This is a genomic window from Rhizobium oryzihabitans (genome assembly GCF_010669145.1).
In the GTDB taxonomy this organism is placed as follows: domain Bacteria; phylum Pseudomonadota; class Alphaproteobacteria; order Rhizobiales; family Rhizobiaceae; genus Agrobacterium; species Agrobacterium oryzihabitans.
The window spans coordinates 1,372,501-1,430,171 of record NZ_CP048635.1 but is presented as its reverse complement, the minus strand read 5'-3'; the positions used below and the strand labels follow the sequence as shown (position 1 = coordinate 1,430,171).

Below are 57,671 nucleotides of genomic sequence, written 5' to 3'. Positions count from 1 at the left end.
TGTAGACCGGATTGAAAAGATCGAGTGTCGGGCCAGCACGCGAGCCGGTATCGTTGACGAGGTTCTGCCATTGCAGGTCGACACCGCCAAGCAGGGTGTGGCTGACGGGACCCGTATCGAACTTATATTCGAGATTGGTATCGAGTGCGGCAGCGTTGAGCGTCGGCTGCGCATTGTAGACCAGACGGGAAAGCGTGCGCTGATTGGCGGCAAGGCCGTTGCCGAACAGGTTCTGGTAGTTAACGTCGAGATAGGAATAGCGGAAATTCTGCCGCAGCACGAGATCGTCGCTGAAGGCGTGCTCGAAACGATATCCGACATAGGCCGTTTCCTTGTCGTAGATCGCAAGCGACGGATCGCCATCGGAGAAATTGCGGGGGATCGTCAGTCCAAGTCTGTTCGCATAGACACTGCCAGCGGCCGGAATGAGCGACGGCACCTGGCCCGCATCATCCTTCATATAGGCGCCATATACCGTCAGGCTGGTATCCTCGTCCGGCGACCACTTTACCGTGGGGCTGATGGCGACACGGTCGTTCTTGCCGAAATCGTTCATCGCGTCGCTGTCACGAAGAACACCTTCCAGCCGGTAGCTCAGGCCAGAATCGGTACCGATGGGACCGGTCGCATCGAAACCGATCTCCTTCTGATTATAGCTGCCGAAACGCGTATAGAGTTCGCCGCCGGCAACATCTTTCGGGTCCTTGCTGATCATGTTGACGACACCGCCGACATTCGTCTGACCGAACAGTGCCGAACTCGGTCCACGCAGGACCTCCACGCGGTTCAGGAAATACGGCTCCACACGAAAGCCCGCATAACCGCCGGTCTGGTTGGCGATCTGCGGCACCCTCAGCCCATCGAGATAAAGGTCTGCGGCAAAGCCGCGAATGGTAAAGTAGTCAGAGCGCGGGTCGTTGCCATAACGCTGGCCGTTGACGTTCGAGCTATAGAGCAGACTGTCCGCTACGGTCTGCACGGCACGATCGGTCATGGCACCCCGCGTAATGACGGAAACCGACTGCGGCGTTTCCGCAACGGGCGTGGATGTTTTCGTTGCAGAAGCGGAATCCCGCGCCACGTAGCCGCGCTGTTCAACGCGCGCGCCCTTGGCCGCAGCCTTTCCCTGTACCACGATAGGCTCGAGCTGCGTGGAGCCGTTGGCATCCTGCGCAAACGCCACTGCCTGTCCGGCAATCACGCCCAATGCGACGCCGGACGTCAGAATGAAAAGCCGCGCGCGTCTGGAGGAAAAAGCAGATGGCTTGCGTGTTGTGAGGCCGGTGTGTTGCATTATGCGGAACCTGTGATGTGATTGCTGCCGGAGCGGGTAAAGACCTCGGAGTTTTCCGCCACAAAGCCATATCCCGCCGCATTCGGCCGCTTAAGTAGACTTTTTTTATCATCATTGTCAGGTCAAACTTGATCGCAGACGGGCCATTAAATGGCCTGAATGAACCAAAATAGCGAAATAACCAATAATCGGGCCATCTTTTCCTTTTGAAAAAACAGATGCGTGCCGCTATTGCTCCCATTCATGACAATGCCCACCAGGTTTTTGGTCCGGCTGCGTTGGGAGATACGATGAAACAGCCGCAAAAGGCCGTGGACCTTCAAAATGTGCCAAGGCCCGTCGCGGCAATGGCGCGCATATATGAAAAGAGCGTCGATTTCGGCTGGCACAGCCATCGGCGCGGCCAGCTGCTGCAAATTGTCGACGGTTTCATGACCGCTCGCACGCCCGACACCTCATTCATCATTCCGAGTGGATATGGCCTGCTCATCACCCCCGACATTCCCCATGCGGTGAGGTCCCATGGACGTGTCTCCATGCAGTCGCTTTATATCGAGCCCGAACCCGGCCTGACATTGCGCTGGGAGCCGACGCGCGTCATCTCCACATCCGTGCTCCTGTCGGCGGCGGTTGGATCCTTTCTAGAACAGCCGACGCTTTATGATGAAGATGGCCGCGGTGGACATCTGGCAGCCCTGATCCTTGAAGAGATCGCCAATGCGCAGGAGGGTCCTTTCGCGCTTCCGATGCCAAGCGACAAACGCCTTCAGCGCTTGTGCCGGGACCTGTCCGAAACACCGGCGATCGACCTTGATATCGACCACTGGGCCGACAATCTCGGCATGAGCCGCAGGACCATGACGCGAAAGTTCCGCACTCAGACCGGCATGAGTTTTGCCGAGTGGCGACGCCGCCTGCGCATGGCGCATGTGATGCGCAGGCAGGCGGAAGGAGCGCGCCTTGAAGAGGCGGCAGCGGATGTCGGTTATCGCAGCCTGTCATCGCTGCGAAAGGCGATGCGCGAGGTTGCAGTTTGAACAGCACCCAGATTGATATGCCCGCTGCGCAGGCGAGCGGTTTGAGCGTCGCCTACGATCGGGCCCATGCTTTACGCGACGTCGACATTCAGGCGCAGATGGGGCGCGTTACCGTCATCTGCGGGGCGAACGGGTCTGGAAAGAGCACGCTTCTCAAATGCCTGGCAGGGCTGGAAATACCGACGGCCGGCAAGGTGCAGCTCCTGGGGCGAGAGCTATCGGAATTGCGCCGCCGCGATATTGCCCGACAGGTTGCCGTCATGGCGCAGTCGCCTGAAATTCCGGTCGGTCTTACGGTCGAAGAGCTGGTCGAGCAGGGTCGTTACCCACACCGTCCCTGGCTTGGACGCCTTTCAGCCACTGACCGCGACATCATCGACAGCGCCATCAGGAGGGTCGATCTGCAGCACCTGCGCGCGCGCCAGCTTGCGACACTGTCCGGGGGCGAAAGGCAGCGTGCCTGGGTTGCCATGGCACTGGCGCAGCAACCGAGCGTGCTGTTTCTGGATGAGCCGACCAGTTTTCTCGACATCCGCCATCAGGCTGAACTGCTGACATTGCTGAGACAGCTCAACCGGACGGAAGGCCTGACGATCATCGCCGTGCTTCACGATCTCAATCAGGTCATGGATATCGCTGATGATGTAATATTGATGCGCAAGGGGGAAGTGCTCACCACCGGTCCTGCAAGGCAGGTGCTGACAGCCGACCTGCTGCAACTGGCGTTTGGCTGCAAGGTTGATCTGGTTGCGCATCCCGGCGGTGCCGACCGTGCCTATTGCCTGATCGACTGGATCGGCGCTGCCGGCAGTCCGCGCGATCATCAGGCATCCGAATGAAAATGTCGCTCCCGTCTGCCGGCTCGCACCGTCTCACCTCGGCGCTTCTCTTGCCTGCTGGCATATTGCTTCTGTTCGTCCTGGCGGCACTCGACATGCGTCTGGGAAGCAAGCTGATCGGCTGGCACGACATATTTGCCTTCACGACACGCCCCGCCACGCTGGCCCAGGCCATTCTGGAAACGAGCCGTGCTCCACGCGTGGTTGCGGCGATCCTGACCGGAGTCGCCCTGGCCCTGGCAGGCTCGGTTTTCCAAAGCGTGCTCAGAAATCCCCTGGCTGCGCCGGATATTCTGTCCGTCACCAGCGGCGCACAGCTCGTTTTGGTCATATCCACATTGTTGCTGCCGATAGCCATGCCGCCGATCATGGCAACGACATTGGGCGGCCTGGCAGGAGCCGCGGCCTGCATCGCGCTGGCCGGCGGGTTCCGCGCTCCGCCGGGACGGCTGGCTCTCGCGGGCGTTGCGATTTCCCTCTGCTTTGCCGCAATCTCTTCCGCAATCGTCCTTCTCGCCGACGACAGGGCTTCCGGTCTGGTGCTCTGGTCTTCCGGTATTCTTGACCAGACCGGATGGTCGAAAGTCATGGTTGCCGGCCCGGCCATTCTTTTGTCTTTTCTGGTGCTGATGGCGCTTGCGCGGCCGCTCGACCTGCTCGGCCTCGGCGATCAGGCATCAGCGAGCCTCGGGCTGACACGAAGCGTTACGTTATCGGGCATCTTTGCCGGCGTTGTACTGTCCGGCGCTGCGGTTACGCTTGCAGGCCCGATTGGTTTCATAGGGCTCGCAATCCCGAACATTCTTCGGGCGCTTGGCATCATCAGGCACCGCTTTCATTTGCCTCTCTCACTGATCTGGGGAGCAAATACGCTGCTTCTTGCCGATGTCATCGCACAGCTTTTCGGCACCAACGGTACCATTGTCCCCACCGGCATCATCGTCGCCTGCTTTGGAGCGCCGGTCATGCTGCTTCTGCTGCGGACCTCGAGATTGGGGGCAGAGCGGCGCATCGGCTCGCCTTCGGCGCTTAGGCTCCCTTCCCTTCCCCTGCTGATCACGATTTTGACGGTAACTTCGCTGGCAGGTATCGGCGCAGCGCTGGCGATTGGCGATGGTGTCTCCCTGTCAATGACGGACATTGCTGCGAACCTCGATATCCGGGCTCCGCGTTTACTTGTGGCGCTTGGCTGCGGTGCCCTGCTGGCAGCAGCCGGCACTGTCTTGCAGGCCGTGACGCGCAATCCGCTTTGCAGCCCTGAAACGCTCGGTCTCACGCAGGGAGCCGCATTATTCAGCTTGATCGGTCTTTTGTCCGGCTTGGTGCCCGGAACGCTGATTTTCCAGATGGCGACGCTCATCGGCGCCCTTTCCGCCGTTCTCCTCCTGCGGTTTTTCGGGCCTAAAAATGCACCGGAAAGACTTATTCTGGCAGGCGTTGCCATCGCGGCAAGTTTTGGCGCAGCCGGAACCATCGTCGTTGTCGAAGCGCGATTGCAGACGGCACAGGCACTTTCCTGGCTGACGGGCTCAACGCATGGACGCGGTTACGCAGATGTTCTCGTGCTTTTGCCGTGGGCCGTCATTTTGGTAACAATCGGCATCCTGTGTAGCCGCCACCTGGACACGCTTTCGCTGGGAGACGAAAAAGCGCGATCGCTCGGCCTGGTAACGGACAGGGCCCGAACATGGGCCATCCTCTATTCCGCCTGCGCCGTCGCCGTTGCCGTCTCGTCCATCGGAGCCGTCAGTTTTGTCGGCCTCCTCTCCCCGCACGCCGCACGGCTTCTGGTCGGATCACGACACGCACGCAGCCTGCCGGTGGCAATGGCGATCGGTGCCTTGCTGATGGTCTTCGCAGACCTTGCAGGACGCAGCGTCATCGCCCCCTAGAACTACCGGCGGGCATTGTTACCGCGGTCATCGGCGCGCCGATTTTCCTGCTTTTGTTGCGCCCCAGGACGATGAGAGCCACTTCCAGACCAGCCACATCAGGATGATCGAAACGCTTTCGTGATCCGTCGGAGCACGGCGTTCGCATGGTCGCCCGTGACCGTCGAAATCATCACGGTATCCAGCTTTGGAAGCTCCGGCAGCAGACGGCTCCTGACCTCCCGCACACCAGCCGGAACTGCGCTCCGCGCCAGGAGCGCGATGCCGATCCCGGCTTCGGCAGCTGCCCCGACCGCCGTTGCCCCTGTTCCGACGAACACCTCGCGCCAAGTGATACCCGCGCTATCCAGCGCCCGGAGGGCCATGGCACGCAAATTACAGGGCGCAGGCTGAAGCACGAGCGGCACCGGGCCATTCGAAGGCAGATCGAAGTCCGCGCTGCAATACCAGCCAAAGCTCTCCTGAAACAAAAGCTCGCCGTCTCGACGAATATCGTCATGCCGCAACACCACGATCGCATCGAGCTCTCCGGCGTCATAAAGCTCTAGCAGGGTTCTGGTGCCTGCGGTGCGAAGATGAAGCGTAACACTCGTTTCGCGCTCGCTGATTACCCGAAGGATCCGCGGCAGGTCGGCCCCGATCAGGTGATGCGTCACACCGATCGCCAGGCGCCTCGGCTCCTGCCCAAAGACGTCACGCGCGCGACGGCCGGCAGCGACATAGGCTCGCGCGGGCTCCAGGAAGCGTTCGCCTGCAGCCGTCAACCGCACCCGGCGCGGTGTCCTCTCGACCAGGCGATGCCCCAACATCTCTTCGAGCCGACGCAGGCGCAGGGATATGGCGGCCTGCGTCGTATTCATGACGCCGGCAACCTGCGTGAACGACTGCAATTCGGCAACAAGAAGAAAAGCCTCGACGGCCTCGGAATCCAATGAGCGCATGGGAAGCATAACAAGCTGTTATCACTGAAACGCGCAAGCCCTTAATTCTGTCGGCTCTTCGGGAAGGCTATTGCACGGAAACTCTTGATAGGAGCTTTTCCATGTCGTCACAGATTTCTTCGACTTCGCCTGCACCCGTTGCCGCCACCGATCCCAGGATCTGGGCCGTGCTTGCCGTGGCAGTCGGCACGCAGACCGCCGGCTCGTTCGTGTCGCAGGGCATCTACATTCTCGTGCCCTTCTGGCGTGAAGCCTTTGGCGTCTCTCTTGCATCCGCGTCACTCGCCGTGACCGTCATGAACGCTATCCAGATCGTGACCATGTTCACGCTTGGCCGCGCCATCGACATTCATGGTGAACGCCGCATCGTCGGCATTGCCATGCTCGGCATGGCGATCGCGATGGCATGCGCGGCGGCATTCGCAAACAGCCTTCCCGCGCTGCTTGTCTGCATCGCGTTTCTGGGCGGCACCTATGCAGCCGTGCAACCGGGCGGCACGCGGGCGATCATGCGCTGGTTCCCACCCGCCAAACGCGGCATCGCAACGGGGTTTCGACAGGCCGCGGTTCCCTTCGGAACGATGATCGCAGCCGCTCTCCTTCCCTTCATGGCGGTTCGTTACGGGTGGCATGCCGCAGCCTGGCTCTGTGCCGGTGTTTCCGTAGCGGGTGCTGCACTCTTCTGGGGACTCTATCGCGAGGGAAGCGATGTAGCGGCCAAAACCGAACGGCCGCTTCCTCTGGCAAAACTCTCCCGCATCGTCGGGCAGAATCCTGGCTTCTGGCCCGTATTGCGGCTTGGCATTGCCATGTCCGCGTTTCAGTTTACCCTCACGGCGCATGTCATCGGGTTCATGGCGGACGGATTGGGACTTGGCCTTTTTGTCGCATCCTCGATGTTTGCCGCAACACAGCTTGCGGGCATTCCGGGCCGTATCCTGTTGCCCTGGATCAGCGATCACTTCCGACCCGGGCGTCGCGGTCAATCCTTCGGCAGGGTATCCATCATCGCCGCAGCCGCCGCCGCGGCCCTCGCAGTTCTGCCCATCGGCACTCCGCCCCCAGTAACCCTTATCGTGCTCATAATCCTGGGAATATTTGGGATTGGGTGGTTTCCCCTTTATCTCCTGGAAATCGCGGAAAGTGCACCGAAAGGTTCGATAGCATCGACGATCGCCTTCGCTTCCACGATTTGTCTGGGAGTCATGGCAATTGGCCCCTACATATTCGGGCTACTGGTCGACCATTTTGGCTATGGCGCAGCATGGTCAACCCTGATCGTGCCGGTGATCGTTACAGCGCTGCCCCTCGCGATCCCATCATCGCGCGTGCCGCCAGAGCAAAAAACTGCTTAAGTCCCGCTGTCGGCCGGTGGCTCGAGATAGCGAGGATCATCAAGGGGAACTGATGAGGTGAAGGCGATCCTGCGCCACGGCCAGCCGAATTTCTTCGTGCCGTTCGATCGTCACGGCATGCTCCCACCAACCGAATTCTTCGAGGTGAAGCTTCGGTTGGCGGGCACCATGCGCGGCGCGACCGCCGCCGCATTAACGATCACTTTCATCTTCCGCAATGAATTAAGACGTGCGACGCGATCTTTTCACCTCATTCCTCTGTGCGACCCAAGGAAGAACGACTCAACATTTTTCAATAAAATCAAACATAGAATCTTACTGATTATGAATTCCCCCTAATTTAGTGGGAAAATATGTAGATATCCGCTATATGGAAGCGGCTGTAATTAGTTTATTTTAGAAGCGTATACTTTATAAATATATGTAATTCATAAAAATCAAGAATTAAATTGAATACTGCAAATATTAACTCACCTTTAAATGTTAGTCTGATATGAAACACACGTCGCAAGAACTCTTAAGCGGCACAAAATTATTAAGCGCATTCGCACAAGCTAGCGTGGAAAATCCGGGCCCGTCATCCGGCTCGAATTGCATGATGCTTTTCCAGCGCAGGTTCACATGAGCCATGTTCTCCACAATTTCGCTTTATTTGCGGATGTCGGACCGTTGTCATCAAGCACGGTGTCTGGCGGCAGATAGGCGTGACCAGTCGCCATTCGGTTCAAAGGACACGTTCATGACTTCAATACTCTCCTCACTGTCTGCTGTGCAGATTTCCAAGCTTTCTACGTCCACAATTGCCAGTCTAACGTCGGAGGATGTGAATGCCCTGGATAGCACCAAGATCAAGGCGCTAACCTCGTCTCAGATCGCCTCTTTGAGCACGGATAGCCTTGCTCTTTTCAGCTCTGAAGACATCCGGGCAATTTCCGCGACCTCCTTCAAGGCACTAACCCTATCCCAGATCGCAAAATTGAGCGCTGCTCAGGTCAGCAGCCTGTCATCGGCTCAGGTCACTGCGCTTTATGCCAGCCAGATCGAAGCGATGTCGAGCGACCAGATCAAGGCTCTTAATTCGGCCCAGATCGCCGGCCTCGGCACAGCCCAGATTGCAGCCCTGGACAGCAGCGACCTCGCGACCTTCTCGACTGACGAGATCAAGGCCCTCAGCGTCACCGCCATGGCCAAGCTCTCCACAGCCGCCCTTGCCGGTCTCGGCACCGAAAACGCTGCGGCACTGACCAAGACGCAGATCGCAGCACTCTCTTCGGAACAGCTGAACGCGCTTTCCTCCAGCGCCATCGCCACCTTCTCAACCGATGAGATCAAGGCCATCAGCGCCAAGGCCCTCGCCAGCCTCGATGCAACAAAGCTGGGCACTGCCAGCATCGCCGCTCTCAGCAGAGCCCAGGTCGCAGGCCTCTCCACGACGCAGTTCGCGGCACTGTCGAGCGACCAAATCAAGGCCCTCAACTCGGATCAGATCGCCGGCCTCGGCACAGCCCAGATTGCAGCCCTGGACAGCAGCGACCTCGCGACCTTCTCGACTGACGAGATCAAGGCCCTCAGCGTCACCGCCATGGCCAAGCTCTCCACAGCTGCCCTTGCCGGTCTCAGCACCGAAAACGCTGCGGCACTGACCAAGACGCAGATCGCAGCACTCTCTTCGGAACAGCTGAACGCGCTTTCCTCCAGCGCCATCGCCACCTTCTCAACCGATGAGATCAAGGCCATCAGCGCCAAGGCCCTCGCCAGCCTCGATGCAACAAAGCTGGGCACTGCCAGCATCGCCGCTCTCAGCAGAGCCCAGGTCGCAGGCCTCTCCACGACGCAGTTCGCGGCACTGTCGAGCGACCAGATCAAGGCCCTCAACTCGGATCAGATCGCCGGCCTCGGCACAGCCCAGATTGCAGCCTTGGACAGCAGCGACCTCGCGACCTTCTCGACTGACGAGATCAAGGCCCTCAGCGTCACCGCCATGGCCAAGCTCTCCACAGCTGCCCTTGCCGGTCTCAGCACCGAAAACGCTGCGGCACTGACCAAGACGCAGATCGCAGCACTCTCTTCGGAACAGCTGAACGCGCTTTCCTCCAGCGCCATCGCCACCTTCTCAACCGATGAGATCAAGGCCATCAGCGCCAAGGCCCTCGCCAGCCTCGATGCAACAAAGCTGGGCACTGCCAGCATCGCCGCTCTTAGCAGAGCCCAGGTCGCAGGCCTCTCCACGACGCAGTTCGCGGCACTGTCGAGCGACCAGATCAAGGCCCTCAACTCGGATCAGATCGCCGGCCTCGGCACAGCCCAGATTGCAGCCCTGGACAGCAGCGACCTCGCGACCTTCTCGACTGACGAGATCAAGGCCCTCAGCGTCACCGCCATGGCCAAGCTCTCCACAGCCGCCCTTGCCGGTCTCGGCACCGAAAACGCTGCGGCACTGACCAAGACGCAGATCGCAGCACTCTCTTCGGAACAGCTGAACGCGCTTTCCTCCAGCGCCATCGCCACCTTCTCAACCGATGAGATCAAGGCCATCAGCGCCAAGGCCCTCGCCAGCCTCGATGCAACAAAGCTGGGCACTGCCAGCATCGCCGCTCTCAGCAGAGCCCAGGTCGCAGGCCTCTCCACGACGCAGTTCGCGGCACTGTCCAGCGACCAGATCAAGGCCCTCAACTCGGATCAGATCGCCGGCCTCGGCACAGCCCAGATTGCAGCCCTGGACAGCAGCGACCTCGCGACCTTCTCGAGTAGCGAGATCAAGGCCCTCAGCGTCACCGCCATGGCCAAGCTCTCCACAGCTGCCCTTGCCGGTCTCAGCACCGAAAGCACTGCGGCACTGACCAAAGCGCAGATCGCCGCCATGTCTTCGTCGCATTTCGCGGCCCTGTCCAGCGAACAGATCAAAGCACTCACCTCTGATCAGATCGCCGGCCTCAGTTCCGCCCAGGTCGCGACCCTGAGCAGCGACGAACTCAAGCTCTTCTCCACCGACGAGATCAAGGCCTTAAGCGCCACAGTCATCGCCAGCCTTTCGACCGCGACCCTTGCCGGTCTCGGCGGCACCAACGCTGCGGCGTTCTCTGCCAAACAGGTCGGGGCAATGAACGATGGACAGGTCGAGGCTGTCATCAAGGCCTACAAGACAGCATAAGACTTGGAGAAAACAGAAAATCTATGACGCGGCAGAGGGCCGCGTCATAGCGCGGATGCATTTTAAATGCAGAATGCAACAGAAAACATCGAGTGTCTGTCGTGGCAAAAATATCCGTCATCATCCCGGCTTTCAACATAGCCAATCTCATCGGCGAGACACTCGACAGTGTTCTGCGCAATGAAACCGACATGGATATCGTCGTCGTTGACGATGCCTCCACCGACAATACCTGCGACATCGTTGAGCAATATGTTGCACGCCACGCCAATATAAGGCTGATGCGCAACGCAATGAACACTGGGCCGGGCGTTGCTCGCAACAGGGCGCTGGCGACGATCGACAGCGAATATTGCCTGTTTCACGATGCCGACGACATCTTGGGCGCGGGAGCTGTCGATACCGTTCTACCCTTGATGGACAGCACGAATATCGATGTCGCAGCATTCAGATATGATGTGTTGAGAACGGCCGACGGCCCTCCCGGGGAAATGTCGCCTATCGATAAAAATATCTGGGATAATGTCCTCGGCGATCGCGAAAGCGCAATGATCGATCTCGACTCGGCCGCGCAGTTCCTGGTGACGATCAATTACCCCTGGAACAAGATCCTGCGGACATCATTCATCCGCCGAACAAACTGGCACTTCTCGACAGCCAGAATCAACGAAGACATCCTGCCGCATTGGGCAGCCTATATGAATGCCGGGCACTTTCTGGCCATTAACAGCAGCCTGACGACGCATCGTCTCGTCCCAGGACGTGAGCAGCACACGAGTACTTTCGACGAACGTCGTCTCGAAATGTTCAAAGCGCTGAGAGACGCCGAGAAGCTTTTTGAAGACAGCCCGATCTTCAGGGCAAAATTTTATCCGATCTTCATCATCTTCAAGGCGGGGTTGCTGGAATGGGCAAACCAACAGATGCGGCACGATCTACTCGGCCTTTTCCGGGAACATGCCGCGCATTCTTACCAATACTTCACAGATGAAGACTTCCACAGCGTCTATCAAATCAATCCGTCACTCGCTTTGGCAAGCTACAGAATGAAACATTCTCTTCGGTAGAACATGCGAGGCTCCGATGCCAGCAGGATGGCGCCGGAGCGAGCCTTGGGAAATTTCACCTCGCTAAACCACAAGCTTCGCAGAGGTTTAGTCCCGCTCCGCACAAGTAGTCCTGAGTAAACACATCCAGCCACAGGCAAGTTATCTGCGATAGCTAAAAACGGCCCGCCAACAGGCTGTTTCTACTTTCGAACCCCTCGTCGCTTGCCGCAGGATGCCATGACCGCCAACCACGCCGCTACTTCAAACGACGATGCTTCCAATGCACTTGATCTCGCGCGGAACCAGCGGCTGAGTCTTCTGGATTTGCTGCGCCTGGCCGAGGCTCTCAATGGCGCAGGTCAACACGCCGCTGCTGCGGAACTCTACAAGACATGGGTCGCATTCAACGACAATAGTCCCGCTATCCATCTCGCTTACTTCAACTATGCTGTCGTTCTCAGTCAAGGTGGCGATCCCGCGGGTGCCGTCCAGGCATTCCGCGCCTGCCTGAAAGCCAACCCGGAATTTGCCCCCGGCCACATCAATCTCGGTCGTGTGCTTGAAGATGCGGGGCTCATCGGTCAGGCGGTTGAGCAATGGTCACAGTACGCCGAGTCCACGCACCATATCGACGCCGAGGCGGTTGGGCATCGGCATATGATCTTGCAGAATATCGGCCGCGTCCTCGAAGGCGCCGGAAAGTTTGAAGAAGCTGAAAACGCATTGCTGCAGGCGTTCGAGCTGCGGCCGGATTCGCCGGAGGCAGGGCAGCACTGGGCATCGTTGCGGCAGCGCCAGTGCAAGTGGCCGGTGCTTGCACCGTCAAACCACCTCGCCCCCCGCAAGATGATCGATGCAATTTCGTCGCTGACGTTAAGCTGCTACGCTGACGATCCGATGTTCCAGCTGGCCAAGGCATATCGCTTTAGCAAAACACTCGTCGGCGCATGTCCGGACCTGAGCCGTTTTCCGCGCAGGTCGCCAAAGCAGAAGTCCGGAACCGGTCAGCGCCTGCGCGTCGGCTACCTCTCATCGGATCTTCGCGATCATGCCGTGGGCTTTGCTCTTTGCGAGGTTCTGGAGTTGCATGACAAGAACAGCCTTGAAGTTTTCGCCTATTATTGCGGCAATGTCCGCAATACGGACAGCACGCAGGAGCGAATAAAGGCCGCGGTCCATTGCTGGCGGGATATCAACGGCCTGGATGATGCCACTGCCGCATCGCAAATCATCTCCGACGAAATCGATATACTGATCGACGTGAACGGCTATACCAAGGACGCCCGCGCAAAGATTTTCGCCTATCGCCCTGCGCCTGTCATCGTCAGCTTCTGCGGCTATCCGGGATCGACGGGAAGCCCGTTCCATCAGTATCTGATCTCTGACGGATACATGATCCCGGAAGAAAACGAAATCTATTACTCCGAAAAGGTGCTGCGCATCGCCTGCGACCAGCCGCTGGACCGAAAGCGGTCCATAGCCGCCCGGCCGAGCCGAGCCGAGGTCGGATTGCCGGAGGATGCGTTCGTCTACGCCAGTTTCAATGGCATGCAGAAAATCACGGAAAACTGCTTTGCACGATGGATGACAATCCTGTCACAGACGCCCGGCAGCCTATTGTGGTTGCTGACCGGCGATGACGATGTCAATCAGCGCCTGCGAGACGTCGCGGAAAAAAGCGGTGTCGCGCCGGAACGGCTCGTATTTGCACCGAAGGTCCAGAACCCGCAGCATATTGCCCGTATCGGCGTCGCCGATCTGTTCCTGGATACGTTCCCCTATGGTGCCCACTCCACGGCCGCGGATGCGATAACATCCGGCCTGCCTGTCCTCACCATGTCGGGAAAGACGTTTGCCGCACGCTTCTGCGGCAGCATCGTTACCGCAGCCGGTGTCCCGGAGATGCTTTGCTCTTCGCCGGAAGACTATGTCGCCCGCGCCATCGGCTTCGAACGCGATCGGAAGAGCCTCCTGGAGGTGAGAGTGTCGATCGCCCGGCAGCGCGAAACGAGCGTGTTGCGGGATATTCCTGCTTTGGCGCGACGTCTGGAGGACCTCTTTTGGCAAATGCAGGGCGAATGTGAGCGCGGTGAAACGCCTGTGCCGGATCTCAGCAATCTCGATCTCTACTATGAATTGGGTGCGGAAACCGTATTGGAAAACATCGAGTTTGAAGATGAACAGAGCTACCGCAAGCGCTATCTGAAAAAGCTTAATCAGCGGCACGACTACGCACCGATCCCATATGATCGTCGCCTCTGGCAGAAGCCAGACAACTGAGCGAGATCGGCTGGCCGAGACACGCGCTCAGCTGCGCTTTTCAATGCAAATTTTACCGCCTACGGGGCGTCATATAAGCAGGATTGATTTTCAATGCGCGCAGACGAAAAAATCATCATCGTAGGCGCCGGCCTTTCTGGAGCGGTCATAGGACGAGAACTCGCACTGGCAGGCCATGCAGTCGAGATCATCGATGCCCGCGACCATATCGCCGGCAATTGCCACACAGAGCGTGACAGCGAGACCGGCGTCATGATCCACGTTTACGGTCCCCATATCTTCCACACCGACGACAGGGAAGTCTGGGATTATGTGAACAGCTTCCAGACTTTCATGCCCTATAAGAACCGCGTCAAAACGACGAGCAGCGAGCGCGTCTATTCCCTGCCGGTCAATCTGCACACGATCAACCAGTTCTTCGGCAAAAACTTCCGGCCCGATGAAGCGCGAGCCTTCATCGAGGAAAAGGCGGACAAGTCGATCACCGATCCGCAGACTTTCGAGGAGCAGGCACTGCGCTTCGTCGGCCAGGAACTCTACGAAGCCTTCTTCAAGGGATATACGGAGAAGCAATGGGGCTGCTCGCCGACAGACCTGCCGGCCTCCATCCTGAAACGCCTGCCCGTGCGCTTCAACTATGACGACAACTACTTCTTCCACAAATACCAGGGCATGCCGGAGACCGGCTACACGCACATGATTGAGCGCATTCTCGATCATCCGAACATCACGGTTAAGCTCGGCACACAATTCCGCCGTGCAGAGGCACCAACGTCTAAACACGTCTTCTATTCCGGTTCGCTCGACGGCTATTTCGACTTCGAACTCGGCCGCTTGGCGTACAGAACACTCGACTTCGAGCGCTTCACCTATGACGGCGACTATCAGGGCTGCGCGGTGATGAACTACGGTGACGCCTCAATACCCTTTACCCGCATCACCGAACACAAGCACTTTTCTCCGTGGGAAGAACATACCGGCTCCGTCTGCTACAGGGAGTTCTCCCGCGAATGCGGGCCTGAGGACATCCCTTATTATCCCGTTCGGTTGGTCAAGGACAAGGAACAGCTCGCCGAATATGTGGCACGTGCCGAGCGGGAAGTGTCGATAACCTTTGTCGGACGACTTGGGACCTATCGTTATCTTGACATGGATGTGACCATTCGCGAGGCGCTTGACACCGCCCGCCTCTATCTCGCCAAGCGATCAGAGGGCAATTCCATGCCGGCATTCCTGCATTCACCCGTCTGATGACCCGATGAAAGGAATATTTGACAGTCGATTTCGCCAAAGTCCGGTTATCACCTTTAAACCGGAAACGGCACGAGGGAGTGGCCAATCACCAATACTTTAAAAGTCGGATAGATTGATCGTTATGGTGCCGCGACGCCATCCTGCCTGCGGTGATCCGCGGCCAGCACCATGTAGACGGCAGGCACCACGAAGAGCGTGAACAATGTGCCGATGGCAAGCCCCGTGGCAATCACCAAACCCATATTGTAGCGGGCAGCCGCACCAGCGCCGGTGGCCAGTATCAGCGGCACCACGCCCAGAACCATGGCTCCGGTCGTCATAAGGATCGGGCGCAGCCGGATGCCGCAGGCGCCTTCAATCGCCTCGCGCTTGGATTTGCCGGAAGCCTGCAGCGTGTTCGCCACCTCTACGATCAGAATGCCGTGCTTGCTGATCAGTCCCATCAATGTGACCAGCCCGACCTGCGTATAGATGTTCATCGTTGCCCCGCCGATTCCGAGGCTTATGAAAGCCAGTGCGCCCGCTATAGACATGGGCACCGACACAAGAATGATCAGCGGATCGCGGAAACTGTTGAACTGTGCCGATAGCGCCAGAAAAACGATGATGAGTGCAAGAGCGAAAGTGGCGGCCATGCCGCTCGATTCCTGCACAAACTGGCGGGACTGCCCCCCAAAGTCTACCGTGTAGCCCTGCGGCAGCGTCCGCGCCGCGATCGACCTCAGCGTCTCCAGGGCATCCCCGACGGCAACGCCCGGCGCGGGCACGCCGGAAACGGTGGCAGAGTTCAACTGCTGGAAATGCGCGACCGATCGTGGGGTTGCCTCAAGCTTCACCGTGGCAATCGCCGAGAGCGGGATCTTCGCACCGTTCACGCTTGCGATCGGGTAGTCCATGATCTGATCGATGGTCTGGCGCGAGCGTTGTTCAACCTGCGGAATGACTTGGTAGGCGCGGTTGTCGATGCTGAAATAGTTGACATAGCCACCACCCAGCATGGAAGCGAGTGATGCTCCCACGGTGCTCATCGGCAGGCCAAGCGCCGATGCCTTGCTACGATCGATCAGGATAGAATATTGCGGATTGTCGACGTAAAGATCCTTCGTCAGGAAGATGAACTCACCGGATTTCTGCGCTTCCTGCAGGACGGAGCTGGATACTTCGTTGAGCTGGTCGAAGCTACCCGTGCTGCCGATGGCGAACTGCACCGGCAAGCCGCTGGCGCCGGGCAGCGGCGGCAACTGGAAGACAACCGCCTGGCCTCCCGCGATTTTCGCCATTTCGGCCTGCACCAGCGGCTGTAACTGGTCTGCCGTTCTTGCACGTTCGTCCCACGGCTTCAGCACCATGCCCTGGAACGATGTGCCTGGCACCTCAACCTGCAGGCTCTTGTCGGTCTCCGGGAAGCTGCGGAAGATCTTGGTGACCTGGTCGGAACTGAGCAGTTTCTGTTGAAGCGTTGCGTTGGGGGCATTGGTCACCTGCGCGGCGAGAAATCCCTGGTCCTCATTGGGGGCCAGTTCGCTCTTGGCGCTTGTGTACAGAAAATAGATGCTGCCAAGCACAATGGCGGCAAATACCAGCGCCACCGGTATCGTATTCAGGCTGCCGTGCAGCAATCGTGTATAGGGTCTATGAATTTCCGAGAAGCGCCGATCGATAAAATCCGAGATACGCTCCTCCCAGCCGCTGCGGTCCGTCAGATGCGGCTTCAGGATGCGCGAGCACATCATCGGCGTCAGGGTCAGCGCGATGATCATGGAAACGGTCACGGCGCCGACGAGCGTGAAGGCGAATTCTGTGAAAAGAGCACCGGTCAGGCCGCCCTGAAAGCCGATCGGTACATAGACGGCGATCAGCACCACAGTCATTGCGAGGATCGGCCCGACCAGCTCGTGAGCGGCAGCCAGTGCTGCCTGCATCGGCGCGGCGCCCTCCTCGATGTGACGGTTGACATTTTCCACGACGATGATGGCGTCATCGACCACAAGGCCGATGGCCAGCACGAAAGCCAGCAGGGTCAGCAGGTTTATTGAAAAGCCAAAGATCAGCATCATCGCGAAGGTGCCGACCAGCGATAGCGGGATGGCGACGATGGGGATGGCAACCGAACGCGGCGAACCGAGAAAGGCGAACACCACGAAAATGACGATCACCAGAGCCTCGACCAGGCTTTTCACCACCTCATCGATCGACTTGGTAACGAAAATACTGGAATCATAGACGATATAGCCTTCGAGCCCTTGTGGCAGCTGTTTCTGAATCTCCGGGAACGCCGCACGCACACCGGCAATCACGTCGAGCAGATTTGCCGTCGGCGCGATCTGGATGCCGATGAAGACACCGGTCTGCGCATCGAAGCTGATCTGGACATCGGGGTTCTGCGACCCGAGTTCGACGGTGGCGATATCCTTCAGGCGCACCGTGGTGCCGCCGATCTGCGTGACCACCATGTCTTTGAACTCGTCGGCCGAATGCAGGTCCGTCCGTGCCGTAAGCACCGTCTGGGTCATCTGACCGCGCGTGGTGCCGATGCCCGAGATGTAGTTGTTGGCCGCCAGTGCATTCCGCACATCCCCAGCTGTCAGCCCGTAAGCCGCGAGCTTGTCGGGCACCAGCCAGGCCCTCAATGCGAAGGTTCTGCCGCCGAGAATTTCGGCGGTCTGAACGCCGTTGACGGCTTGCAACTTGGGCTGGACCACCCGCGTCAGATAGTCGGTGATCTGGTTGCCGGCCAGAACATCGCTGCGAAAGCCGATATACATCGCATCGATCGTCTGGCCGATCGAAACCGTCATGATGGGCTGTTGCGTTCCCGACGGCAATTGATTGATAACCGAGGATACCTTGGCGTTGATTTCCGTCATCGCCGCATCCGCATTGTAATTGAGCCGCAGGTTGACAGTGATGATCGACGTCCCGCTGGTGCTCGACGAGGTCATGTAATCGATGCCATTGGCCTGGGCGATGGCGTTTTCGAGTGGCGTCGTGATGAAGCCGGCGATCACATCCGGCGCAGCACCCGGATAAGCGGTCGTCACCGTAACCACGGCATTCTGGGTAAGGGGATATTGACGCACCGAGAGCACGCGGGACGACTGGTAGCCGATCACGATGATCAGCGCACTCACCACCAGGGCAAGAACGGGACGCCGGATGAAAATGTCGGTGATGTTCATCGCCGCGCCTCAGTTGGGATTGGCAGGATCTGCGTGGGGATCGTTGGATGGCTGCACCGTATTGTCGATCACCACCGGCGAACCATTGCTCAGTTTCAGCTGGCCGGAGGTCACGACGACGTCACCCGCGCTGACCCCCTTGATCACCGCGATCTGGTCGCCACGCGCCTGCCCTGTGGTGACGAACCTCTGATCGGCCACAAGCTGCGGCTTTCCATCCTCCCCCGCTCCCTTGTCTGTTATTATATAGACGACATTGCCATAGGGATTGATGGTGACAGCGGTCTGCGGCAAGGCGATATAGTTTTGCGGCTCACCGACCACCACCGAGACATTGCCGAACATGCCGGGCAACAGCTTGTGGTCGGAGTTGGAGAAGCTGGCCCGGATCGTGAGGTTGCGGCTCTGGCTGTCCACCAGCGGATTGATCGCCGTGATCTTGCCGGAGAAGGTCTGGCTTCCATAGGCATCAATTGTTACGTTTATATCCTGCCCGACCTTTACCTGCGACAGAACCTGCTGCGGCATCGAAAAGTCGAATTGTATCGGGTCGAGTGACTGCAAGGTGACGACAGGGGTTCCTGCAGCAAGATATTGGCCAAGGCTGACAAGTTTGATGCCAAGGCGCCCGTCGAAAGGCGCTCGAATTGAATATTGATCGATCAATGCCTGTTGTGCCAGGACCTGTGCCTGCGCGGATCTCAAGACCGCCAAATTGCTATCGACCTGGCTTTGCGCAATGGTGCTGGCCGCGATCAACCTGGTATCGCGGTCATGGGCAATTTGCGCGTTCGCCTCCGTCGCCTGATATTGTCGGAGCAGAGCAATCTGCTGGTCGGCAAGCAGTTGCACGACCAGATCACCTTTTTTGACGTCTTGACCATCCTGAAAGCCGACCTCCTGCACGATGCCCTGAACCTGCGGCGAAAGGCTGGCGCCCTCAACGGCGTTGAAGCTGCCTACCGATTGCAGCGTCGTCTGCCATGGGCTCATCGCGGCCGTGATCGTCGAGACAGTCTGCGGCGGCGCCTTGAGATTGGCAAGATATGTCGCGATTGCGCGGTTCTTGAACGCCTGAAAACCGAATATCCCCCGAGAATCAGGCCTATGACGATCAGCATGACCACCATGCGTTTTATCATGATTGCCAGTACTCCTGTTCAGAGACGAGTCGATACGAAGTTTGATTGGCGCTTGCGCTGACGCAGCAAACCGCAGGATTTCCAGCGGGGGCGGTTGTAAAACCATCGCCTCCTGCGTCCAGTGCGCCCATGCGGGTTGATCGTGATATGAATTGGCGGCGTCGCATCGGAAAGCGTCACCTGGCGGCAACTCCGAACCGCCGAAGGCAATTTTGACAGCGCCGTGCCTGGGATATGTGTGATCCCTCTGCCGGCCATCTTCAAGCAAACCGGATCGATCAAGCGCATGGGCCTGCCTCTATTTCCGATTGAGCACGCGCTCCCTCGAACATATTCACAATAACTGATTTATTGTGCCGGGGCTATATCGAAGAGCGCTGGAGCATTTCCAGCAAAGAAGCTTCCGGCGCGTGAATGGAGGACCGTTTTTCCATCAACACTCAGGGAATTCATTGATACGGCGCTTCGACATCAGCGGATCAGATATCCCGCTCATCCCTTTGAGGTGAAACTCGATCCATAACTTAAAATTCGCGTGGAGCGTCGACCTTAGGCGCTCTTTTTATTCCAAAGAAAAGAGCGCGCCATAAGACAATTGGGTCAAACAGGTAAACATTGAAACGCAGAGACTTGATGTTTACGATATCTTTTGACCAATAGGAAATAACTACACACTCGAGGACACGCCAACCCCATTGTCATCACCCACGAACTGAACAGCGCTCTTGCTCAGCAAGTCTAGAGCCGCTTATCTATTGGAAGGATTTAGCCGGTTTGATCGCCGTGGCAGCGTGTCTGGAATGACTGATTTTGGGCCGGGAGGGGAATGACAGCGACGAAAGATGATGTCTTTTTAGCATCCGTTTTGATGCGGGCACCGCGCAGCGTGTTATCCATCAACCCACAAAATGCATTGAATAAAACAACGCCTCAGAAAGAATATATCGGCGTGAACCTTCGGCGCTTACTCACAACGTAATGGTTCAGATCGACCTGGCGACACCTGTTCTGATGAGATCTGCTTTTATCTCAAAACGCTTCCTCTCACCGGATTTCTAGCGGTCTCGCCGCCAGATAAGCCCTGCCAGAACGAGCATCATGAGGTCTGCCATCGGCGCTGCCGCCCAGATGCCTGTTTTCCCCCAGATCAAGGGAAGTGTCAGGGTCAGTGGAATGGCGAACAGATAGGTTCGGCCCAGCGAGAGGATTGCGGTCTGACGCACCTTCCCAACGGCTTGTACATAGCTCGCGGCCATCAGGACAGGACCGAAGGCGAAGTAGGCGGCAACATAGACTGGAACAATCCTGGCCACTTCCAGCGCCACCGTGGCATCACCCACGAAGAGCCATCCAAGGCCATCGCGCGCCAGGCTCAGGGTCAACTGAGTAAGGAGGCCATAAACCGCACTGACACAAATGGCCAAACGCAATGTATCCGATGCCCGGTCGGCTTGTCCTGCCCCAATGGTGTTGCCGACAATCGCCTGTAGGGCGAGGTTCATGCCCATAAGGGGCAGAAACGCGAAGGTCATGACACGCATGACGACGCCATATGCGGTCACCATGGTTTCCTGATTGCCAAGATTCAGGCGATGCAATGAGAATAGAACCGCCGCGGAACTCAGGGAGAGACCGATGAAGTTCATGCTTCTCGGTATTCCCAGGGCCAGCATCTCACCCCAACTTCGACCAATCCGAAAACCGACAACTGGCAAAATGCCCTTGCCCGCCATGCGATAGCCAATGATGAGCAAAAGCGCAATTAGCTGTGCCAGCGCAGTTCCGCCGGCAGAACCAGCGGCTCCGAACTGGAAATAGCCGATCAGCAATGCATTGAGAGCAATATTCGCAAGCGTCAGGATTACACCGGCCATGGCCATGAACGCCACGCGCCCCTCGGTGCGGAGCGCGTCCGAATGAACTGTCAGCAGAAACATGACCGGCGCTGCGACAAAGGAGACTGCCAGAAAGCGCCACCCCGTATCGGCGAGGTGCTGGTTGCCAGCTGCCATCCAGGTAACGATCACGCCGCCACCGAGGAAAAACAGGGCGATCGTAACCACACCAAGCACGACAGCCAGACCCTGTGCTGAAGCGAGGACCTCACAAGCCTCTGACATGTCGCGCGCGCCAAGACGGCGCCCGAGCACGCTGGCCATGCCGGAACCGACAATAGCTGATGCCGCCACCAGTAGCATGGAGAAAGGAAAGACCAGCGTTACCGCACCAAGCGCTTCGGGCCCGACAAAGGCACCCAGTAGCATAGCATCGGCGACGATCAGCATCCCATTGACCATGGTCACAAGGATGATCGGCAGGCTGGTTCGAATAAAAACGGAAGAAATCGATCCACGCAGGAACGAATTGGTCGGCACGGAGGCCGAACGGTTTTGCTCACTCATCTCAACATTCCAAAATGGGCAAGTCGGATTTTCTGAGTGGGCGCTTGCATTGCCACCGCACCAACTACCCAAAAGGGGATATTGCGATCAGCTTGAACGAGCAGGAGTTCACCAATGACAGGGCGTCATGCAAGCGGCTGGCCTCCTGAAGCCGGGAGATTTATATGACTGCATCGCTACGCGGTCAAGCAAAACCCAGTCGCCCTCATCCTGTTGGCTGAGGGACGACATTTACCCAGAACCGTCAGTTCAGGTTCCACCTCGAGCTGGGCAGCAGGTAGCATAGATCCAACGGCAGCTTCGGGGGCATCTCGGTGTCCGTCAGAACGGCTGGAAAGAAGGAGCGTTCTTGTCACAAGATTTGTCGCTCCATGGCCAAAGCACCCAGCTTTCAAGCTAAGTTGGGAAGCCGTCACGCCACCTCAAGGTGTGAGGGTTCCATTCCCTGCGCGATAGGCGGCGCAGAAGACTCCGAATGCGGGTGGGAAGAGTTAAGTCGCCGAGCCACGATATCGTGGTTGAGCCACAGGACGGGACCGGAGGGTTCGGAAGATTCGCCAAAAATTAGCTGCCCGGTTGCCTTCACAACGAGACCACTCAGGAGGTCGCTGATCATCACCTTGCCATCCCGATGCATCTGGGTGATCTCGTTTGACGTGCCAATGGTCAGATCGGCCTGTGCCTGACTGTTTGCCATGGGCCAAGCCGAAAAGACATAGAACGGGCGCATGACCTCGCTGGCCTGCATGGCGGCGATCTTCAGGAAAACATCCTTCATGGTTAAGCCATCGGCCAGAAGCTGCTGGCAGGCCTGCCACTGTTCGTCTGCCCATTGGCCACCGTTTTCTTTCTTCAACGCAAGCAGCAGCGGTATCAGGGGCAGCTCGATACCCGTGAACACATCGGACGAGTTGGTCCGGATTTCGGGACAGTTATAGACAGTTGCCTTGATCCCTGTCGCCCAGGCTTCCTCTGCAATGCCTTCGAGCCGCATCTTCGCATATCCCTGGGTGTAGTTGGTATAGGTCTGCCAACGATAGCTCCCATCGATCAGGACCGCCGATCCATGATAACCATAGGCCGTATATCGCACTTGTCCGCCCGAAGCTTCGACGCGCTCGCGGATCGCCGTGCTGAAATCAATGAGATGGCGAAAGGTGTTTGCGGAGACATCGTCAAAATTCTGCAGAATGAGCTTTCCCATGTCACTGTCGAGCAGGGCCTGCGAAGACATGTGGCGGGCGCCAGTTCCCTTGTAGATTCGATTGGCGACGACCAGGAATACCTTCGCCTTCGGAATGCCCCCAGCCATTGTGTGGGCGAAGAAAACATTGCGGCCAGCGCTAATCATTCCGTCGAGAACGGTCATGACCCTTGAAAGCGACTCCGTAAAACGCGCAGTAGCGATGTCGCGGCATTGCCCGACATAGTCCCAGTCGAGCTTGTCGTGTTGCCAGCTCTCCAGGGTCATCTTTGCCAGGAGATCGGTGGGAGTTGGACCGTCTGCGGGCGCATCGAGATCGAAACCCGCCATAAGAGGTATGTTGATAATCCTGCCGCCCAGCTGGGCCTCCGCCGAAGACAGTTCCTCGGCGTCAAGCGGCCGGAGCGCGTTGTTCTCGTCGCGCCGCCCGACGGTGATCCCCACAATCTCCATTCCAGCCCGCCTGGCTTCGTCAAGCAAGCCGGTGGCGTATCCGCGGCCGAATAGTTCGCCGAACAATACGAAAACATCGCCCTTACGGAAGACCGTGTTTTCGGAAAGACTATTCAGTGCAACCGGATTTTCCATACTGTCAACTCTTTGCTCGTGTATCGTAGAGCAATGGCTCACACGACCTGTGATAAAGACATGACCGCATAGTCGCCGGATGGGAACTCATTTTCGGTGACCGTTCATTTCAAAACGTGAAATCAATCCCCTGTTGTTCTTACACTGCAGCGAAATGCCAAAGCCGTTGGAGACAGGCGTACCGATACCAAAACGAATTGCTTCGAAACGCGCGTCTACGGATGCTTGAGAGGCTATAGGCGTTTCCTGAGGCGCAAAGCAGCCCTATTTTTTAATGCCGGGAGGCGGCTTGCATCGAGACTCATGCAATTTACAAAGTTCTTAATGCGACACTGCTGTTAACGGAGGCTCCGTTTCCAACGATATGTCGACCCTTCGACATGATGGACATGCGGCTAAACAGCCACCATAGTGTCGAAAAAAAGCGGCGCACCACAGAACGAGGCCCAGTCCATGCTGGTAAACTGCGAGCCCTGATCCGAGTGGATCAGCACCTTGTCTTTCGGTTTGCGTCGCCACACCGCCATGAGCAGAGCCTGCAATACGACGTCCGTGGTCTGTCGGCTCTGCACCGCCCAGCCGATGACCCGGCGAGAATAGAGGTCGATGACAACCGCAAGGTAAGCGAAACCTTCGCAGGTTCGAATGTAAGTGATGTCCGTGACCCAGGCCTTGTCCGGAGCTGCTACGTCGAATTGCCGGTCGAGCTTATTATCGACGACGACAGACGGTCTGCCGCCATAGATGCCGGGACGGCGTTTGTAGCCGATCTGCGCCTTTATCCCGGCGAGACGCGTCAGGCGCGCGACCCGGTTCGGGCAGCACATCTCTCCCTGATCGAGAAGGTCGTCGTGCAGCTTGCGATAACCGTAGACCTTGCCGCTCTCTTCCCATGCCTTCAGGAGCAGATCGGTCTGTCGCTTGTCCTCATTGGCTCGCCTGCTCAGCGGGTTCTTCAGCCAGGTGTAAAATCCACTCGGGTGAACCCGCAGAAGGCGGCACATCGTCCGCACCGAAAACTGCAAGCGATGCAAAGCAATGAACGCTTGACTATCACTTTGCATCCCTGGCGAAATACGCGGCCGCTTTTTTTAGGATATCGCGTTCCTCAGTGACGCGAGCCAGTTCCTTCTTCAGCCGCCTGATCTCCTCGGCCTCGTCGTTGCCCTTGGAGTCCGACCCAGCAAACTTCTTCTTCCATTCATACAGCGAATGCTGGCTGACGCCGAGACGCTGCGAAACCTCAGCCACCGGATAGCCCCGCTCCGTGATCTGCCGCACCGCGTCACGCTTAAACTCTTCGCTGAAATTCGATTTGCCCATGATGCTCTTCTTGCCTCAAAATTAGGAAAGAAGGCGTCTACAAATCTCGGGGCTATTCATTACTGCCAGCAACCGATCGTGCGATAGTGGCGACGCCTACCACCATCTCGGGTTACGTTATTAGTCTTCTCCGTTACGGCTCCTTAACAACGCATCGATTGTTCGTTTAGCCCAGATCCCCTCGTCCCCTCGGTCACCTAGTAGGTCACGCGCCACTTGAATGAACAGGTCACTGTCCGCGAAATCGGACATATTGCTCATAAGTGAATAAAATTGGCCGCGGTCCGATGAATTACCTTCATTTAGAAGCGTCTGAGCTATCGCAGGGAAGTAGCGGTTTAGCCGGAGTGCTCTGTTCAAGTGCTCTCGGATAATATGTGGACCAAGAATCTCTGACGCCAAGAACACTACATGGGCTGGATACGCCGAAGATAGAACTCGGTCTTTGGCTATAGCAACCTCAAGCTTATTCACGAGTTCTTCGCGAACGCTTTCCAAGTCCATATACTCCCCGTCTTGGTTGCCCTCGCGGGTCGATCCTATTCGCCTCAGTACCGATGCGACCAGAGAAAGATCCTCGGATCGCGCTAGCATGAACTTCATCAGGTTGACCTTGTCTTCGATGTTAAGATGGCTGAGCCCCGATACTATGGCACCAGTCAATCGTCGCAGATTATCCGGCGCGAAGATATCACCGGTATCACGGTCTCTGAAAACGATAAGTTCTGGGCCAAGGTCGGTCAGCGCCCCGACCCACGCTCGTGTAATCGGATTACGTGAAAAATGCTCCCAGATCGTATCGAGTAGCTCCGCTCGTATCGAGCTGCCATAATCACTGACTTTGGAACGTTCCAAGATCGGTGTCATTACGATCTTGGGATCTTCGCCTGCAAACAAACGATTGAGTTCCGCTTTCCCACTACCTGTCGCAGGTTCGGAAAGCTCGAAGTATGTCTCCGCATACTCCCGGACGCGAAGGCGCTTGCTCAGCCGATCATTCGAAGAGTTATTGCCGGGCCGATGAAACTCCTGCGACGCCGCAGGAAAAAGCTGCGAGAGGGCATACTTTCGTTCCTCGGTTACTTCGATACCGTCAGCCTCAAGAGCTTGCTCGAGCGAGTTCCTGTTCGGCATCTCTCCACTACAGAGTTCGCTGAGATGGTGCCGGATCCACTGATAAAGGACGGTATCCTTCGCATTGAGGACTTCCAGTATCAGAAGATCCACGGGATCCGTCTGATCTTTCAGTATTCGATGTGCCCGCACTGCCCAATCGCCGCATCGGACAGCATCTCTTGGGGTCCGGATAAATTGCCGAAGAACGTAAAAGTTCGCGTCGCGAGCGCGATCCAGTAGCTCCGGCGATGCGCTGTCAAAAAGCTCAGTTCGACAATCATCAAGTAGCGTAAGGAGCCGATCAGCAGGCAGCAGTGGCAGATTTCTTCGGTACTGTACGATTTTTTCCAAATACTCTTCGGCATTAAGTCGCAAGACTCCGCGCAGATGCCTACACAGTACCTTTGGATCATAGCTCATCAGATAAACGATGTTCGGCAAATTGCCGAGGCTTTTCACCAGCCCAACCATCTCCGTGGCTTCCTTCGGGCTTAAACGGTCCAAGTCGTCGATAACCACGATTATTTTCTGGCCTCGCAGTTTTCTGAGCGAGGCCTCCAGCTTCAGTTTTCGTGACTCCAAAGTTGCCTCAGCGGTGTTTCCGAGGGAGGCGACGAAGTCCCGTATGGCGTTGCCGCTTCCAGGAACTACTGCGTGAGCCGCAACCCCGGCGACGGGAGCCAAGCGTTTGACGACGGCAGTGTAGTTCTTCATCGCATCTTCGATATCAGATCCTAGTAGCGGACCAATGGATTTCGTGAGTTCATCAAGAAAAACGGATGACAGGGCAGCGGTGTCCGGTACGAGCCAAGGACGGAAATGGACGACTAGATTACGCGGCCTGAAGTGCGCGTTCATACGCAGCCTGAAATACCGATAAATCCGCTTTCGCATAACCTCGTCATTTTCAGCCCTAGTCACTATTGCTCGATGATAGTGATCAGGATGCAGGTAAGGTACATCGGCAAATTGCTCGTGAAGTTCTCGGATAGCGTCATAATGCACAGCTAAGTCATCAAGGTCTGCGGCAATTTCTTTCCCACCTTTGTCGCCGTGAAAGGCAGGATCTCTAGACGAATGACTGAGATCCAAATGGAGAAGATGATGTAGCGTCATATTGACGACACTGCTCTTCCCCGCACCCCACTCTGCTTCAAGGCCGACGACGTATCCTTCGCTTAAATTTGCCATCGCCCAAATTTGTTGAGCCAGTGACTCGGCGAACGCTCGACGCCCAAGGCGATCGGATGCCCAATTACGAATTGCGATGTCCAAAAATCACCCTCCGTGAATTTCGAGTATAGCCCGGCGACCAGCCTATGCCCGTTACCTGTGCTTCATTTCAGTGGGCTCGATTTAATTCCGTAATTACGGCAGCTTGTCCTGAATGGGAAGATATGTATCTACAGGATGAAAACGGTAGATATCCTTACTCGCTAGTAATCGCATTGACGTCCGGATGACGCTTTGACGGTTCCCGAAAATGCCGATCAAATAGGGAGGATCAAGTGCTCGATTTGAATTCGCTGACAGATCTCGAGAGCTTCTTTGCGGACAATCCTGCCGAGAGTGTCGGACTCGAATACAAAAGCTCAAAAATCCTAGCAAAAGGGGAAATCGGCCCGATTTGCAAAGGGGTGAGCGCTTTCGCCAATTCAGCAGGTGGGACCTTTGTTATAGGGATTGATGCGAAGGACGGTCAGACTACACTCGACGACGGCTGGCAGGGACAATCCAAATTGGACTGGATTTATTGCGCCATCAACAGCGGCACGTTCCCGGCGGTTGAGACCGTTATTGTAAAAGAGATACAGGGCGGTAGCGGGAAATATTACGTAATTTCCGTTGATGTCAGTAAGGACGCACCGCATCAAGGGCAAGATAATCGCTACTACAAACGCCGAGGCTCTCACAGTGACCCGATGGAGCACTACGAAATTGAGGACGTCCGAAATCGCCCTAAAGGTAGGGGATCACCCCTAGAGATTAGCCTCTTTCCAGAAGGACTGCTTGCCTCCTTCAAGGTGCGAAATATTTCCGATTCCGATATTATTGACCACCTGAAGATATCGATCGAGAGCAACTTCGCATTGAATCCCCATTGGATAGAGGAGCTTTCGGCGAGAGGCCTTCGTCAACTTCGCCCATCGGTGGAACACGTATTTATTCTCGACTCGTTTTACTCAATGTCAAAGGAGACGAATGAGCCTGAGATAAAGATCACCGCCACTTTTGAAGTGGCTGGTCGGCATAGTCGACTAGTCTCTATATTTTATCTTGCCGACTATATGGGTGCTTCGGTGGTCCGTTCGCCTGTTGTACGGGCCATAGATGATGTCGGTGAAAAGGTCGAGCGGGTAGCAAAATCGTTTGAGCAGTTCGGCCGAGACAGCAAAGCCTTTGTGAATGCCGCAGTGGACGGCAGTGGCCTCCGGCTTTCACAACGCACGATTAAAGGGCTTCTACGCAACAATCAGCTCTTTGATCCTATTGAATTCGACTGGGACGGATATCGAATTTTGCTCGATATCTCAATCGATGAGGCCTTCAAGTTGCACCATGTGTTCGGCGTCATGATGGGCAGCGCCCAGCGCGAGCATGAATACAGGGCGCTTCCGGAACCTCTTCGGACGAAATTCGAGACTCTGTTCAAAGTTGATTTCTCCGATAGTGATTGATGTTTCGACTTGTGAACGGAATCGAACCGATCACACTGTTATTAAAGCAGCCCTCCGTCTCCAATCTTTCAAACGCATACATCGGGATGACCTCGATATAATGACCAATCTGGGGCCGGGAGCAGCCTATCCGCTTCGGAACACAAAAGTCGTGCAAGCTGACGCTGAAGTGCAGCGAGGGCGGGGGCAGCAACTCCTACCGTCGCAAAAAGCCCATTCAAATGTTTTGACGCCACGGCGAATGCCACAAGTCACCAAGGGCCTCACCGCCAACCTCTTCCACATAGTCAATTCACTGTTCATCGAGGCAATGGAAAGCGGGAGAGAGCGGATTAACGACGAAGCCATGAAATGGGAGTCAGAATTCGACGCCGACGGATCCTTCGCGTGAAGACGAACCTATGCGAACGGAACACCATGATGGACTTACATCACGCTTCCGCGCCGGAAAGTTTTCGGCGCACGCCGTGTTAGATTACCGGCGATGAAACCCAATGCCGGTTTTGGGGTTTAGCTGAAACCTACGTCGAACGCCTTTTTCCAGTCATCCTTGCGCGTTTCGCACAAGGTTGAGGCGCTAGCACTTACTTTTAGTAACTCGTTATATAAGGAAATTCTTGATATAATGACGTTCGATTCACCTTTTGTAGGTTTCAGCTTTGCTGCAACCGTTCTGAAAGAGGTCCTCGACTGTCCGATCGAGGGGGAAACGGCATCTGCGCGAATGAAGCAGATTGGTTTTCTCTGCCTAGTTTATCAGCTTCAGATTATAGGCACTGACACAACTTTCACGAATATTATGGCGATAACCGGGCTGCAACGCACAAGTATCGCCGAGTTCGTCGCGCCGCTCGTGGCGAGAAAACTTTTGGTCATGCACCATGTTCGGAACACAATCGGAAGAGGTAAGGCTACGAAGGTCGAAATCCCGCAGGAATTCCTTACGCGCGTTAACGCGATCGCTTGAGCACCCCGAAAATCCTTGATCAGGAGATCAGATGAACGGGGGCGGCGACCAATCCAATTCTGAAAGCATCTTTACCGTAATGACATAACAATATACGTCGCTTAAGTTGAGATGATTTATCTTAGCACTACTTTGGCAGAATTGAATTTTTGCTTTGAAAGTGCTGTTGACAGTGCGGACATCGGATCTGTGCTGTCGGTATAGCAAGCGCATTGATCACGGCTCGACGGACGGCTGGCAAGGTCGGTTCAGGCGGCCCTCGGCGAACTCTTTGCTTCTTTTTTTTCCCACTTTGCAGTTTGCAATCTCTGGTGCTGGAGAAAAGCATAAGCGATCATCGTCATCAGAGCGTGCCGATGTAGGCCTTGCCACGATCGGCCCTCGAAGTGATCGAGACCGAGCTCCTCTTTCATCTGCTGATGTGCCTGTTCGCAGACCCATCTCGCCTTGATCGCGGCCGCCAGCACTTTCAATGTCGCATCGACGGGCAGGTTGGACAGGTAGTATTTGCGCTCGTCGTTTGATCGCCATTCGCCAACTAGCCAGGCCGCTTCGCCCGGCATGTGCTGCTGTCCCTTGTCATAGATGCGCTGCGGCGTGCCATCGGCGATCCGGATGCGCAATGCTGCAAACCGTGCGGTCAGGCGACCTTTTGTGCCGCGGCGCCAACTGACCTTCTTCCAGCTTGCAGATGCCAACATCGTTTCGGCGGCAACCGAAAGGGTGTCGGGGATCGAATGCTTGCGAGGACGGCCATGACCGGAGACGGGAAAGATCAATCCGACATCATCGGGATAAACCTTCTGATGCTTGGGGATACCGACCGCCCAGGTGAGGCCACGTTCACTCAAGCCCTTTCGGAACGCAGCCGACAGGCCGTAACCTGCGTCAGCCAGCACTGTGCCAAACCGGACACCGGTCACGATCAACCGATCGATCTCGGCAAGAGCAATCTCCGGCTTCGTGCGAGAGGTCCGCATGTCGTCTGGGACCCCAGCCTTCGCCATGCGCTCCTGATCACCGATCCAGCTATCCGGCAGGAACAGACGCAGGCCAACCGGGACCGGCACCTCTTCTCGCGCAAGCGTCACCGACACCAGCGTCTGGCAATTTGCTCTCTTGCCCAGCATCGAGGCGTATTGCGGCGCGACTCCGACCGAATGATCACCCTTCTTCGGCAGGCCGGTGTCATCAATCACCAGAAACGCATCGGATGCGCCAACGATCCTGTCCGCCTGCAGCGCGAGCTCGGCCTCAAGAGGAACAGCATCCCAAAGGCCGTCGGAAATGAAATGGTGGAGGCGGTCATACTGGCCTGGAGCGAACCGTTCCGCCATCGGCTCAATACTTTTGCGGTCTCCGGGGCCGATAAGCCCCGACACATAAAGTGGACACATCTGTCGCCGTTTCTTGTGTCCAAGCTTCTCCAGAAACGGCTGCAAAAATGCTGAAAGCTCCGTATTCCAATCCGCCATATCGCGCCCCAAAAGTGAGAGCGCAAATCATCTCAAACCAGGCTTGCACGAATCTGCCAAAGTAGTGTTAGGCTGGGGCGACATTAGTGAACTCTTGGGCATCTCGTTTCAGGGCTGATCATTCGATCGCCAGGCGCGTGGCGCATTTTTATTTTTCCTCACGGTCAGAGGCGGGCATTCCTCGCCCTGATCTTTGCCAGCACAGTTCTGCGTTGTTTGTTTTCAACACCGAAAACCCCTCCACTATGACGTCTCATCGGGGTCATGATGCAGAGAAACCAGGGGGAACTGGCGAGGGAACATGTTCCCAGTCGCGGTTTAACAGGCAAATATCTGTTTCAAAAACCTTCGCGGCTCCCGCGTTCTGGTCCTCGTTTCTGTTCGTTACATCGTCCTTCTTTCTTTCCGCCGGCCTTTCACACGCCCAGTCGCCCGCCGATGATTTTTCCCGGCGACAGGAACAGCAGCAGCAGTTGCAGCGGCTGGAAAACCTGAAGCAGGTCACGCCTAGTGGCGTCACTAGCCGTGCGGACAGGGCACCAGGAGGCGAGGCGAAGTCCAATGGCCCATGCTTCAATATCTCGCGCGTGGAGATCGAAGGTGCGACACGGCTGTCCGCCGCTGAATTCAGAAAAATTACGCAGCGTTACGACAATCGCTGCATCGGTGTTGCGGATATCACCACTCTGCTCAAGGCCATCACCGACCTCTATCTCGACAAGGGATTCGTGACTTCTCGCGCCTATGTTCCGCCACAGGATATTGCCGGAACAGAACTGCTGCGATTGGTGGTCGTCGAAGGAACGATCTCCGATATCTACTTTAACGGTCAACCAGCAGAGCGAAACGGTTCATTCGCTACGGCTTTTCCAGGCGTGAAGGGTGAGGTTGCCAATATTCGCGATGTTGAGCAGGGGCTGGACCAGATCAATCGCCTCTCATCGAACGATGCGAAGACCTCGATGTTGCCGGGCAAGGAGGATGGAACATCCATTCTCAACGTCGAGAACAAACCATCCAAGCGCTGGTACGCAAGTATTTCCAACAACAATCTTGGGCAGAAAAGTACCGGTTACTCCCAAAGCAACTTTTCCTTTGGGTTCGATGACCTGTTGGGCTTCATTGATCAGATAGGGCTATCCTACGGGCATAGCGGCCCGGACTACCCTTGGAGTGATGACGGTCGCGGGCGCAGCAACAGCTATTCGGTCAACACGAGTGTCCCCTATGGCTATTGGACTTTTTCGGCGAATGGTTCCTGGTACGAATATGACAGCACCATTCCCGGCAGTTTCGGGCCGATCGAAACCTCTGGTAACTCTGGTCAGGTTGGGTTCGGCATCGACCGGGTCATTCTGCGGGACAAGGACTCGATCACGACGCTCAGAGGCCGCCTCACCTACAAGCAGACCGACAACTTCCTTCTCGGCAATCGAATTGAGGTTGGAAGCCGCCGGTACACAATAGGCGCCCTGGGTTTGTCGCGTTCACAGAGAATGCTGGGTGGCGTCATCGCTCTCGATTTTTCCGTTGATAAGGGCCTTGATCTCTTCGACGCCGTGGAGGCCGGCGAGCCCGGAGCCGGCATGGCCGATCCTCGTTTTTTGAAATTCAACACGACCGTCAGCGCAACCCGGCCGTTCGAGGCGGCTGGCCAGCGATTCGAGTTAACGACGCTCCTCAATGCCCAATATTCTCCCGATAACATGTTTGGCGCGGAGCAGATCGGACTTGGGGCTCCAGCAACGTACGCGGCCTGAGGGAAAGCGTCATATTCGGCAATAACGGATTTTTCAGCCGCAACGAACTGATGTGGCGGACAATGCCATGGGAGGGCACAAGTCTGGCACCCGTTCTAGGCGAATTGCGACCCTATCTTGGTCTCGACTACGGCCGTGTGTTCTCGCAGTATCGCTTCGATATTCCGGACGGCCATCTAGCGAGTTGGACCGTTGGCGCGAAACTCGTGGGCGGCAACATCAGTGCCGATTTCGGCTACTCCCAGGCATTTTCCAGCAGCGTCAATCACGGACGCGGCAACCTCATTTTCGCCAGCGTGACGGCGCGCTGGTAGGCTTCAAAAGAGAATATTATGATCAGATCTTCTTTTCACACCCCCAAATTGTCTGTCGTATTCGCGCTGGTGGCGACTGCCATTGTCGTTTCCGGTTGCGGCGGCCGGGCAGCGCATCCGGTTTCTTCGACCAACCCGACCGACAGCGCTTTCGATTGCGTGGGCATCAAGCGCGAATTCGAAGCTAACGAGCGGCAGGTGCTGGCGACGGTGAAAGAACGAGCCGATGCGCAGGGTAAGAATGTCATCCTCGGCGCGACAGGCGTTCTTCTGTTCTTCCCCGCGCTTTTCTTCATGGATCCCAAATCGCCAGAGAAACTGGAAATCGACGCATTGCGTAACCGCAATCAGGTTCTTGGCGAAATTGCCAAAAGCAAAAAATGCCCAGCTCCACAATCGAAGCTGGCCGATGTCTACAAGAAACTCGACAGCAAGTCTTCTCCGGCCGACACGAGCAGAAAAGACCGCTAAGCCCCAAATTCCGTCTGCCACGAGAGGCGAACAACAATGACATCACAGTTTAAGCGTCTTCCACGCAAAACAACCGATCTCGCGTTGTTCGCCAATGCCGGGACGCTGGCTCAAAAAATCATTGCCACTGTTGTCAGTTTTACGCTCGTGCTTCAGCCAGTGCTTCTTCACGCACAGGACATATCGCCGGAAGTTGGAGGATCTTTTGCAAATCGCCCCGGGATAGGGGCTGCTCCGAACGGCGTGCCGCTCATTGATATCGTCGGACCCAACAGCCAAGGTCTGTCGCACAACAAATACAACAATTTCAACGTCGGCACACTGGGGGTCATTCTCAACAACTTCAATGGTGAGGTGGGCACCTCGAAACTGGGTGGCGTGACACCCGGCAATCCAAATCTGCAAGGTAAAGGCCCTGCGTCCATCATCCTCAATGAGGTCACGTCGCAAAACCGCAGTTCGCTTCTCGGTCCAACCGAAGTGTTCGGTGGCAGGGCCGATGTCATCATTGCCAATCCGAACGGGATCACCTGCGACGGCTGCGGTTTCATCAACACGCCACGAGCCACGCTGACGACGGGTGTACCTGACATCGGCAGCGATGGACGTCTCAATGGATTCACGGTCAACGCAGGGGATGTCACTTTCGGCTCTGGGGGTGGGAATTTTGCGCTTGGTGATGGTGCAGTCAGTCTGTTCGATGTCGTGTCCCGTACCATCCAGATCGACGGAACGATCTACGGTGAGGATCTGCGTCTGACCGCCGGCAAGAGCAAGTTCGATTATGCCACCGGGGAGGCAACAGCGCTCGATGCCACCTCCGGAACACCTGAATACGCAATCGATGGTTCAGCACTCGGGGCCATGCAGGCCGGCCGCATCAAGATGGTTGTCACGGAAAAAGGTGCCGGCGTTCGCATGCGCGGCGACATGGCGGCCAATGCCGGGGAGCTTTCGCTGTCGGCAGACGGTAAAATTTCGATCGGCAATGCCTCTGGCAATAACGGCGTCAGCATCTCTTCGAAGGGGAGTGTTTCGGCCGGTCGTCTGACCTCGAAAAAATCGGTGTCGGTCAAGGCGGGCAAGGACGCCAGGGTCGCTTCTATCGGTGCAGAAGAGGATATCCTGATCAATGGCGGAGCAGGCTTCATCGATGTCAGCGGTACTCTCGGGGCTAGTGGCGTACTCAACGTTCTGGCAGACGGTCGTATTGCCTTGGCCGACGCGTCGGCTGCCGGTCCTGTTTCGCTGTGGTCGGGGGCTGGATCCATTGCTATCCGCAGCACGGCCCAGTCTGGCGCGGCGATGTCGCTTACGGCGGCCTCAGGAGCGATCACGGCGGGCTCACTCCTTTCGAAAGGCGATTTGGCTCTGCTCTCCGGCCTTAATCTGGGGATTTCCGGGCTGGTACTTGCTGAAGGGAGTTTGCTGGCTTCGGCTGGCAGCGACATCCGCTATGACAGCCTGGAGGCAAACGGAGACGTTTTGCTGTCTTCGACAAATGGTATCATCAGCTTCGACAAGCGCACGGCCGCCGGCGGCGACATCAGGATCAGGCAGCAAAATGCCGACCTTTCCAATAACCGGAGCGGACTTGCCACATCCGGCACGCTCTACATCAATGCCAATAATATCAATCTCACCAACAGCACGCTGACGTCAGGTGGCATTGATCTCACCTCATCTGGAACGACAGATCTGACCGGTGCGCGGCTCAATGCTGTCACCGTGAGCAGCACAGCTCGTTCCGTTCAGGGGTCAGGTGACATCGCGATTAAAGCGGGTAGCCTTGCTGCGAATGGCGCTACCAATATTCTGGCGGCCCATGATCTGACGCTGTCGCTTTCACAACTTGGCAACTCCGGTCAGTTGGCTGCTGGCAATGACCTTACCCTCAATATCGCCGGCAACCTGACCAACACCGCCACGGGGCTCATCTATGCCGGTAACGACGCCGCACTTTTCGTGGGCGGGGTGCTGGCCAATGATCAGGGGGCGATTGTCGCAGGTCGTGACCTCACAATTGCTGGAAGTGCTTCTGGCGCGCGCAATGCTGCTACGGTCAACAGTTCAGGTCTGATTTCCTCTGGTCGCAATATCTCGATCCTGACGGCAAATCTGCGTAACGAGAAAAGCGTGGCTCCGACCTATACGAGCCAGCAAATCTCAAACGCACTCGTGTCGGCTTATGACACTTATTATGCACGCCTGTGTGGAGATTGTTCATCTTCCGTCTCTTTTGCTGATAAGCAGTTCGTCATTGGTGCCCCCATTCGCCATGTCTATCGTGATGTGACCGAGGACCGCCTCACATCGGCTGGAAGCCCCGCGGCGACGATCAAGGCGGGTAATACGCTTTTTGTCGATACCGTCGATCTTACCAATGCCTACAGCAACATTGAAGCCGGCTCCGGCATGACGTTTGTTGGCACAGGCACGCTGACAAATCTCGGCTTGCAGCTGCAGCGCACGACGTCGGTCAACTGCAATCAAAACTCGGGTTGCCAATATTATCCTGATGTCATCTTCCAGTGGGAAGAAAGGCGGGACAGCGGCGATACCGGAGGCCATGAATTCTCATATCAGGTTTCCATGCCTGGCCCCAGCCCGTTTGGAACGCGGGATGCGTCAAAGGATATCGGCCCCGGACGAACCGTGGAAAGCGTCGAGGCGATCGGTGGGGTTCCAGCGGCAATCCGCTCGGGCGGAGCACTTGGTATCACCGGCTTTGCTGCCGTCAACAATACCGCGATTGCCGGATCGATCGCCGACCATGTTGCCGTTGCAGCGCCTGCGCTTTCGAACAATCCGACCGAACTCCTGTCCGGCATGACGGCAAGCGGTGCGCTGTTCACGCTTGGCGGTGTCGCCACCCCACAGTCCGGCGGCTTTGGCGGCACCATTCCCGGCCAGACATTCCTCTATGAAACCCGCGCCGCCTTCCTCGACGTCTCGAAATTCTATGGCTCCAGCTATTTCCTTCGTCGCATCGGCTACCAGCCGGATCGCCAGATCCAGTTCCTTGGGGACGCCTATTTCGAAAACCAGTATATTGAGCAACAGATCAGACTGGCCACGGGCTCAGGTTTGACCGGGCAGGATTCAATTACCCGGATAAAGCAGCTTCTCGACAATGGAGCCGCCTATCTCGGAGCGCCGCAGCGCCCGCTCGGCCAACCTTTGACGGCTGAGGAGATCGCCAGCCTCACCGAATCCCTCATCGTCTATGAGTGGCAGACGGTTAACGGTACGACAGTTCTTGCGCCGGTACTGCATCTCGCCGCCAATGACAGGAAGAAACTCAACGCCGCCGGAGCCTTGATCGCCGGCAATAGCGTTGCCATCGACACCGGTGTCTTTGCCAATAGCGGCACGGTTCTCTCTGACAGCGATCTTGCCATTGCGGCGAGCTCTCTCTCGTCGATCGGCGGAACCTTGAGCGCGGGTCGTGATCTCTCCCTCAACGGTACTAACACGATTTTGCTTGCCAATACGAAGGTGAACGCTGGCAACAATCTCGCCCTGACCTCGGACGGAGACATCAATATCTCCGTGACCGAACGGTCGACAACCAGCACATTGCGCGACAAGCGGAGTTCTACGACGGTTGTCAGAACCACAAGCCAGGGTTCCGAGATCACGGCTGGCGGATCGATCTCCGCCAATGCAGGTGGCAACCTCAACGTCATCGGCAGCAACATTGCTGCCGATGGAACGGTTGGTCTGAAGGCGACCGGCGATGTGACAGTCGCTGAGGCCATCGACACCACCACGATAGATTACACCTACAGGAAAAAGGGTGGCCTGTTCGGCGGAAGCAAACAAACGACGAGCCACACGGAAACGGAGACCGCTGTCGGATCATCGGTCAGCGGTGGGAAGGGCGTGTCCATCGTCTCAGGTGGAGATACCGTCGTCTCCGCCTCGAAGGTGATGGCTGGCGATGAGACCAGCAAAGCCGATATCAATGTCAGCGCGGGCGGCGATCTGCTGATCGCGTCGGGCAAGAATACGGCGGAGTTCGAACAGAGCTCCTCATCCAAGGGCTTCCTCTCGAAAAAGAGCTCGACGCAGTACAACTATGATGAAGCCACTGTCAACGGCGGAGTAAAAACCGGCCACGGGGCGGAGCAAAAGTCGGCCACTATGGCGGCCGCCTGAGACCGCCGGGAGGGCGTAGCCCGAGCGGGGGTCTCAGGCGGGGGCGGCGATTTTTTGAGAGGTGTCAGCCGGCCTTTCGGGCGCGGCTCTGGGCGAGACGATAGCTGTCGCCGTTCATCTCGAGGATGTTGACGTGGTGGGTGATGCGATCGAGCAACGCGCCGGTCAGACGCTCGGATCCCAGGGTTTCGGTCCATTCGTCGAAAGGCAGATTGCTGGTGATCAGGGTGGCACCGCGCTCATAGCGTTGCGAGATCAGCTCGAACAGCAACTCCGCGCCGGTCTTTGATAGCGGGACGAAGCCCAGCTCGTCGATGATCAGTAGCTTGTAGGCCGCCATTTGCTTCTGGAAGCGGAGAAGACGCCGCTCATCACGCGCCTCCATCATCTCACTGACCAGGGCGGCGGCCGTGGTGAAGCCGACGGACAAGCCCTTCTGGCAGGCGGCCAGGCCGAGGCCGAGAGCAACATGCGTCTTGCCGGTTCCACTGGGACCGAGAGCAATGACGTTCTCGCGGCGCTCGATCCATTCGCAGCGGGACAGTTCCAGCACCTGCATCTTGTTGAGCTTGGGGATAGCTGTGAAGTCGAAGCTATCCAGGCTTTTGACGACCGGGAATTTGGCCGCCTTGATGCGACGTTCGACCTTGCGGCGATCCCGCTCGATCGTTTCCCGTTCGGCAAGCCGGAACAGGTAGCCGACGTGATCGACGCCCTCGGTTGCGCATAGCCGGGCCAGCTTCTGGTGCTCGCGCTGGAAGGTCGGCAGCTTCAGGGCCTTGAGATAGTGCGCGAGCAGGATCTCGGGTGCTTCGGTGTTCATGCGGCTTCTCCCGCATCCGACGACAGGAGACGCATATACGCCTTCGCCGAGGTCGTCTCGACCGTCGCCCTCGGCAGATAGGGGTAGATGGACAGGTCCAGTCTGGGCGGCCGGCGTTCCACCCGGCACAGGATCAGATGCTTGACGGCGTCAAAGCCAATGGCGCCAAGCTGGATCGCCTGCTTCACCGCCGCATGCAGATCGGCGAGTTCGAAGCTCTCCAGCAGGCGGAGGACCTGCACGTACTCACGCCGGCCGTGCTTGGCCATGCGGCCTTCCATCAACCGGCGCAGCGTAGCGAACTCTTGCGGCAAGTCCCAGCCCTGGAGGGGCGCTGCCTGATCCAGCGAATTGATCTTCTGCTCGATCAGCGGCAGGTAATGGACAGGATCGAAGACGACGTCTTCCCGTTCCCAGCACCGAGGATGGCGGGCGATGATCTCGCCACGGCAACCGATGACCACTTCGTTGACATAGCCGCGCACCCACACATCCTGATGGCCATAGGCGACCGGGACGGAATAGTCGTTGGTCTTGTAGCGCACCAGCGACTGCGCCGTCACCTTGGCACTTGCCTGGTCGCAGGCATCAAATGGCGAGGCTGGCAAGGCGCGCATGGCAGCCAGATCGCGCCGCAAGCGCTCGCCGATCGTCTCGCTCTCGCCGCGCAGCCTGTCGCGCTGGCGCTTCCGGCACTGCTCCTCCAGAAAGGTGTTGAACGCCTCCCATGTCGCAAACTGCGGGATCGGCACCATGAAGTTGCGCCGGGCATAGCCGACGAGACCCTCGACGTTCCCCTTGTCGTTGCCCTTGCCGGGACGGCCATAGCGATCCCGGATAAGGTAGTGGGACAGGAAGCCGCTGAACAACGTCGCGCGCTTGCGGGTGCCGTCAGGCAAAATCTTCGCCACCAGGCAACGGTCGTTGTCGTAGACGATCGACTGTGGCACGGCCCCAAAGAAGGCAAATGCATGGATGTGGCCGTCGACCCAGGCCTCGGCCACCGCCGCCGGATAGGCCCGCACATAGCAGCCGTCGCTATGCGGCAGATCGAGCACGAAGAAGCGCGCCTTCTGCTCCACGCCGCCAATCACGACCGTCGCCTCACCGAAGTCCGCCTGCGCATGGCCGGGCGGATGCGACAGCGGCACAAACACCTCTTGTCGGCGCTGATCCCGATCGCGCATATAATCCTTGATGATCGTGTAGCCGCCGGTGAACCCGCATTCGTCGCGCAGGCGGTCGAACACCCGCTTGGCCGTATGGCGCTGCTTGCGCGGCACCTTCAGGTCTTCATCGAGCCAATGGTCGATCGTCGAAACGAACGCATCAAGCTTCGGACGCCGGATCGGTGATCGCCGCTGATAGCCGGGCGGCGTCGAATAGGCCACCATCTTGGCCACGCTGTCGCGCGATATGTTGAAATACTTTGCTGCCTGACGCTGCGTCATCCCTTCGGAAACAGCCAGGCGAACCTTGAGGTATAATTCCACGGTGTAGATCCCCTGTCCCTCCTGCGATCATTGCAGAAAGGAAATAGGTGGCCGGATTTTACTCCGCCCGCAGAAGCATTATGCCGCCGCTACCGTGGACGACTTTTGCACCGCCGCTCTCAGCTGATGTTAAACGGATTGGGGCACTGGATGTCGAGAACCCTTCCGTCCAGCTAGTTGCCTTGCGCTACGGCGTACAATTCATTGATATTTCTGACGTGGAAGCGTCGGGCCTGCTCAACCATGATCGCTACACGGCACTAGCGGCGCTGCTGCCGCAGTTGGAAGAAAGTATCGGTGGGCAAGGGTCCGAGTTTGGGCGAGCGGGAGCATTCGTATTTGATACAATCGGAGTGACCCTTTCTAGCCCATTTCATCTCGCGAGCAAAATTGTTAATCCTGAGCATTGATCTCTCCATCAATCGCTGTCGTATGGGTTGATGTACCGATCCGCAAGCGGCACGCTTTCTTTTCTCGCAGGCGAGTTTTTGGGGTGCGACGGCTCGGCGTTTTTGTCTCCGCTAGACGGTGCTGCCAAGAGCAAACGCGTGATCTCTTTATTACGAGGACCTCCGGCAGATTTCTCTGCTCTCCCTCATAAGAACTCTCGCACTCGCCGTCCCAGTCTGTTGTCAAGCTGCCGCGGGACTCGTGCCATCCTGGCTATCTCTTTCACCAACAAGGTTTGATCGTGAAAGAGGGTAGGCGAACAGGTCCAAATTTAAAAAACTCACTTTTGGATCCCCTTCCGTCCGTTCGCAAAGAAGTGTGACCGCTAGGAACCGGCATCGTCGATCGATCGGTCACACTCACTAAAGGCGACGCACTCCACTCAGCGCGTGAGGCATGTAACAGGGCTATTTGAGATAGTTCTCTTCAGAATCGCCTGAAAAATATTGCTGGCTCATTAGCACGTATATTTGGCGAGAAACACAGTATCGAGCGCGTTGCGGGTCACCAACGCGCCCGCTACGAGCAACACAGCGATTATCAAGATTTCTGTCAACCTAGAGAATCTCGACCTGACGAGGATTCGGGACGCAGGACGCAATGGACCAATGTGTGCCCTGTGATCAGAAGGGAAATGCCTGTGAAGAGAATGTCAGCATGTAAGTCGATTTCTACGCTCTTGCTCAGTACCACTATCCTTACGGGAATGAGCGTCACCGCTTTTTCCCAACAAGCCGAGTTTGTCGGACCGGGATTTAATTGGTCTGATCCAGAAAACTGGAGTACTCGAACAGTCCCAGATTCAACCACGGATGTGGTGATCGACAAGTTAGACGCTGCTATTGATTTTCCAGGAGCTACTGCCAAAACGGTTGTAGTGAAGAATGGCAAATATTTGGGCATCATTGGCCACTCCAGCACCCTGAATACAAAAGTAATTGACTTGTCGTTGAACGGACAGGTTGGCTTTAACTACGGGGCGACTGCAAACAACGAAGCGATCTTTTCAAAATTACAAGCTGGAGACGTCGAAGTAATAACAAGTGAAGTGCGGAAGAAAATACTTAGTGGAACTCAATCTCTGCATCATTCTGTTATTTTTAATAATGGCTCAAATGCCGGAAACGGCAAGATTTCGCTGAATGGCCGTTCTGTTGTGTTCGCCGATAGAGCATCGGCCGATCATGCCGAAATTGAGTTGTCTCAGGGCGGAGCGATGATCCTAGAAAGCGGTTCGAAGGCAGGATCCGCAGTAGTCCGCAACTCCGCAAGTCTAATCTCCTTGCAAACAGGATCAACCTTGGAGAATGCTTCGGTCAACAATGTGGATGACGGTCTGATCCTGTTTTACAAGGATAGCACCGGCGGTGCGGCTGAGATTTATAACTCGCGTAGTCAAATTCTTTTGGCTGACCAGTCAACGTTAGGCACTGCGACTGTCACAAATGACGCGGACAGCTTGGTCCTGTTCGGAAACCAGAGCCATGGTGCATCGGCCACCGTTATCAACAAGAACGGCGCAACCATTCAGGCTAGTCCAACGAAAACGTCTCCTATGGCGATAGGCTCGCTTTCGGGAGCAGGCGATGTCTATCTCGGTGACCAAAGTCTGGTGACCGGTGGTCTCGGCAAGAACGACACTATTTCAGGTTCAATACGCGATGGTTTCTCGGAGGCATACCGTAGACACCAGCTTGAGTCCGTCGTTTCGACTGGTACCGGACAGCTGTCGTCGAATGGCCTTCGCAAGGTTGGCGCCGGCACGCTTACATTGACGGGCACGAACACGTTTTCTGGCGGTACGACGGTTGAGGCTGGTACGCTTAAGCTCGGCGATGGCGGCACGTCCGGCAGTATTCTGGGAGATATAAATAACGAGGCGATACTGGTTTTTGATCGATCCGACGATGTGACATCGGCAAATTCCATTAGCGGGACCGGGGAGATTATTCAGGCCGGATCTGGATCACTTCTTCTGACAGGTGACAGTTCTCACTTTGCGGGCCAAACGACCGTCAGGAATGGAGCTCTGCTCGTCGGAAAGCCGGGCTCAGACGGAGCGCTCGGCGGTAACCTGAGCGTGCTGGAAGGGGCAAGACTGGGTGGTTCGGGGATTGTTGGTTCGGGTACCGGGTCGCTGACCAGTATTTTGTCTGGGGGCACGCTTGCCGCAGGCAACTCAATCGGGACACTGACCATCGACGGTGATCTGAAGATGGCTTCCGGTTCCCACTTCGAAACGGAAATTGCAAGCGACGGTCGCTCCGATCTGGTCAACGTGACAGGTAAAGCCGATCTCGCCGGCGGCAATATCCGCATTGTTTCTGTCGATGCCGATACCAGTTACCAGACCGAGCGGAGCTATCGTATTCTGAACGCAGAAGGCGGTGTCAATGGCGTGTTTTCCGACACCCTGTCGAGTTCGGCATTTTTGAACCTCGGCGTGGCTTACAACCCTAAAAGCGTTGATCTTACGGTGTCGCTCAAAAAGCCCGCCGTTGGTCCCGATGCCGGCGTTCCCCATCGCCTCTTCCCAACCGTTGCAGAGACGTCAAACCAGTTTGCCACAGCGACTGCTCTGGATGGATTGGCGCAGTCCGGTTCTTCCCTTGCACTCTATAATGATCTCCTGATGTTGAACGCGGACGAAGCGCGGGCAAGTTTCGATCGCCTTTCCGGTGAGGCCTATGCCACAGCCGCCGGTGTTCTGGTGGATCAGTCCCATTTCGTCCGGGGCGCCATGAACGGTCGCATGCAGCAGGCGTTTGGTCAAAGTGCAACCGCTCCAGCTCAGGAATCCAATCCCTATTTTGCATGGACCACCTCATATGGTTCCTGGGGAAGCTACGATGGCAACAGTCTATTCGGAGACGTGAGTTCTTCGATCGGCGGTTTCGCTAGCGGGATTGACGTAGACCTATTCGATACATGGCGTGTGGGTATCATGGCGGGTTACGGCCACTCGAGCTTTGATGTGAACGAACGCTCGTCGTCGGGAGACAGCAAGAACTACACGCTTGGAACTTACGCGGCGTCGCAGTGGACGCTGTCTGAAAGTTCCGCGCTCAATTTTCGGTCCGGATTGGCGCACACATGGCACGATCTTTCTATGAACCGTAACGTCGCTTTTCCTGGCTTCTCCGATCGCCTGTCCAGTGAGTATGACGCCTCTACACTGCAGCTCTTCGGAGAGGTGGGATATGAGTTGAACATGGATCGCACCATTTTCGAACCCTATGCTAACGCCGGTTTTGTGCGTTTCAACAGCGACGAGTTTGGTGAAGCTGGTCGTACCGCGGCATCGTTGTCGGTAACCTCAGCAACGATGAACACCTGGTTCACCACAATTGGTTTGCGTGTCGCGACCGAACTCGACATCGGTGAGACATTGGTGACGGCGCGCGGCGATATCGGCTGGCGGCATAGCTATGGCGACGTCACCCCCACGTCGACAGCAAGCTTTGTCGGATCCGAGACGTTCACTGTTTCAGGGGCGCCGATTGCCAGGAACGTCGCTCTGATCGAGGCGGGCTTCGATATTCACTTTACCAAATCCGCAAAACTGGGCGTCTCCTACAACGGACAGTTCGGATCGGGCACAATCAACAACGGCGTCAATGCGAAGTTTAGTGTGAAATTCTAAGCCGATATTGAACAGTTAGAGGTGGGACCATGACGGGGCGGGAAAAGGTCAGCGGCGAGGAGCATGAGATTTATCCTCGCTGTAGGCCCCGCCCGGTCGCCCAAAGTACTTACTGGGTGGATCCAACGGCGGCGAATCGATGCACACAGGCCATTATAGCCTTCACTGATCCAAGTACGATTTTGTCCTGATCGTCATTGTCATTAAGCAGAGCCTCATCCTATAGGTTTGAAAGAAAACCCATTTCCAAAAGTATACTTGGAATACTTCCTGTGCGCAGTAATAGAAAATTCCCGTGGCGCTCCGGGTTCTTCAGGAGCGGCACGCGGCGCCCTAGCGCTGTGACCATCGAGCGCTGAATTTCGAAAGAGAAGACCTGTTTCTCCCGGAAAATCAGATCTTCCATGATCGCGCTCACGCCAAGGGGAAGTTCGTGGGTATCAGTGGAGCCCGCCGAAACGACCAGATTATTAATAGTAGCGAGTTCCTCCGCCTGCGCTTCCGAAGATTTGGGAGATGGTCAATAGACGCTCGCACCCCTCACCGATCGGTTATTTAAGACATCAGCATGCAGCGAGACGAGCAGATGCGCTCGCATCGTTTGCGCCAGCTTCACGCGTTGGTGGCGGCAAAGATTGTGGTTCAATGGTAGCCTTAAGCCAGCCTTAAGGTGGTGAGGGAAATTTGCGCTCATGGACACTTGATCGGAAAGGCCCGGATAACTTTGCGCAAGAAGATGATTTCAATGCCTCGCTCCAAGTCTCAAAATTTGGCCTCTCATGTTATGTTATTTAATAACATTGGCCAACTCCACGCTTCGGTACGAGCTTACTTTGTACAAGTAAACCTAAAGCTAGCACCGAATGACCTGAACGTACCCATTTGCCTGGACGCCGTCTGTGCAGCTTTTGATACTTTTCTCGACGCTTTTGGCCGTGAGCACGGTCGAATCAGCTTCGCCGGTGAAGGTGAAATCTGATGTGCGCTCAACGGACCGTTATTATGGCCTTTAGTCCAGACTCTACTGCATTAGACTTGGCTGGACCGATGGATGTGTTTGCAGAAGCCAACACGTTGCTTGGGCCACAAGACGGATATCGGTTTTTGCTCGTGTCGGCCCAGCCCGGGCCCGTTCGACTGTGTAACGGGTCGCACGTCCTTCCCGATCTCTGCTGTGAAGAGGCCATTGGTAACTATGACGTCGTTCTTGTTGCAAGCTCACCTACGTACACTCACGATCCTACGCTTTGCGCTTGGTTGCGGGAGGTTTGCGGGCGAGCGAATATTTATGGCTCCATCTGCACTGGCGCTTTCGCGCTGGGTGATGCTGGTTTGTTAGACGGCCACACCGTGACAACGCACTGGGAATCGGCCCAGGAACTTGGCGCGCGCTTTCCTTCCAGCCGAGTTGAAGCTGACCGCATCGTTATGCGAAGTGGGACTCTCATTACGTCAGCCGGGTAGCCGCGGCAATCAACCTCGCATTGACGCTTGTAGCTGACCATCACGGCGCCGAACTATCGCTACGGATCGCGCAGCAACTGGTAGTGGTGGCCAAACGCCGAGCGGAACATACGCAATATCTGCCCCAACTGAATGCACCACCCGATGGCGATATGTCCATTTTTCGCGTGAAAGCACATGTGATGGAGAATGCGGGCGACGACTACAATCTGAGCAAACTCGCGGCCATCGCCGGAATGAGTTCGCGAAGCTTCTCGCGTCACTTCACACGCGTGACAGGTGTGACCCCCCGCGTATTCGTCGAGCAGGCCCGGCTAGACACCGCAAGGCATCTACTGGAAGAAACCTGCCAGCCTTTGAAGGCAATTGCTTACAATTCTGGCTTTGGAAGTGCGGACAATATGCGTCGGGTATTCCAACGGCGACTTCGGGTCTCACCGGCAGACTACCGGGAACGGTTCAATCGTAAAAGTTAGGGGTCTCAAGCATTCGTCTTAACCGGCGGCACATTCTTACATTGTCCGGAAGGTGCGATCTCAATCTGCGCCCGGTTTACGGGTGCAGGAAGATACGAGGCCTAGGATCACCAGAGGCGAGACCACCGGTCGACAGTTTAGATAACCGCAAACGCCATTGTCATCTTTGGCACGCCGTTCCACTACCGTAGCCCGAGAAACTCACGCCGCAACCGAGTTTTTGCATAGCAAGGATGAAGCCAGTCATCTGTAGCCGGCTTTCCGGATCGCTCGCTTCCCTGATCTCGATGACCAAGCGTCCTGCAATAGATGGATTTCGGGTCAGCTCGTCCCGAACCGAAGTCCACCAGATATCATCAACAGCAGACAAGGCTGACACTTCACAACCGAGCTTCGTATCTGGACGAGTTTTCAGACGATCTATCGTCGCATGGACCAAGTATCGGTCGTAGGCACGCGTTAGGCGCAATCGCTCCAAGACACTCGGAATATTCTCTGTTGCTATCACCTTTGTACCACATCGGATGCTCTTTAACTGGATCCTGTGGTACGGGCATCGGGCGTTACTCTCTACCGCATTCAACGGGTACTCCATCAAGTCGACGCGGTTACTGCTCAAAGCATCGTAGAGCACCACAGCAATCTCCATGTCTGATCTATACTGTTCGAAACAAGCGGGAACCCAATATTTGTGGTCGAAGCCGGGAAAACATTGAGTTTTGTTCACGCTAACCGCCACGCTGATTCTCGTTTGTCCAATATCAATGGGCGGCTCGCAAAGAAGCAACAGAGCCGGAAGCACTCTTGTCTGTTCAACCTCACCGTCCCAGCCCCACCCCTGGACACGCAATCCTGACGGCTCGATCGTTAGGGCACCGAATGAGTCTGGCAAAATGGATTCTATTCTGCGGCATGCAGTGTAGAGCACTCGAGCAGCAATCCCATCGCCATAGCACAACGCAATGTGACGCAGATTTTCGACTGCTATTACAAGGCTATTCCGATTCGACCGCGTGCTACTGAGAGCCTGATCAACACTTATTTTCATGCGATTGCGCCCGCCAGATACCAGCTGGTAGAGCTCCTTACCAAAAGATAAACAAACGCAGCTGCATATTGAATCAAAAATCCTGCCGCGTCGGCACGAAAAAGCGCGGTAGGATCTCGAAATGTTGGACGCACTCGAAATACGGAAAGGTCCCCGACCGTCTCTGGTTCAACACTTCCAACCGGGGAGACTACAGCGCCCGCCGCAGTTGAACGACCCGCCGCAGTTGAACGAATTGACTCATGTACGGTATTCATGTTCCTGGCATGAATCATTAATGTTACCTGCGATTTTCTTGTTGGCTAGTTCGACTTGAGTTTAAGGAAAGTCAGTGACAGGAAGGGGAGCTTGGCGGCTCTCTCCCGGAGGCCACGATTTAAGCCGGCCATCATGGTGTGCGCGGTAAACATTCGAGGCGGAGCCCGGGGCGACATTTGGGCACGTGATATCTGCAGCTTGCGTAGCATAACTACCCCTAAATCCAGTTTTGTTCGCACTAACTGGAACCGGCAGTGAGATTCCGTAACCTTGAAGGTGTGTCGCACCACACAATGCGGCTGATTGCGCGTCTTCGATCGTCTCGACACCTTCCATAACAACTACAGGAGAGTAGCAAGACGCGAAGCTGATAAGATGCGCCAGAGCATCAAGGTCCAAGCAAGACCGTCTTGTGGGCTGCAAGAACGACCGATCGATTTTGACGATATCAAAATCAACCAAGCGGAGTAGTTGCGGAGATGCGTAGCCTGCGCCAAAGTCATCCAGCGCAATCCGGCATCCCAACTCCCGCATCTCGTTCAGCATGTTTACCGATCGTGTCACATCGAGTAGTGGCCGCGTCTCTGTCAATTCGAGAACTAGTCGAGACGCTAGTGTTGGACGAGACCGGACCTGGCCGGCAATCAGGTCCCACGTTTCGCGATTGCGCAAATTATCGGCCGATATATTGCAGCCGAGGACCGCACAGGGATCGATTTCCAGCTCGTCAAGGGCGAGGCGGACCACGTTCTCGTCAATCAAAGAGCAGTATCCCAACTCCTCAAGCGCCGGAATAAATATACCCGCGCCATAATGGCAGCCGTCTGTTCCCTGCAACGTTGCTAAGCATTCGCGATAGAACACAGCATCAAATGGTTCGACCGAATGAACTGATTGGACGTTGAAACTTGCCCTTCCATCAGCGATCGCTGACTTAACAATCTCAACGACCCCTATATTCGAGATATCCGAGTGTCTATGCATCTTTGCCTCCCACTGTCCGTAAGAAAAGTCTGCGCTCATTAAGTTGCGGATCTCCATGGCCAGGAGGTTCGTCTTCTCGAGCTTTGGAGTTTAAGGGGCATCGCGTTAAGACCAACGCGGAGTCACCGACACATTTGGCCAAAGATAATGCTAACTTCGCCATTGAGGACTTCTGTCCTGTACTCAAAGCACCCGCCTGTGCTCAAAGCTACTTCGCTTGGCAGCTTGGCTAAACAGCTTATTGGAGCATCAAGGGCTCCAATTGAGGTATTGGCCGGTTCTTGGTTTTTCCGGCGGGCGAGAACGATTTCGCTTGAAAATGGAGCGATAACTCGCGTGTTTTTAGACTGGATGTACGTCATGAAGGCCGCGATGTTGCACTATGACACGCTGGTATAAAGCGCGGCAGGTTTGATCAATTGGCGTCAGAAGTGGGACACAACCCCGGTTACCGGACGGATTTCATGACCGACCCGGAAGTTATCGGAAGAGGACAAAAAGTCGTGTTTGCAAGATAGACCCGAGTACATACCGAAGCCGTTCTTACCGGGAATGGCGCAGGGCCAATCTGCGCATTTGCGCAGTATCGAATGGGCAGATTTCATGGTTTCTGTCGCGCAGCAGACATCCGGGCCGTGGCGCTTTGCCGGTTGTCCGCCCCGATCCCGGCATAGCCCCTAGAATTCGACAGCAGAACAGCCTTGGAACAGAAAATCAATTCTCACTTGTCTCGCAGATCGTTGCTCACCTTGGCAATCAGCTCATTTCTGGCCACAGGTTGCGAGCAGGTTCCCAAGACGAAACTCGAAGTTGCCGCGGCTACCCTGCCCGAAAACAAAAATGAAACGACGACAGCTCCAAAAACGGCGAAGGACAATAGGCCAAAGCCTGCGGGTACCGGTTTCGCTTACGACGAAATTTATGCGGCGCTGGCGGATGGCGGCTTTGACGTTCCAGCAGTCAATTACCGCGCCATTGACCCACAATACCTCCGACAGGAGGTCGAATACATCACCGCAGAGCCTGCCTATTCAATTGTCGTGGATACAAATGAGAGGTTCCTCTACTGGGTTCTTCCCCGTGGCCGAGCCATACGTTACGGCGTCGGGCTTGGAACTCAGGGCCGATCATGGAAAGGGCGCGCCGTCGTTCAATGGAAGCAGAAGTGGCCAAGGTGGAAGGCGCCGGACGATATGATCGCCCGCAATCCTGAACTCAAGCCATATAGTGTTGAAGCAGGCGGAATGGCCCCGGCCCCCGGAATCCTCTCGGTGCGCGCGCCATGTACATTTTCCAGAACGGCAAGGATACGCTCTATCGTATTCACGGATCACCAAGCTGGAGAACCATAGGCAAGAATTCTTCCTCGGGTTGCGTAAGAATGCTGATGCAGGATGCGATCGATCTTTATGATCGAGTGAAAGGGAAAACACCCCTTTTGGTCATCTGATAACGTCAATCTGAGCGGGAAATGATTAAGAATAACCGCTGCGGGTCAAATTTACGCCATAAACGACACCATATCTCGCGGTAGTTCGGTTTAGCGGATCTGGGGCCTTTCGGTCGTGAAAACGCCAGATCGCAACGCTCCAGACCTCGTGATTGAGGCGTGGGGCAACACATATCGAGCAGCGGGAGAGACCGATTTCTCCCGACATCGGCGCCGACGGAGCAACCACCCCGGAAACTCTCAGGCAAAAGGACCGCTGCAAGATCATACAAACTCTGAAAAGCGAGCTGATGCTCGCGCCGATGGTGTAAGTTCGCCGAAACAAGGTGAGCGAATCTCTCAGGCCAATGACAGAGGGGGTGCCAAAAGCCCAAAAACGGGGCAAGGAGCACCTATGGCTGGAAGTCACCCTTCCCCATCGACAGTCGATTGCGTTGACGCAGTTTCAAGACCATTTTCATTGACGGTGGCGGCAATTGCATTTGCCGCACACGACCCTGGCAGGCGTGACGCATTCCGGCGCGTCGGAGCTCGTGTCAGCCGGCTTCAGCGGCGGCATTTCACCCCGGTCCCCTTCAAAAATTGAACAGCTCCACGCGGTTTCACCGGGCAACGCGCTCGACAGGTGTGGCGCAAGCACCTCACGACCCGCCTTCTCGCGATGATACCGCTACGCGGTTCTTGTACGAACTCTACCTAATTCAGGAAATTTAAAATGGTCGATTGGGAAGATTTGCGATTTTTCTCCGCCTTCGCTCACCACGGGTCGATCACGGCAACCGCCAAGGCGCTACGCGTCGATCATACGACTGTAAGTCGGCGCATCACATCGCTGGAAACCTCGCTTTCCGTGAAGCTCGTTGATCGCAGGCCAAGATCATATGTACTGACCGATATGGGACGCGACGTCGCGAACTTCGCCGAGGAAATGAGCAGGTCTGCATTTGCTCTGAGCCGCTGCGCCGGTTCCGGCCAGAACGGTATCGAAGGTGATATCGTGGTATCCGCGCCGCCATCGCTGCTCTACAGCTTCATTGCGCCGCAAATCTCCGCGCTGCAATCTCAGCATCCTGACGTAAGGCTCCGTCTTGTCGGTACCATGGAAGCGATGTCCCTCTCCAAGGGAGAGGCGGATATTGCCATCAGCCTGAAGCGGCCGAGCGAAGCCACGCTGGTTGCGCGTCGCCTCGGACAATTGCCCTATTTCCTCTATGCCGACCCTGCCTACCCGACGAGAAACGGCCCTCCTCTCTATATCAGTTACGATGATACCATGCGGGAGTCGGATCACTATCGCTGGCTTGATGACAGGCTTTCCGCCGACGAGGTGTTCATGTGCAGCAACGACCTGCGCATACAGGCGGCGGCCGCCGCCGGCGGCTGCGGGGTGGCACTGCTGCCCGCCTACCTCGCCGCGGAACACGGTCTTGTGAGGTTCGATCCACTCGATCCCGGCGTCAGGATCGACGTTTGGCTGGTGATCCACGAAGACGTGCGCGACACGCCGCGGATACGTGTTGCCATGGACTTTATCAGTGAAAGTCTCAAGCCCTTGTGGCGTTCCTGATTATGCGCAGATCAAGCCTGCGCCATTGCCGAATTTTCCGGGATTTGGCGCGGTGTAAAATGCCGCGTGACAGGGTCTGTCCTGCGCGCGTGCGGTGACCGGTTGGACCTGCCCGCATTCCCACCCTATTCCCGATACCTGAGCGTGGAGTATTTTCATGTCTTTGACTGCTCGTTACAGGAGAGGTACCGTCGGATACCTTGTTCTCCCTGCCAAAAAACGCAGCGCAAAAACATCCGCTCGAAATCGTCAGCGGGTGGGCCTGCTAATCGTGGCATTTGCGATCGGTTATGCCGCGATCGCAGTCCGCCTTCTGCAATATGGCTATTTTTCCGAGAGTGACGCGACGGCGAGTATTCCACGATCTCCCAATATAATCGCCTCCCGCCCCGACATTCTGGACCGCAACGGCCAGCTTATCGCAACGGATATCAATCTCATCTCGCTTTATGCAGAGCCTCGCCGCGTTGTTGATGCAAATGAGGCCATCGAAAAGCTCGCCTCTGTTGTTCCCGACCTGGATTGGGCTGATCTGCACAGAAAACTAACGTCTGACTCCGGTTTTCAGTGGATCAGGAGACAGCTTACGCCCCGCCAGGAAGCTGAGATCATGCGCCTTGGCATTCCGGGCATCGGATTCAGACCCGAAAAGCGGCGGTTTTATCCTGGCGGGCCAGTGGCATCTCACATTGTCGGGCATGTCAACATCGATAATCAGGGGCTGGCGGGCATTGAGCGCTATCTCGACAGGCAAGGCCTGGCAGACTTGCGTGGAGTTGGCCTTACCGATCCCACCCAGCTTGAACCGGTCCGGCTGTCCATCGATTTGCGCGTTCAGAGCATCGTGCATAACGTCGTTAGCGATGCCTTGAGGAACTATCGGGCGGAAGCGGCAGGTGCCGTCGTAATCGATGTCGACACAGGCGAGGTTCTCGCGATGGCGTCCGTCCCCGACTATGACCCGAATGAACCTTCGCGGCGCCTTGCCGATGGCACGATCGACAGGGACTACGAAAAGGGATGGTTCAACCGCATGAGCAATTCAGCGGTTGAAATGGGCTCGACCTTCAAGGCGTTCACCCTTGCCATGGGGATTGATGCAGGCGTCGTCAATCTGAACTCGGTCGTTGATGCCTCCCGCCCGCTGAAAATGGGTGGTTTCATCATCAGGGATTTTCACGGCCGAGGACGGCCGCTGACAATCCGGGAAGTCTTTCGCTACTCATCAAACATCGGCACGGCAAAGATCGCTGATCTCGTTGGCCTGGAAAGTCACCAGCAATTTCTCTTCAGACTGGGCTTGTTGTCAAAGATGCAGACGGAGTTACCGGAAATTGCCTCGCCCGCAGCGCCAAGGAACTGGAAAAAGATCAATTCCGCAACAATTTCCTTCGGTCACGGTCTGGCCACGACACCGTTACAGACGGCTGCGGCTGCGGCGGCCCTCGTAAACGGTGGCATATTTCGGCACCCGACCTTCATCGCCGACAGTGGGAGGCATCACCAAATCACCGGCAGACGTGTCCTGCAGGCCTCGACCAGCGCAAAGGTCCGCGAGCTGTTCTGGTACAACGGCACCCAAGGTTCGGGCCGAAACGCCCAGGTGGCCGGTTTTGATGTAGGTGGGAAAACCGGGACAGCGGAAAAGGTTATCGATGGCAAATACGCGAAGAACCTGAACTTCAATACATTCCTCGCGGCATTCCCCATGCACCGCCCTCGTTATTTGGTGCTGTCGATCATTGACGCCCCGCTTTCCGGTGAGCGTGGCGGGCGCCTGGCGGCCTTCAATGCCGCGCCGATGGTGCGCGACATCATCGCGCGCGCCGCACCGCTCCTCGGGGTTCGACCGTCATTCGGGAACCCGCAGGCATATCCTTTGATGAACTACTGAATAGGCGATGAACCCATGTCATTCGCAGATACTGAATTTTCAGGTTATTTGATGATCTTTCCCCCGGCGAGCGACATTATCCACATCCTCTATTTCGTTGCGATTGTCGCAGAGGCCATGACAGCCGCACTCGCCGCCGGCCGTCGCGAAATGGATTGGATCGGCGTATTTCTGCTTGGATGCATTACCGCCCTCGGCGGTGGAACCGTGCGCGATGTTTTTCTGAACCACTATCCGCTATCGTGGGTCGAAAATCCCAGCTATCTCCTCGTGACGGGATTATCTGCGCTGGCGACGATCCCGATCGCCCGATATATGTATCACCTGCGCAAGATGTTCCTTTTTCTTGACGCGATAGGACTGGTCGTCTTCACCGTCATCGGCTGCCAGATTGCGTCAAACCTCAACCTGCCGCTGGTTGTCGTGGTGGCGGCAGGCGTGCTGACTGGATGTCTGGGCGGCGTACTTCGGGATATCCTGTGCAACGAGGTACCGCTCTTGTTTCGTTCGGAACTCTATGCAACCGTCTCGGTCTTTACGAGCCTGATCTACTTGATCGTGCCCCTCCTGGGGGTTTCCCACGCGATATCCTCGCTCGTCGCAATGGCCCTCGGGTTGATGCTCCGGCTCCTAGCAATACGCTTTAACTGGTGTGTACCGACATTCGTTTACACGAAAGACCCTCACTGAGGAGCGAGCGCATTCTTCACCGCCGCAAGGCCGCGGCGTAAAAACGGGTCGGAGTGCACGTAAAAGAACTGCACTCCACGCGCCCGCCAGTGCGGGATTTCTTCCAGCGTTGCAAGCGTGCCGGCGATCTTTCCCGCTGCGCGAATTTTTTCGACGGCGACGGCGACCTTGTCGATCACCACATCCGGGCGCGGTGCCGTGGACGTCGTACCAAACAAGATCGAAACTGATAGCAAGGCTTAGCGCCGGAGAGGCCAAATCCTATGTGCCGTATCTCATGTGTTGCCGCCATTGGTGGATCGAAGCGTTTAGCCTAACAGGGTAAGCCCTGACGCTGCGCCCTTGCCCAAGGCCACGATAGTCTCCAGCATTGCATTCCAAAAGTGGTTGGTTCCGGTCGTCAGCGTTGTCATCTCTGAACGTCTCATTGACTCAGAAGCAACGAGGGGTGGTTAGAAAAATTTCTATATTTCACTCCTAAATATACACCGCACGGCAATACATAGCGTATGCCGATATTTCAACGATTAGGGAAATAAATGCTCTACAGCGCTATTTCATTATTATGCCGCGTGACAATGCTCGTTCTCGCGAGGGCGTTTGTGGCGTCATCGGAAAGATATGCATTCCGCGTTGGCGCCTTCGGCCTGTCAGAGTTGCGACATTGAACTGCCGCCACATCATATATCCCTCGGGCACGCCGCAAGATCCGCGCCAACGTACGCCCCTGCTTTACACCTGCTGAATTGAGAATTTGTGTTTTATGTCGGGGATTTAAGGCCGAGGATCGTAGCTGTCTAGCGTACTGGATCGTAGTTTCGGGCTATTGTGGGATACTGCAGCGTAGGAAATGGTTGCGGGGCAGGATTTGAACCTGCGGCCTTCAGGTTATGAGCCTGACGAGCTACCGGGCTGCTCCACCCCGCGTTACCGGCGTAAATCCCTATTGGATTTATCGCGACTGCATCACAGCGAAGCTGTGATCTATACTGCCGGATCAAATTGCCGAAGGCGATTTGTCTCCTGTGAGGGACGCACGAGGCGTTTGCCTTATGGTTTTATGTCCCGGAATGCAAAAAGGCCGCTTGATGCGGCCCTTGGTATCGGCTGGGCCGAAGTGTGATTGAGAAGATGTTTGTTGCGTTTTGCAGACCTGGCAGCGACCTACTCTCCCGCGTCTTGAGACGAAGTACCATTGGCGCTGGGGCGTTTCACGGCCGTGTTCGGAAAGGGAACGGGTGCAGCCGCCCCGCGATAACCACCAGGTCGGCAAAACGCAACAGAGTTCATGTTTTCACATGAGTGTTGTTTTCGAGAAGCTGGGAAGCTTGCGCTTCATTTAATTTAACACGTCTTTCTGTGACCCGTCCGTATTGCTCCCTTGCTCAACAATGAGCGTGGCAGCCATACAGACCAGAGGTCGTCGCGCCCTATGGCGCGGCCCGTCCGGAGCCCTTCGGGCGTCAGGACAGAACAATGATGTCATCAAGCTTTGCTTGATGAACATATTCAATGGGAACGAAGAAGTCGATCGAGCTATTAGTAACGGTAAGCTTCACATGTTGCCATGCTTCCACACCCGTCCTATCAACGTGGTCGTCTTCCACGGCTCTGATAGGGAACACTCGTTTTCAGGTTGGTTTCCCGCTTAGATGCCTTCAGCGGTTATCCATTCCGTATATAGCTACTCTGCTATGCCCTTGGCAGGACAACAGATCCACCAGAGATACGTCCATCCCGGTCCTCTCGTACTAGGGACAGATCCTGTCAATATTCCTACACCCACGGCAGATAGGGACCGAACTGTCTCACGACGTTCTGAACCCAACTCACGTACCGCTTTAAATGGCGAACAGCCATACCCTTGGGACCTGCTCCAGCCCCAGGATGCGATGAGTCGACATCGAGGTGCCAAACAACCCCGTCGATATGGACTCTTGGGGGTCATCAGCCTGTTATCCCCGGCGTACCTTTTATCCGTTGAGCGATGGCCCTTCCACACGGGACCACCGGATCACTATGACCGACTTTCGTCTCTGCTCGACTTGTCAGTCTCGCAGTCAGGCGGGCTTATGCCATTGCACTCGACGACCGATTTCCGACCGGTCTGAGCCCACCATCGCGCGCCTCCGTTACTCTTTCGGAGGCGACCGCCCCAGTCAAACTACCCACCATACACTGTCCCGGATCCGGATAACGGACCGCGGTTAGACATCCACGAAGATAAGGGTGGTATTTCAAGGATGGCTCCACAGGAACTGGCGTCCCTGCTTCAAAGCCTACCACCTATCCTACACATGCCTTGGCGAATGCCAGTGTAAAGCTATAGTAAAGGTGCACGGGGTCTTTCCGTCTGACCGCAGGAACCCCGCATCTTCACGGGGAATTCAATTTCACTGAGTCTATGTTGGAGACAGCGGGGAAGTCGTTACGCCATTCGTGCAGGTCGGAACTTACCCGACAAGGAATTTCGCTACCTTAGGACCGTTATAGTTACGGCCGCCGTTTACTGGGGCTTCAGTTCAGAGCTTGCACCCCTCCCTTTAACCTTCCAGCACCGGGCAGGCGTCAGACCCTATACGTCGTATTGCTACTTCGCAGAGCCCTGTGTTTTTGATAAACAGTCGCTACCCCCTGGTCTGTGCCACCCCATCATAGTTGCCTAAAATGGGGTCACGCTTCTTCCGAAGTTACGCGTGCAATTTGCCGAGTTCCTTCAACATAGTTCTCTCAAGCGCCTTGGTATACTCTACCTGACCACCTGTGTCGGTTTCGGGTACGGTCTATACGGTGGAGCTATTTCCTGGAACCTCTTCGCCGCACATTCAATCCAGTAAGAATGTACAACACACGAGATCCGTCACTACCACCAGGCCCACGAATATTAACGTGGTTCCCATCGACTACGCGTGTCCGCCTCGTCTTAGGGGCCGGCTAACCCTGCTCAGATTAACTTTAAGCAGGAACCCTTGGTCTTTCGGCGAGGGAGTCTCTCACTCCCTTTATCGTTACTCATGTCAACATTCGCACTTCCGATATCTCCAGCAGCCCTCACGGGTCCGCCTTCACAGACTTACGGAACGCTCCGCTACCACATGCCTTACGGCATATCCTCAGCTTCGGTGCATGGCTTTAGCCCCGTTACATTTTCGGCGCAAAGACCCTTATTTAGACCAGTGAGCTGTTACGCTTTCTTTAAATGATGGCTGCTTCTAAGCCAACATCCTGGTTGTTTTGGGATCCTCACATCCTTTCCCACTTAGCCATGACTTGGGGACCTTAGCTGGAGGTCAGGGTTGTTGCCCTTTTCACGACGGACGTTAGCACCCGCCGTGTGTCTGCCGACTAGTACTCCTCGGTATTCGGAGTTTGGTTAGGATCAGTAAGACGGTGAGTCCCCATAGCCCATCCAGTGCTCTACCCCCGAGGGTATTCGGTCGACGCTCTACCTAAATAGATTTCGCGGAGAACCAGCTATTTCCGAGTTTGATTGGCCTTTCACCCCTAGCCACAAGTCATCCCAATCTATTGCAACAGATACGGGTTCGGCCCTCCAGTT

At 56.3% G+C, this 57,671-nt stretch carries 36 protein-coding genes, 1 tRNA gene, 2 rRNA genes, 4 pseudogenes and 1 riboswitch (2 of these 44 only partly in view); of the genes and pseudogenes, 24 read left to right on the top strand and 19 right to left on the bottom strand.

Translation table 11 applies throughout. From position 1 onward, the window contains the following. Nucleotides 1-1,294: the 5' portion of a TonB-dependent siderophore receptor gene (locus G3A56_RS23295; protein WP_082185012.1), read on the bottom strand. 902 nt of this gene lie to the left of the window's left edge; the window shows 1,294 of its 2,196 coding nt (coding positions 1-1,294); it begins with the start codon at nt 1,292-1,294; the stop codon falls past the left edge of the window. A 290-nt stretch (nt 1,295-1,584) separates the two neighbouring features. On the opposite strand from G3A56_RS23295, the gene G3A56_RS23290 reads away from it, so the two are divergent. The 3 genes from G3A56_RS23290 to G3A56_RS23280 are packed head-to-tail and all read left to right on the top strand — an operon-like array spanning nt 1,585 to nt 5,062. Continuing rightward, the gene (locus G3A56_RS23290) at nt 1,585-2,331 is read left to right on the top strand and encodes an AraC family transcriptional regulator (protein WP_082185997.1); all 747 of its coding nucleotides are present in this window, start codon (nt 1,585-1,587) and stop codon (nt 2,329-2,331) included. Between the two features lie 41 nt (nt 2,332-2,372). Next, nucleotides 2,373-3,170, top strand: coding sequence for an ABC transporter ATP-binding protein (locus tag G3A56_RS23285; protein ID WP_343044298.1), 798 nt, complete (start codon nt 2,373-2,375; stop codon nt 3,168-3,170). After that, nucleotides 3,167-5,062, top strand: coding sequence for an iron ABC transporter permease (locus tag G3A56_RS23280; protein ID WP_246231419.1), 1,896 nt, complete (start codon nt 3,167-3,169; stop codon nt 5,060-5,062). The genes G3A56_RS23285 and G3A56_RS23280 overlap by 4 nt, the downstream gene beginning before the upstream one ends. A gap of 98 nt (nt 5,063-5,160) precedes the next feature. On the opposite strand, the gene G3A56_RS23275 is transcribed toward G3A56_RS23280, so the two are convergent. Together G3A56_RS23275 and G3A56_RS29050 are read right to left on the bottom strand one after the other, a co-directional pair. Then, nucleotides 5,161-6,012, bottom strand: coding sequence for a LysR family transcriptional regulator (locus G3A56_RS23275; RefSeq protein ID WP_082185014.1), 852 nt, complete (start codon nt 6,010-6,012; stop codon nt 5,161-5,163). Nucleotides 6,013-6,070: 58 nt separating this feature from the next. Continuing rightward, nucleotides 6,071-6,226 carry a hypothetical protein gene (locus tag G3A56_RS29050; RefSeq protein WP_246231418.1) on the bottom strand — a complete coding sequence of 52 codons (156 nt, stop codon included), beginning with the start codon at nt 6,224-6,226 and terminating at the stop codon, nt 6,071-6,073. On the opposite strand from G3A56_RS29050, the gene G3A56_RS23270 reads away from it, so the two are divergent. The 6 genes from G3A56_RS23270 to glf all read left to right on the top strand — a co-directional run bounded on the left by G3A56_RS23270 (nt 6,213) and on the right by glf (nt 15,089). Next, nucleotides 6,213-7,358, top strand: a complete 1,146-nt coding sequence (locus G3A56_RS23270) for an MFS transporter (RefSeq protein WP_246231417.1) — start codon at nt 6,213-6,215, stop codon at nt 7,356-7,358. The two genes, G3A56_RS29050 and G3A56_RS23270, sit on opposite strands and share 14 nt — an antisense overlap. 57 nt (nt 7,359-7,415) lie before the next feature. Beyond that, complete coding sequence (locus tag G3A56_RS23265) at nt 7,416-7,697, top strand: hypothetical protein (RefSeq protein ID WP_137067620.1); 282 nt, start codon at nt 7,416-7,418, stop codon at nt 7,695-7,697. Between the two features lie 400 nt (nt 7,698-8,097). After that, nucleotides 8,098-10,509 (top strand): ice nucleation-like protein, encoded by a 2,412-nt coding sequence (locus G3A56_RS23260; protein WP_246231416.1) that lies wholly within the window; start codon nt 8,098-8,100, stop codon nt 10,507-10,509. Between the two features lie 92 nt (nt 10,510-10,601). After that, entirely contained in the window at nt 10,602-11,576 is a 975-nt protein-coding gene (locus G3A56_RS23255; protein ID WP_246231415.1) for a glycosyltransferase, read from the top strand. A gap of 219 nt (nt 11,577-11,795) precedes the next feature. Then, complete coding sequence (locus tag G3A56_RS23250) at nt 11,796-13,838, top strand: O-linked N-acetylglucosamine transferase, SPINDLY family protein (RefSeq protein WP_082185017.1); 2,043 nt, start codon at nt 11,796-11,798, stop codon at nt 13,836-13,838. Between the two features lie 93 nt (nt 13,839-13,931). Next, nucleotides 13,932-15,089 carry a UDP-galactopyranose mutase gene (gene glf, locus G3A56_RS23245; protein WP_082185018.1) on the top strand — a complete coding sequence of 386 codons (1,158 nt, stop codon included), beginning with the start codon at nt 13,932-13,934 and terminating at the stop codon, nt 15,087-15,089. Between the two features lie 122 nt (nt 15,090-15,211). On the opposite strand, the gene G3A56_RS23240 is transcribed toward glf, so the two are convergent. Both G3A56_RS23240 and G3A56_RS23235 read right to left on the bottom strand, forming a co-directional pair. Then, the gene (locus tag G3A56_RS23240; protein WP_082185019.1) at nt 15,212-18,271 is read right to left on the bottom strand and encodes an efflux RND transporter permease subunit; all 3,060 of its coding nucleotides are present in this window, start codon (nt 18,269-18,271) and stop codon (nt 15,212-15,214) included. Nucleotides 18,272-18,280: 9 nt separating this feature from the next. Further along, nucleotides 18,281-19,264 carry an efflux RND transporter periplasmic adaptor subunit gene (locus G3A56_RS23235; RefSeq protein WP_246231414.1) on the bottom strand — a complete coding sequence of 328 codons (984 nt, stop codon included), beginning with the start codon at nt 19,262-19,264 and terminating at the stop codon, nt 18,281-18,283. A gap of 975 nt (nt 19,265-20,239) precedes the next feature. On the opposite strand from G3A56_RS23235, the gene G3A56_RS23230 reads away from it, so the two are divergent. Further along, on the top strand, nt 20,240-20,392 hold the full coding sequence (locus tag G3A56_RS23230; protein WP_164056840.1) for a hypothetical protein: 153 nt from the start codon (nt 20,240-20,242) through the stop codon (nt 20,390-20,392). Nucleotides 20,393-20,468: 76 nt separating this feature from the next. Here the strand turns inward: G3A56_RS23230 and G3A56_RS23225 are convergent, their stop codons facing one another. The 4 genes and pseudogenes from G3A56_RS23225 to G3A56_RS23210 form a co-directional block, all read right to left on the bottom strand. After that, complete coding sequence (locus G3A56_RS23225) at nt 20,469-21,815, bottom strand: MATE family efflux transporter (RefSeq protein WP_082185021.1); 1,347 nt, start codon at nt 21,813-21,815, stop codon at nt 20,469-20,471. 412 nt (nt 21,816-22,227) lie between these two features. After that, nucleotides 22,228-23,607: an enoyl ACP reductase FabMG family protein gene (locus tag G3A56_RS23220; protein ID WP_082185022.1), complete on the bottom strand. Its 1,380-nt coding sequence runs from the start codon at nt 23,605-23,607 to the stop codon at nt 22,228-22,230. Nucleotides 23,608-24,035: 428 nt separating this feature from the next. Next, nucleotides 24,036-24,930 (bottom strand): annotated as a pseudogene (locus G3A56_RS23215) (IS3 family transposase); the annotation flags it as partial. A 120-nt stretch (nt 24,931-25,050) separates the two neighbouring features. Continuing rightward, nucleotides 25,051-27,321 (bottom strand): KAP family P-loop NTPase fold protein, encoded by a 2,271-nt coding sequence (locus tag G3A56_RS23210; RefSeq protein WP_082185023.1) that lies wholly within the window; start codon nt 27,319-27,321, stop codon nt 25,051-25,053. A 233-nt stretch (nt 27,322-27,554) separates the two neighbouring features. Between G3A56_RS23210 and G3A56_RS23205 the strand changes: the two genes are divergently transcribed. The 3 genes from G3A56_RS23205 to G3A56_RS23195 all read left to right on the top strand — a co-directional run bounded on the left by G3A56_RS23205 (nt 27,555) and on the right by G3A56_RS23195 (nt 29,691). Continuing rightward, nucleotides 27,555-28,724: an AlbA family DNA-binding domain-containing protein gene (locus G3A56_RS23205; protein ID WP_082185024.1), complete on the top strand. Its 1,170-nt coding sequence runs from the start codon at nt 27,555-27,557 to the stop codon at nt 28,722-28,724. Nucleotides 28,725-28,824: 100 nt separating this feature from the next. After that, nucleotides 28,825-29,115, top strand: a complete 291-nt coding sequence (locus G3A56_RS23200) for a hypothetical protein (RefSeq protein ID WP_137067619.1) — start codon at nt 28,825-28,827, stop codon at nt 29,113-29,115. 234 nt (nt 29,116-29,349) lie between these two features. Next, nucleotides 29,350-29,691, top strand: coding sequence for a hypothetical protein (locus G3A56_RS23195; protein WP_082185025.1), 342 nt, complete (start codon nt 29,350-29,352; stop codon nt 29,689-29,691). Nucleotides 29,692-29,939: 248 nt separating this feature from the next. Here G3A56_RS23195 and G3A56_RS23190 read toward each other — a convergent pair whose 3' ends face one another. Then, nucleotides 29,940-31,166: an IS701 family transposase gene (locus G3A56_RS23190; RefSeq protein ID WP_142174431.1), complete on the bottom strand. Its 1,227-nt coding sequence runs from the start codon at nt 31,164-31,166 to the stop codon at nt 29,940-29,942. 377 nt (nt 31,167-31,543) lie between these two features. On the opposite strand from G3A56_RS23190, the pseudogene G3A56_RS23185 reads away from it, so the two are divergent. The 3 genes and pseudogenes from G3A56_RS23185 to G3A56_RS23175 all read left to right on the top strand — a co-directional run bounded on the left by G3A56_RS23185 (nt 31,544) and on the right by G3A56_RS23175 (nt 37,872). Beyond that, nucleotides 31,544-33,240: pseudogene (locus tag G3A56_RS23185) on the top strand (ShlB/FhaC/HecB family hemolysin secretion/activation protein). Nucleotides 33,241-33,258: 18 nt separating this feature from the next. Then, entirely contained in the window at nt 33,259-33,711 is a 453-nt protein-coding gene (locus tag G3A56_RS23180) for a hypothetical protein (protein ID WP_082185027.1), read from the top strand. A 36-nt stretch (nt 33,712-33,747) separates the two neighbouring features. Continuing rightward, nucleotides 33,748-37,872 carry a two-partner secretion domain-containing protein gene (locus G3A56_RS23175; protein WP_246231413.1) on the top strand — a complete coding sequence of 1,375 codons (4,125 nt, stop codon included), beginning with the start codon at nt 33,748-33,750 and terminating at the stop codon, nt 37,870-37,872. A gap of 64 nt (nt 37,873-37,936) precedes the next feature. On the opposite strand, the gene istB is transcribed toward G3A56_RS23175, so the two are convergent. Next, nucleotides 37,937-38,695, bottom strand: coding sequence for an IS21-like element helper ATPase IstB (gene istB, locus G3A56_RS23170; RefSeq protein WP_082182890.1), 759 nt, complete (start codon nt 38,693-38,695; stop codon nt 37,937-37,939). Next, complete coding sequence (istA, locus tag G3A56_RS23165) at nt 38,692-40,188, bottom strand: IS21 family transposase (RefSeq protein WP_137039966.1); 1,497 nt, start codon at nt 40,186-40,188, stop codon at nt 38,692-38,694. The genes istB and istA overlap by 4 nt, the downstream gene beginning before the upstream one ends. A 47-nt stretch (nt 40,189-40,235) precedes the next feature. On the opposite strand from istA, the gene G3A56_RS23160 reads away from it, so the two are divergent. After that, the gene (locus G3A56_RS23160; RefSeq protein WP_246231412.1) at nt 40,236-40,598 is read left to right on the top strand and encodes an alpha/beta hydrolase; all 363 of its coding nucleotides are present in this window, start codon (nt 40,236-40,238) and stop codon (nt 40,596-40,598) included. Nucleotides 40,599-41,344: 746 nt separating this feature from the next. Next, nucleotides 41,345-44,281 (top strand): autotransporter outer membrane beta-barrel domain-containing protein, encoded by a 2,937-nt coding sequence (locus G3A56_RS23155; protein WP_164056839.1) that lies wholly within the window; start codon nt 41,345-41,347, stop codon nt 44,279-44,281. A gap of 520 nt (nt 44,282-44,801) precedes the next feature. On the opposite strand, the gene G3A56_RS29790 is transcribed toward G3A56_RS23155, so the two are convergent. Continuing rightward, complete coding sequence (locus G3A56_RS29790; protein WP_082185031.1) at nt 44,802-44,975, bottom strand: N-acetylmuramoyl-L-alanine amidase; 174 nt, start codon at nt 44,973-44,975, stop codon at nt 44,802-44,804. Between the two features lie 284 nt (nt 44,976-45,259). Between G3A56_RS29790 and G3A56_RS29495 the strand changes: the two genes are divergently transcribed. Further along, a complete protein-coding gene (locus G3A56_RS29495; RefSeq protein WP_343044297.1) occupies nt 45,260-45,745 on the top strand; it encodes a DJ-1/PfpI family protein in 486 nt (161 codons plus the stop codon). 20 nt (nt 45,746-45,765) lie between these two features. Then, entirely contained in the window at nt 45,766-46,221 is a 456-nt protein-coding gene (locus G3A56_RS29490) for a helix-turn-helix domain-containing protein (protein WP_343044296.1), read from the top strand. Between the two features lie 160 nt (nt 46,222-46,381). Here G3A56_RS29490 and G3A56_RS23135 read toward each other — a convergent pair whose 3' ends face one another. Both G3A56_RS23135 and G3A56_RS23130 read right to left on the bottom strand, forming a co-directional pair. Further along, complete coding sequence (locus G3A56_RS23135) at nt 46,382-46,948, bottom strand: EAL domain-containing protein (protein ID WP_164056837.1); 567 nt, start codon at nt 46,946-46,948, stop codon at nt 46,382-46,384. Nucleotides 46,949-47,587: 639 nt separating this feature from the next. Then, a complete protein-coding gene (locus tag G3A56_RS23130) occupies nt 47,588-48,568 on the bottom strand; it encodes an EAL domain-containing protein (protein WP_082185035.1) in 981 nt (326 codons plus the stop codon). 644 nt (nt 48,569-49,212) lie between these two features. Here G3A56_RS23130 and G3A56_RS23125 point away from each other — a divergent pair. From G3A56_RS23125 to G3A56_RS23110, 4 genes and pseudogenes are all read left to right on the top strand, one after another. After that, a pseudogene (locus tag G3A56_RS23125) lies at nt 49,213-49,961 on the top strand (L,D-transpeptidase). Nucleotides 49,962-50,133: 172 nt separating this feature from the next. Continuing rightward, a riboswitch (glycine riboswitch) is annotated at nt 50,134-50,227 on the top strand. Between the two features lie 449 nt (nt 50,228-50,676). Then, entirely contained in the window at nt 50,677-51,528 is an 852-nt protein-coding gene (locus tag G3A56_RS23120) for a LysR family transcriptional regulator (protein ID WP_082185036.1), read from the top strand. Between the two features lie 157 nt (nt 51,529-51,685). Then, nucleotides 51,686-53,422, top strand: coding sequence for a peptidoglycan D,D-transpeptidase FtsI family protein (locus tag G3A56_RS23115; RefSeq protein WP_246231411.1), 1,737 nt, complete (start codon nt 51,686-51,688; stop codon nt 53,420-53,422). Nucleotides 53,423-53,437: 15 nt separating this feature from the next. Continuing rightward, nucleotides 53,438-54,112, top strand: coding sequence for a trimeric intracellular cation channel family protein (locus G3A56_RS23110; RefSeq protein ID WP_246231410.1), 675 nt, complete (start codon nt 53,438-53,440; stop codon nt 54,110-54,112). On the opposite strand, the pseudogene G3A56_RS23105 reads toward G3A56_RS23110, so the two are convergent. The 4 genes and pseudogenes from G3A56_RS23105 to G3A56_RS23090 form a co-directional block, all read right to left on the bottom strand. After that, nucleotides 54,106-54,306, bottom strand: a pseudogene (locus tag G3A56_RS23105) (HpcH/HpaI aldolase family protein); the annotation flags it as partial. The gene G3A56_RS23110 and the pseudogene G3A56_RS23105 sit on opposite strands and share 7 nt — an antisense overlap. A 657-nt stretch (nt 54,307-54,963) precedes the next feature. Beyond that, nucleotides 54,964-55,039: transfer RNA gene (locus G3A56_RS23100), tRNA-Met, on the bottom strand. A 224-nt stretch (nt 55,040-55,263) separates the two neighbouring features. After that, nucleotides 55,264-55,378, bottom strand: a 5S ribosomal RNA gene (gene rrf / locus G3A56_RS23095). A gap of 252 nt (nt 55,379-55,630) precedes the next feature. Continuing rightward, nucleotides 55,631-57,671, bottom strand: a 23S ribosomal RNA gene (locus tag G3A56_RS23090) (it continues 845 nt past the right edge of the window).

Bases quoted from the DNA above. Each gene is read 5' to 3' on its own strand.
- G3A56_RS23190 (WP_142174431.1), bottom strand. From the start codon at position 31,166: ATGGCGGATTGGAATACGGAGCTTTCAGCATTTTTGCAGCCGTTTCTG.
- G3A56_RS23290 (WP_082185997.1), top strand. From the start codon at position 1,585: ATGAAACAGCCGCAAAAGGCCGTGGACCTTCAAAATGTGCCAAGGCCC.
- G3A56_RS23230 (WP_164056840.1), top strand. From the start codon at position 20,240: ATGACAGCGACGAAAGATGATGTCTTTTTAGCATCCGTTTTGATGCGG.
- G3A56_RS23120 (WP_082185036.1), top strand. From the start codon at position 50,677: ATGGTCGATTGGGAAGATTTGCGATTTTTCTCCGCCTTCGCTCACCAC.
- G3A56_RS23195 (WP_082185025.1), top strand. From the start codon at position 29,350: ATGACGTTCGATTCACCTTTTGTAGGTTTCAGCTTTGCTGCAACCGTT.
- G3A56_RS23130 (WP_082185035.1), bottom strand. From the start codon at position 48,568: ATGGAGATCCGCAACTTAATGAGCGCAGACTTTTCTTACGGACAGTGG.
- G3A56_RS23225 (WP_082185021.1), bottom strand. From the start codon at position 21,815: ATGAGTGAGCAAAACCGTTCGGCCTCCGTGCCGACCAATTCGTTCCTG.
- glf (WP_082185018.1), top strand. From the start codon at position 13,932: ATGCGCGCAGACGAAAAAATCATCATCGTAGGCGCCGGCCTTTCTGGA.
- G3A56_RS23175 (WP_246231413.1), top strand. From the start codon at position 33,748: ATGACATCACAGTTTAAGCGTCTTCCACGCAAAACAACCGATCTCGCG.
- G3A56_RS23200 (WP_137067619.1), top strand. From the start codon at position 28,825: ATGACCAATCTGGGGCCGGGAGCAGCCTATCCGCTTCGGAACACAAAA.
- G3A56_RS29790 (WP_082185031.1), bottom strand. From the start codon at position 44,975: ATGAGCGCAAATTTCCCTCACCACCTTAAGGCTGGCTTAAGGCTACCA.
- G3A56_RS29050 (WP_246231418.1), bottom strand. From the start codon at position 6,226: ATGCCCTGCGACACGAACGAGCCGGCGGTCTGCGTGCCGACTGCCACG.
- istB (WP_082182890.1), bottom strand. From the start codon at position 38,695: ATGAACACCGAAGCACCCGAGATCCTGCTCGCGCACTATCTCAAGGCC.
- G3A56_RS23250 (WP_082185017.1), top strand. From the start codon at position 11,796: ATGACCGCCAACCACGCCGCTACTTCAAACGACGATGCTTCCAATGCA.
- G3A56_RS23275 (WP_082185014.1), bottom strand. From the start codon at position 6,012: ATGCTTCCCATGCGCTCATTGGATTCCGAGGCCGTCGAGGCTTTTCTT.
- G3A56_RS23220 (WP_082185022.1), bottom strand. From the start codon at position 23,607: ATGGAAAATCCGGTTGCACTGAATAGTCTTTCCGAAAACACGGTCTTC.
- G3A56_RS23240 (WP_082185019.1), bottom strand. From the start codon at position 18,271: ATGAACATCACCGACATTTTCATCCGGCGTCCCGTTCTTGCCCTGGTG.
- G3A56_RS23180 (WP_082185027.1), top strand. From the start codon at position 33,259: ATGATCAGATCTTCTTTTCACACCCCCAAATTGTCTGTCGTATTCGCG.
- G3A56_RS23110 (WP_246231410.1), top strand. From the start codon at position 53,438: ATGTCATTCGCAGATACTGAATTTTCAGGTTATTTGATGATCTTTCCC.
- G3A56_RS23260 (WP_246231416.1), top strand. From the start codon at position 8,098: ATGACTTCAATACTCTCCTCACTGTCTGCTGTGCAGATTTCCAAGCTT.
- G3A56_RS23115 (WP_246231411.1), top strand. From the start codon at position 51,686: ATGTCTTTGACTGCTCGTTACAGGAGAGGTACCGTCGGATACCTTGTT.
- G3A56_RS23235 (WP_246231414.1), bottom strand. From the start codon at position 19,264: ATGAGCCCATGGCAGACGACGCTGCAATCGGTAGGCAGCTTCAACGCC.
- G3A56_RS23280 (WP_246231419.1), top strand. From the start codon at position 3,167: ATGAAAATGTCGCTCCCGTCTGCCGGCTCGCACCGTCTCACCTCGGCG.
- G3A56_RS23155 (WP_164056839.1), top strand. From the start codon at position 41,345: ATGAGCGTCACCGCTTTTTCCCAACAAGCCGAGTTTGTCGGACCGGGA.
- G3A56_RS29495 (WP_343044297.1), top strand. From the start codon at position 45,260: ATGTGCGCTCAACGGACCGTTATTATGGCCTTTAGTCCAGACTCTACT.